This window comes from Chryseobacterium urinae, from assembly GCF_030518295.1.
Taxonomy (GTDB): domain Bacteria; phylum Bacteroidota; class Bacteroidia; order Flavobacteriales; family Weeksellaceae; genus Chryseobacterium; species Chryseobacterium mucoviscidosis.
In genome coordinates this window covers 1-57,671 of the sequence record NZ_JAULSJ010000005.1, presented here as the reverse complement: position 1 = coordinate 57,671, position 57,671 = coordinate 1, and the positions used below count along the sequence as shown (strand labels likewise).

The window sequence follows — 57,671 nt, the reverse complement described above, 5'->3', positions numbered from 1 at the left end:
GCCAATATTGATGATACTGTCAATATCGTGAACCTCTAAATATTTTCCTTTGCTTAACGTAGCTATTTTAGGATAGAAACCATACTTTCTAAAAGGGTTAGCCAGTTCAATATTTTTTCTTCTTCTTTCGGCTTCCTGTGGAGAAAGTGAATCTCTGGACTTCAGAACTTCGCTCATATAAGGGCGTGATCTTTCTTCTCTTGTCAGCTTTACAGGATTAATATAAGGCTTTTCTGGCTTTTGAGTAGTCTTGCTTTTTACCTGAGCATGGGAAAATCCTATCAGCAGGAAAAAGATAAAGTAAAATAATTTTTTCATGATTGTGATTATTTGCTAAAGTTATTTAATAATTTTTTATTCTCATATTTATTTCTCTCTGTTTTTAGAGATACAAGCCATTCCAGATACATTTCTTCAGGCATCTGCCTGTAACCGATATCGTAGATATGACCATATTCCTTTTTCATGAGTTCCATGAGTTCTTTTGCTTTCGGGTCTTTCAGGGCTATTTTAATGTTTTCCGGTACATCTTTGCTCAGGTTCAGTTTAAACATAATACTTTCAAACTGTTTTTTGTGGGTTTCAGCCCTTAAAATAAGAGCCTTTGCAAAATTGGGATAGACTTCTACTGACCTGTTTAAAAGTTTTAAAACAAATTCACCATCGTTCCCGGGATAACTTCTGTTATATGCCTGAGCGAGATCAAAAAGACATAAGGCAAGGCTTTCCTTGTTATTAAGAGCTTTCATAAACACCCCATTTTTAATGGCATCCAAATGAATATACCCAGAGGCCATTAGCCAACCGTCTTCCGGAAAAATACCACTCGTAAGCTCAGTATTAAACCAACCGACAGATTTAATATTATGTTTTATATAGACATGATTAGGAGCTAATGCAAGGTTGGCATCTGCACCTAATTCCTCCGCTAATATTTTGTACAGATAAGGCATAGAATTACAATTGCCTTTTTTGGTGGCCAGTAATTTAGATACAAACAGGTTAGGAAGGTCATTATGCCCAAAAACATCGGTAAAATCATATTCAAAGGGCTTATACTGAATAACAGAATCTTTTACAGCAACTGGAATAGTCCTGCACATGATAGAATAGACCGCAGAATATTTGCTTACCTTTTCCTTATCTGCTTCTTTATATTCCAGATCTCTATCTTTTAAAATACTCTGTGCAAAGTTCTTTAAAAATCTGATCTCCTTATTGAGTGCCGTAGTATCGAGTTTACCCTGATAATAGGCTTCTTCCACACTGAAAACAGCATCTTTAAAGCTGTATTTTTGCCTGCTTTCGAGCATATTGTCAATGGTCTGGTAGGCATCATTATAAAACTGGTTGTTTTGAGCTTTGGCTGTTCCGGAACAGAGCAACCAAATAAATATTGTGAATGGTAATAAATTTTTCATAGATATTAATTCATTATGTTTTAAGATAAAATAGTCTTCGTCTTTCTTCCTCTTCTTTCTTTTTCTTCTCTTCAATCCGTCTTTTTTCTTCCTGTGCTTTTTTCAGTTCCTCTTGTTTTTTTCTCTGCTTTTCAGCATTCATCTGCTTTATTCTTTCCGCAATTTCCTCGCTCTGTTGCCTATTGGCTTCCCTACCCATATTGCCGAGCCATTCCGAATAGGCAGAGCTTGACATGAATTTGAATCCTAAATTATCAATCCTGTCAAACTGTGCTTTAGTTTCCTGAAGTAATTCAACTGCTTTAGGAAAATAGCGGATGTTTTGCAGTTCTTCCGGATTTTCTGCGTTTTTAATTCCTAAATTATCGGTAACGTGCTTAAATCTTGCCTGTTGGTACATAGATTTGAGCAAATTGGCGTACATATTATTTGGGGAGTATTCCAAAGATTTATCCAATGTTTTACCTACAAATTCATCCATTCCATATTTATGAATGTAGCCGTTCGCCAGATCAGCATAAAATTGTGACATGAGTTCTTTTTTACTCAGACTGTTCATGTATAAGTTATTCTGCAAGGCTTCCGAGCCGATATATCCGGACTCCAAAATCATGGAATTAGTTGTGAAAATTCCGTTCGTCAGCTCGATGTTCTGCCACTGATCCTCACTATCTAAAAATTTAATATAGGTGTGGTTCGGAGCAGTAGCGAGAGAAGCCTGTGCGCCCATTTGCTCAGCGATCATCAGATACAACAAGGGCATTGAATGACATTGCCCCTTTCCTGTTTTCATGAGCTTTGTAGTAAACATTTTAGTCCAGTCTTTCGCCCCGAAATAATCGTCAAAATCATATTTGTAATTTTTTGAAAAGTGCTTAAACAGGGCAATGTTTTTCATGGTGTTGTCTTCAGTATCGAGCTTGTCAGTTCTCATTTTCTGAAGTACCTGTTTTGCTGTTTGTTGTATTCCGGCTTTAAACTGCTTAAAATTTTGTTTACCACCATAAAAAGCATTCTCTACGATAAAATTAGCTTCAGTTGTTGAATAGTTTTCAGAATCAAGAGCTGAAAGTTTATCAAAGGCATCATAATAGGCATTTGTTCCTGCCTTTCCTGAAAGGGAAGGCAGATTATATCCGGAATCTTCCAACGCCTTTACCCTGCTGTAAAATACAGCTCTTTCGGCTTCTGCCTGTTCCTGTTCAAACCGCCTGATATCTTCCTGCGCCCTTTTTACATCCTGTTGATATGCTTGGGGAGTTCTTATATTATTATTGTAGTTCTGGGGAACTACGGGAGTTGTACTGTTCCTTTTGGGATTTATAAAGCTCTGGTCAGAATAATTCTGAAATGTAGAGGGATTGGGATTTTCCATAGTTGGTAACTTAGGAATCTGAGCGAATCCTAAGGAGCTTAAACAGAGGAAAAAGGATTTTAAATAAAAATTTTTCATTGTATATTGTGATAACTGCAAAAATAAGTCTTTTTAAAATCACCCAATAGTGATCACTCAATATTCTACTTTACAAAACTAAATCAGATTAACGTCAAAACTTGACGTAAAATCTTTTATTTTCATTATTTGTAATTCTAAGAAAATTAGAAGAAATACATATAGGTATTTACACTCTTTTTCTTCCCGTATTTTTACGGATATTTTTCTTAACAATAAAAAGAGCGTGAATTGACATCACCCTCCGTTCAGGCTACTGGAATAGCCTACTAAAGAAATGAGCAAAACACGCCCCGAGAGGGCGCATCTTACAGTCATAATTCTTTAGTGATAATATTTCCAGTATTTGAACGAAGAAAATGAACTGCTTAACGCAATATTTTTATATGTATTTTCAGGCTACTCTTATAATTTTCTAATTTTAGATTTAAAACAAATATATTAAGAAAAGGTGGATCAAAAAAAATAAATGTAATTTCTAATAATATCTCTTTAAAATTGTTTAACTTAGAAGATGTGTAATAACATAGAAAAAATAGTATTTGATGCACTGTTTTAAGTAGACTTTATATATAAATGAATCGGAACTAATTCCAAAGAGACATTTAACAATTCTCATTGGGAAAACTAGGCAAACCACAGATAACAATAAAACCCTTTTGTAATTTTCGATTTTTTCACGATACTTACCATATTAGTGCTTGAAGATATTTCAAATCTTCCATAAAACTTTAATATATATGCATTAAAATACGAATGAAGTTACTATCTTTGATTTGTAAAATGAATCAAAAACCTACATTTTCAAAGTGAGTAATTCGGTGAGTAGCCTGAGACTCAGCTTTAAAAGATGTTGATAAATAAAGAGGTTTAAAGAGACGGTTCGAATCCCTCCAACTCCACAAAAGAGATTGTTTTCAACAGTCTCTTTTTTCTTTTCAAATATTAAAGAGCTTTACTTTTATTGTCCGCGTTTTTCTTCCTCCTGCTCTTTCGGTATTCCCAAGGTGAAACTGCATTTTTGTCCGTCCACAAACCAAGCTTTTTTGCTTTGGCACTGTCCTGTAATTTCTGCAGATCAAGATTCTTCGATGCTTTAAAATACCACCATCCGAAACCAGCCTTTATGATTTCTTCGGAAAGATATTTATTATGATCGTAAAAAATTTTGGCAACGGTTCTTTTGTACCTGTCTTTTCCCGTCCTGTAGAATGTCACCGTTTTCCCAAATACAGCTTCACTGGTAAATTGCTTGGCATTTTTTCCAAACGCCTGACCTTTTTCGGGACAATCTACTTCCGCAAGCCTTAAAGTTTCCTGTGTGCTGTCGGATAACAGCACAACCACTGTATCACCATCTCTCACTTTAATTACCTTTCCTGCCGTTTGTGAAGAAATAAGAACTGAAAACAATACAAAAAGAATGAGCAGATTTTTTTTCATCAATAACAAATAATATTTCGAATTTTAAAACAGGCTGCAAAAGTAGTAATTATAAAGCTCTGAGGTAAAAAATAACTTTTAAAAAGCTCAATCAGACAGATTCTATATTGAGTCCAAAAAATTATGAATGATAAACTTAAATAAGACAATGAAACGTTAAAATATAAACCCCTGAAAACTAAAAGACTAAACTCACAAATTACAAAATACTCTTATGTAAACCACAAAAAAGACTAAAAAAATGTTTTATCGTAAAGAATTTTATATATTTGCACCATCTAACAATTAAAAAAAAATTTACTATGTCAGACATTGCATCAAGAGTAAAAGCTATCATCGCTGATAAGCTTGACGTTGAAGAAACAGAAGTAACTCCAGAAGCTAGCTTCACAAACGATCTAGGAGCTGATTCATTGGATACAGTTGAACTTATCATGGAATTTGAAAAAGAATTCAATATTCAAATCCCTGATGATCAAGCAGAAAAAATTACTACTGTAGGACACGCTATCGCTTATATCGAAGAAGTAGTAAATAAATAATATTCTTCAACAAAAAAGAAATTAAACAAAGTTTATGGAATTAAAAAGAGTAGTTGTAACCGGTTTTGGAGCAATAACACCAATTGGAAATAATGCAAAAGAATACTGGGAAAATCTTGTAAAAGGTGAGAGCGGTGCTGCTCCTATTACTCTTTTTGATGCCACAAACTTTAAAACTAAGTTCGCTTGCGAAGTTAAAAATTTCAATCCTTTAGACCATTTCGATAAGAAAGAGGCTAAAAAAATGGATAGGAATACACAGCTTGGGCTTGTTGCTGCAAGAGAAGCAGTAACGCACTCAAGAATTATTGAAGACAATGTAGACAAAAACAGAGTCGGCGTAATCTGGGGTTCAGGAATCGGAGGTTTAGAGACTTTTGAAACTGAAGTTTTAGGATGGGCAAACACGGAAATCCCGAGATTCAACCCGTTCTTTATTCCTAAAATGATTGCGGATATTACACCGGGGCATATTTCTATTGAATATGGTTTCCATGGTCCGAATTATACTACTGTTTCTGCATGCGCATCTTCTGCAAACGCTTTAATTGATTCCAAAATGCTGATCCAGCTTGGAAAAGCAGATGTTATTGTATGTGGAGGCTCAGAAGCAGCCGTTACAGCAAGTGGTGTCGGTGGATTCAATGCAATGATGGCACTTTCTACAAGAAATGATGATCCTAAAACGGCTTCAAGACCTTTCGACAAAGACAGAGATGGATTTGTTCTTGGTGAAGGAGCAGGATGTATCATTCTTGAAGAATATGAGCACGCAGTAAAACGTGGGGCTACAATTTACGCAGAATTAAAAGGCGGTGGTCTGAGTGCAGATGCACATCACATGACGGCACCGCATCCTGAAGGTTTAGGAGCTTATCTCGTAATGAAGAACTGTCTGGAAGATGCAGGATTAACTGCTGATGAAGTAGATCACATCAATATGCATGGTACATCTACTCCATTAGGAGATATTGCAGAATCCAATGCCATTTCAAAATTATTGGGAGAACACGCTTTCGACATTCAGATTAATTCTACAAAATCAATGACCGGTCACCTTTTGGGTGCTGCAGGAGTTATTGAGGCTATTGCTGCGTTGGGAACTATTATTCATGGTATTGTTCCTCCTACCATCAACCATTTTACTGATGATGAAAATATCGATAGCAGACTGAATTTCACATTCAACGAAGCTGCTAAGAAAGATGTAAAAGTAGCCATGAGTAATACTTTTGGGTTTGGTGGGCACAATGCCTGCGTTCTATTTAAGAAAATCTAAATCTACTGAATGGAGTTACAGAAATACTTTTCTAAATTCCTTCTCAAAAAAAGAAAAAGACAACTAACGGAGAGAGATTATTTTCTCATTACTGAACTCAGCAAAATGCTTGGAACTGAGGTACAAAATGTTGCCCTCTACCGCGAAGCTTTTTCTTTAAAAAATTCTTCTAAAAATAAAGACAGCAATTACGAAAGGCTGGAATTTTTAGGAGATTCTGTTTTGGGTACAATTATTTCTTGTCATTTGTTTCATACCTATCCTCAAGCCAATGAAGGATATCTGACGCAGATGAAATCTAAGATTGTTAATAGGAAGAATCTTAATAAATTAGGAGAAGATTTAAAACTTACCAGTCTTCTGCAGAAACAAAACTCTGTGGTAGCTTTAGGTGAAAACATCTCCGGAAATTTATTTGAAGCTTTAATTGGTGCTGTTTATCTCGACTTCCAGTATGAAACCTGTAAAAAGATCATTCTGGAAAGATTACTGACGCCAACGGAAATTAACAAGCTGGAAAATAAAATTGTAAGCTACAAAGGTCTTCTGCTCGAATGGAGCCAAAAGAAGAAACTGAATATAAAGTACGAAACCTGCGAAGAAATTCAGGTCAATAAATCGATTGTTTTCCGCTGTCATGTATGGCTGGGAGAAGAAAAAATCGCGAATGCCACAGAAACTTCTAAGAAAAAAGCCGAAGAAAAGGCAGCACAAAGAGCATTTTATATTTTAAACAAAAAAGAAAATATACTTGGAAATCCAAAAACTTTATGACATTGATGATATAGAATTTGAAGATATTACCATCGGATTGGTAAGATTAGCAAAAAATATACCCGATCATGAGTTTTTCTATAAAGTAAATCAAAACAACGATCTTACATTCAAAAGGATTGAAGATGTTATTCTTCACGGGTCGTATTATGATTATTTTTTTTCAAGGTTTGAGGCTTACCACAAATTTACAAAGACTTGTTTTACCTTCATTTCGAACAGATCTTCGGAAAGTAAACAAAAAAAATTACAGACAGAGCTCTTCTCGGAAGAAGAAAACATTAAATTTTTATTAAATAATCAGGTAGAAGTGCAATATATTTTGCACAGTTCGGAACAGTTTCCTGATTTTTCCGTAATTTTGCTCCCTGAAAATCTTGTGTTTCCAATTCAAGATTATACACTAGGTTCTGAAGAAGAACTTTATCAAATTATCCAGTATTATGAATAAGTATTTAAAGAAAACAAAAATTATTGCAACGCTTGGTCCGGCTTCATCGTCAAAGGAAGTAATGTTAGGGTTAATGAAAGCAGGTGTTGATATTTTCAGAATCAATTTTTCACACGCTGATTACGACTTAGTTCGTTCAAATATCGAAATCATCAGAGAACTCAATAAAGAATACGGTTTCTCGGTTGGTATTTTAGGAGATTTACAGGGTCCTAAACTAAGAGTAGGAGTTGTAAAAGAAGGTTCCTACCTTAATCCGGGAGATATCCTTACTTTCACTAATGAAAAAATTGAGGGAGATTCTACAAAAGTGTACATGACGTACCAACAGTTTCCACAGGATGTAAAGGTTGGAGAAAGAATCCTTATTGATGATGGTAAACTCGTTTTGGAAGTTACTGAAACCAATGAATTAGACACTGTGAAAGCGAAAACCATTCAAGGGGGACCATTGAGTTCTAAAAAAGGGGTAAACCTTCCGAATACGAATGTTTCTCTTCCTGCATTAACAGAAAAAGATATTCAGGATGCCAATTTCATGCTGGATCAGGAAGTAGACTGGATCGCGCTTTCATTCGTTCGTCATGCACAGGATATTATCGATCTTAAAGAATTAATTTCAAAACATCCGAACGGAAAATTCAAAACGCCGATCATCGCAAAAATTGAAAAACCGGAAGGGGTAAAAAATATCGACGAAATCTTATTGGAATGCGACGGTTTGATGGTTGCGCGTGGAGATTTGGGAGTTGAAGTTCCGATGGAAGAAGTTCCTGCTATCCAGAAAACGCTGGTAGAAAAAGCAAGATTCTATTCTAAGCCGGTAATTATCGCTACGCAAATGATGGAAACAATGATCAACAGTTTAACGCCAACAAGAGCGGAAGTAAATGACGTTGCAAACTCTGTATTGGACGGAGCAGATGCCGTAATGCTTTCAGGAGAAACTTCTGTAGGAAGGTATCCGGTTCAGGTAGTGGAAAATATGGCTAAAATTGTAAAGAACATTGAAACTACGCATTTTTACCAGCACAAAAATGAGCCTATCGAAAAAGATTTCAACTGTATTGATGATCGATTTATTACCAACAGAGTTTGTCTTGCAGCCGTAAGAATTGCGAAAACCACTAACGTTTCTGCGATTGTTACTTTAACGAGTTCAGGATATACAGCATTCCAGCTTTCTGCACACAGACCCAATTCTCATATTATTGTTTACAGTGGAAACAAGAGAGTAATTACCATGCTGAATCTTCTTTGGGGAGTTCACGCCTATTATTATGATATGAAGAAATCTACTGATGAAACGATTATCCAGGTAAATATGCTGACACATAACTACGGTTATATCGAGGCTGGAGACTTTGTAATTAACATCAATGCAACTCCATCTTATGAAGGCGGAAAAACAAATACATTAAGATTAACGACAGTTTAATTTAAACTAAGTCATTATAAACAAAAAACTCACGAAAGATCTTCGTGAGTTTTTATTTTTATGAGCCAAAAGCGGAAAGAATAAATATTGAAAGCGCATTAAGCAGCACTTCCATCTCCCCTCTTCCAACTTCCTTCTTTACTCATAATTTCCTACCACAGTTCTTGCCGTTACAAATTCACGTAAAGCCAATAAAGACAGCTCTGTCCCATATCCTGAAGCTTTTGATCCACCGAATGGAAAACGCGGATCAGAACTTGTCATTCTGTTGATATTAACGGTTCCCGATTCAAGATTTTCTATGAAGAATAGTTGTCGTGACTGATCTTTTGTCCAGACAGAATTTGAAAGCCCGAAAGGAATATCATTCGCCATTTTTAAAGCTTCTTCGTCATTTTTAGCAATCATCACCATTCCCAAAGGTCCGAAAAGCTCTTCCTGTAGAATAGGATTTCCTTCCTGCACACGAATTAAACCCGGTATGAATTCATTTTCAGAAATTCTTTCCAGAGGAAGAATGATTTCAGCACCATGTTCCAGCGCTTTCTGAAACTGTTTTTCCAGTTCATCTGCCAGATCCGGTCTTGCCATTCCGGCAATTTTGGTTTCTTTATCCATCGGATCTCCAACCTCATATTTTTTATATTCTTCAATAAATATAGGAAGAAAAGCATCTTCAATTTTTTCATCAATGATGAATCTTTTCGCCGCGGTACAGGTTTGTCCGCAATTCTGAAGTCTTGATTTTACCCCTGCTTTTGCCGCTTCATCCAGATCTCCGTCGTCCAGTACAATAAAAGCATCACTTCCACCAAGTTCAAGCAAAGATTTTTTTATATTTAATCCTGCAATAGAAGCTACTTCTCCACCCGCTTTTCCGCTTCCTGTAAGACTGACTCCTTTTATAGCATCATGTTCGAGAATTCCTTTTACTTCTTTATGGCTTACCTCAAGATTCTGGAAAATTCCTTCCGAAAATCCGGCTTCCAAAAGTACTTTTTCGATAGCATTTCCGCTTCCGAAACAAATTGAAGCATGTTTTAGCACAACGGTATTTCCGGCTAAAATGGCAGGAACGGCAAATCTCAAGACCTGCCAGAAAGGGAAATTCCATGGCATTACTCCTAAAATTACCCCTTTTGGAACATAATGAACTTCAGAATAAGAAAATTCGGACTCGATTTTCTCTGGTTTTAAAATATTTTCAGCATCTGCATAATAATTCATCATTAAAGCACACTTTTCCACCTCAGCAATAGACTCTGAAATAGGTTTGTTCATTTCCTGAGTAATGATCGTTCCAAATTTTTCAGAATTGTTTTTTAAGATTACCGCTGCTGTAGCAATGAGTTTCTGTCTGTCTTCGAATGGTACTTTTCTCCATTCTGAAAATGCCTTATCTGCTTTGATAAGTTTATTTTCAATTAATTGTTCCATACTATAATTTCTGTTTTTAAATTCAGTCTGTGCCGAATTTAATTAATGCTTTTCTTCAAGCATCTTGGAAGCAACAAATCCTGTTCCTTCGGGTTATATAAAATAATGATTTTTTCTATCGGAATATTGTTAATTTTTATGTTAAATCATAAACCACTCATTCATAAGTGTTGCGGCTAATCTTGCAGTTCTGTCCTGTATGTCAAACTGAGGATTTACCTCTGCCACATCAAGTGCCAAAAGTTTTTCACTTTTCAGAATATGTCTGTAAAAATGCATAAATGTGGCATCAGCAAAAATTCCGTTATAAGCGGAAGCGGAAACTCCGGGAGCAATGGAAGCATTGAAAACATCCATACAAATCGTAAGATAAAGATAATCTACACTGTCGAGCAGATCATTAATTCTTTGGTAAACAGAAGGTAAATTTTCAAAGAAAAGTTCATCGGCAAGAATATATTTCATTCCGTACTGATGAGCGGTATCAAATAATTTCAAAGTATTTGAATTTCTCTGAATCCCGATATGCAGCGAATGAATTTCGCCTTCCTGAGCAATTTGCCAGAATCCGGTTCCGGAACTCATTCCTACTCCATTTTCAGGCTGTCTGTTATCAAAATGAGCATCGATGTTAATGATTCCTATTTTCTGTTCGGGAAAAGCTGTTTTTAAGCCTAAATAATGTGCATACGTGACTTCATGACCTCCGCCTAAAACTACAGATCTCCCTCCTTTCAACAACACTTTGGAAACATTTTTAGCAAGATTGTTTTGCGTATTTTCTAAATTCCCGTCATCACAGGTAATATTTCCAAAATCCAGCAAAGAAAAATCAGGACGGATTACAGGAAAATTCGACATATTTTTACGGATAATATCCGGAGCATCTTTTGCGCCCTGTCTTCCCTTATTCCGTCTAACGCCTTCATCTACAGCAAATCCATGTAAAACGAAATCTTTAGGTGAAACAAGATCGTAGTTATTTTCTTCTTTTACCCTCTGAAATATTCTGTGGAAAAGAAGCTCTTCTCCGTCTAATCTTCCCTGCCAAATATTATTCATACTAATTTATGTTTTGTGATTTTGTTATTCTTTATACCTATAAATACTTATGAGGAATTTAATGATAAAATATATTATTAAAATAAATACGATTAACCAAATTATTAAAATCGCTGCATTTAAAATATTATTGGGATTACTTTCTATTTTCTCTGTAAAAATTGCAAAGACACCAACAAAAGACAGAAAAATAAATAACATTATTGATACTAAAATCAATAGGAAATTAATGATTATCTTTTTCATCTAACCTTAATTTTTAGCTTTATAATTTAATTATTTAATCCTGCAAACTAAATTTATGAATACACTTTTTAATATTTGGAAAATACTAAACACACATCTTGTTAAGAAATAAAAAGATATCAATATTAATAAAAGAAAACTTATAAAAACAAAACCTGAATATATAAGATTCAAAAACTGTCCTCCGGTTTTTATATTTCCAATATTAACCCAAAGAGATTGCAAGATAGAAAGTACATTTAATGATATTATAAGAAGTACGAAATAAATTACAAGATTTTTAATTCCCTTCAGCATGGCAAAGTTTTTATAATAATTTACCATCAATATAGACATTCTCCGTTTCTAAGCTCCCTTGATTATAAAGAACATTCTGGAAATTATTGGTTTTAAAAGTCACAAAATCTGCTTTTTGTTCTTCGGATAATCTTCCTCTGTCTTCCAGACCAAGCGCAAAAGCTGATCTGAAAGTCATTCCTGCTAAAACTTCTGCTGTCGTCAACTTTTCAAATGTTGCCAGAATGGAGGCCTGTGTAATCAAATTTCCCATAGGCGCAGAACCGGGATTCCAGTCACTTGCGATCGCTACAATCGCTCCTGCGTCCAATAATTTTCTCGCCGGCGTAAATTTTTCTCCCAATCCTAAACTTGCCCCGGGTAAAGCCGTGGCTACCGTATCAGATTTTGCCAAAAACTCAATATCGTCATCAATGGTGGCTTCCAGATGATCGGCAGATTTAGCGCCTACTTCAACTGCTATTCTTGAACTTCCCGGAGTAAACTGATCGGCATGAACAATAATTTCAAAACCCAATTCTTTAGCTTTTAGCAAAAATTTTTTGCTTTCTTCGGGCTGAAATGCAGATTTTTCAATGAAAATATCAACCCGCTTTGCCAAATCCTCTTCTTTTACTTTCGGTAAAATTTCCGTTACAATATAGTGCAAGTACTCTTCATTGCTTCCTTCAAAATCTCTTGGCTTCAGATGTGCGGAAAGACAGGTCGGAACCAGAGTTGCTTTCGTCTGTTCCTGCGCTTTTTTAATGATGCGAAGCATTTTCAGTTCGTTTTCAGCGTCTAAACCATAACCGCTTTTTACTTCAATGGTTGTAATTCCAAGAGAAATTAAAAAATCAATTCTTTCCAGCAAAGTTTTTAACAATTCTTCCTCCGATGCATTTCTTGTATGCTGCACCGAGCGCCAGATTCCTCCCCCGCTTTCGGCAATTTCGAGGTACGTTTTTCCTGCGTTACGCATGGCAAAATCATTCGCCCGGTTTCCGCCAAAGCAAATATGCGTGTGGGAATCTACGAAAGCAGGAAGAACAATCTGCTCTCCTTCTACCGTTTCAATTTCTATATTGTGGTTTTCGGATTTTAGAATCTCAAAGTTTCCGACTTTCTCAATTTTATCATTATTGATTAAAATTCCTCCATCGGGAATAATTTCAAGCTGTTCGTCTGAAAGTTTTCCTCTTAAAGGAAGGTTTGCAAGTGTTACAACCTGCGTGAAAGGACCAATTAGTTTCATTTATTTAGTTTAAAGCTAAAGTTTAGATCAATAGTTTGATTATTTTACATAGACACTTTCAGCATGACAAAAAATCTGCATAAAGTTTGTCACTCCGTAGGAATCTCAGTTTAGAATGGTTGAAAAAAATTTTAACTTGTTTTTTCTCTCTCAAAAATACTTAAAATATCTGTTGTTCTCAAATCTTAATTTTTCATGAAATCAACCTTACTCTTAATCTCAATTTTCCTATCTTTACGGTAAATGAAATTGAATTAATGCCCGATTTTTTACATCCAGATAAAGACAATTATTCCCGCGAAGAACTTGCGCAGGAAGAACAGATTCGTCCCCAGAGTTTTAAAGATTTTGCCGGACAGAGAAAAACATTGGAAAATCTCGAAGTTTTCGTGACGGCTGCCAAAAGACGTGGCGGAGCTCTGGATCATGTTCTTTTGCATGGTCCTCCCGGTTTGGGAAAAACCACTTTGGCTAATATTATCGCAAATGAACTTGGCGTAAACTGCAAAATAACTTCGGGACCTGTTTTGGATAAACCCGGAAGTTTAGCCGGCTTATTAACGAATCTGGAAGAAAATGACGTGCTTTTCATTGATGAAATCCACCGTCTTTCTCCTGTTGTGGAAGAATATCTGTATTCTGCGATGGAAGATTATAAAATCGATATCATGCTCGAAACCGGTCCGAATGCGAGAAGCGTACAGATCGGCTTGAATCCTTTTACTTTAGTGGGAGCAACAACACGAAGCGGAATGCTTACAAAACCGATGTTGGCAAGATTCGGGATCCAAAGCAGGCTGGAATATTATACCATTGAACTTTTGTCGATGATTATTATCCGAAGCGCAAGAGTTCTGGGCGTAAAAATTTATGAAGATGCCGCCATAGAAATTGCGAGAAGAAGCCGTGGAACGCCAAGAATTGCCAATGCACTGTTAAGAAGAGTCCGCGATTTTGCAGAAATAAAAGGAAATGGAGAAATAGAAATCAACATTACAAAATATGCTTTGGATTCATTAAACGTTGACGAATTTGGTCTGGATGAGATGGATAACAAAATTATGCGCGTAATGATCGAAAATTTTAAAGGAAAACCTGTCGGAATTTCGGCTTTGGCAACATCTATTGCAGAAAATCCGGAAACTCTGGAAGAAGTTTATGAACCTTTTTTAATTCAGGAAGGATTTATCATCAGAACACCGAGAGGCCGTGAAGTGACGGAAAAAGCTTATAAACATTTAAACATTCCAATCCCAAGAAATCCGGGAGAACTTTTCTGATTTTTGATTTAAACAAATAAAAAATAAACAACATTATAAAAAACTCAATATTATATGAAGCTATATCCAATACAATGCGGAAAATTTAAGCTCGACGGCGGAGCGATGTTTGGAGTCGTCCCAAAGAGTTTGTGGGAAAAAACCAATCCTGCAGACGAAAGAAATCTGATTGAACTGGGAACCCGTTCTCTTCTTGTGGAAGACGGAAAAAAATTAATCTTAATTGACTGTGGTCTTGGAAATAAGCAGGACGACAAATTTTTCGGTCATTATTCGCTTTGGGGAGACGATAATTTAGACAAAAACTTAAAGAAATATGGTTTTGTAAGAGAGGACATCACGGATGTTTTCCTTACTCACCTTCACTTTGATCACTGCGGTGGCGCGATTGAATGGAATGATGATAAAACAGGTTACAGACCTGCTTTCAAAAATGCACAGTTCTGGACGAATGAAAATCACTGGAAATGGGCAACGGAACCTAATGCAAGAGAAAAAGCGAGTTTTCTAAAGGAGAATATTCTCCCAATTCAGGAAAGCGGACAACTGAACTTTTTACCTCTTCCTGCAACGGGAAATTACGGTTTTGCACCTGACTTGAAAATGGATGTCATTTTTGTGGATGGTCATACGGAAAAGCAAATGCTTCCTGTTATTCAGTATCAGGAAAAAACGATTGTTTTTGCAGCAGATTTAATTCCGACCGCGGGACACATTCCTCAGGTTTATGTGATGGGTTACGATACGCGTCCTCTTTTAACTTTAGAAGAAAAGGGTAAATTTCTTAAGCAGTGTGTGGATAATGAATATCTGTTGTTCTTTGAGCATGACGCACACAACGAACTGGCAAGTCTGAAGATGACTGAGAAAGGGATAAGATTAGATGAGACGTTTAGTTTTAATGATGTTTTTGGATATTAATTTTTGATTATGGAAGAATTACATTCGGAAGCTCAGAAAGCAGAACCTGATCCCTTATCTGCACCCAAAATTATTGGTTTAACAGGCGGAATCGGTTCGGGAAAAACTACGGTTGCCAAATTCATTGAAGAGTTCGGATTTCCGGTTTATTATTCGGATGACAGGGCGAAAGATATCATAAACGATAACGATGATTTAAGACTGAAAATCAAGGAACTTTTAGGAGATGAGGCCTATGACGAAAACGGATTTTATAATCGGAAATTTGTTGCTGAAAAGGTTTTTAATGATAAAGATCTTCTTCAGAGCTTAAATGAAATTATTCATCCTGCTGTAAGAACAGATTTTGAAGAGTGGGTGAAAAAACAAACAAAGTATCTGGTTTTTAAAGAAACAGCTTTATTGTTTGAATTAAAATTAAACCAGCAATGTTATAAGTCTTTACTTGTTACCGCTGAAGATAATATCAGAATAAAAAGAGTAATGGACCGAGACGGCAAAACCTACCGCGAAGTTCAGGCAGTGATGGAAAAACAGATGCCGGAAAAAGACAAAATAAAACTTGCAGACTGCATTATTTATAACAATACAAATCTTGAAGATCTCAAGGAACAAACCGAAAAGATCGTCTTCGATATCGAATAAAATTAAGCTCGTTGGATTATTTCTAACGAGTTTTTTCATGCTTCTGTTCTTCAGGTAAAAAAAACAGGCTCTCAGATATGAGAGCCTGCTTAAGTTGATTAATGATTAAATGTATTATTCTTTAATAAATTTCTTCTGAACAGAAATGGTGTCTCCATCCAAAATGTCTATTACATAAAGTCCATTTATCAGGTTATGAACGTCAATCTTGTTGTTTAAGATAATACCGCTTGACAATAATTGTCCTGCTGAATTATAGATCTTATAATTCGCTTTTTTGCTGATATTTTTCACATACAATACTGAGCTCACCGGATTCGGATAAATCATAACATCTGTCTGATTGATCGAATTAGCAACCGGAAGTTTAGAAATTCTTACCGTGTAATCTTCTACTTCACCATCTGGGAAGCTGTTGCAATTTACCGGAATGATATCTTTGCCCATTGCCACTCTCATTACTACATATTTATAGTCTACCAGACTGATAAATGCATCTGCAGGTACCGTAAATGTTGTACTTGCCGTAGGATTGCTGTTTGGTCCGTCAGCAAGGATTCTTTCGTTGATATCGAAGTATCCGTTTCTGTTGAAATCGATCCAGACTGCAACTCCTGCTTTATTGTTTCCTGCTAATTTTTTATCGATCACGATCTTGTTGTTCGTAGATCCTTGGATCAGTTCGATAAATTTAGCCGGAACTCCTGTATAATCTGAATAATTAGATCCTACAGAAATATTCGTCATCTGAGGTTTACCGTTTGGCGTTACTGTAACTTTAGAAATATATTCTGAAGTTATAGCTCCCGTAGATGCCATCTGACAGTACACAATAGTTGGTGTAGTGAAGTAATAAGGCAGTGTATACGTTCCCGGAGTTCCGCTGCAAACGTTTGCTACCTGCATTTCATACTGTGTCAATTCAGATAAACCTGTAAGGGTAATCGTATTGGTATTAGACGGCACCATTGTCCAGCTCGGAATTCCTACTTTTCTGTATCTCAAGATATAAGTAGCACCCGGGAAAGGATCCCATGTTACCTGAGCTGTTGTCGGTGTAATCGCTGTAATAGTAAGTCCCGGCGGAGGCAACTGACAAGTTCTTTCCGTAGTAAATACCTTAGGATTAGACCAAGGATTAACAGTTGTTTCTCCGTTACAGATATTTGCCACCTGTACTTCATAGGTTGTATAAGGGCTTAAACCTGTAAGAGTGTAAGTATTCAACGGTGCTGCAGTAACGTTTATTGTAGCCCATGTTGCTGTACCTACAATTCTATATCTGATTACATAAGTAGCACTTGGTACAACCGGAGCCCATGTTACTACGGCTGAGTTAGTAGTTACAGTTCCGATTGTTACATTCGGAGGGGTTGGATCACATCTTGTTGTGAATGTCTGAGTAGGTGTAAATGTTCCAGGAGTTGTTCCACAGCTTCCAGCGATCTGTACTTCATACGTTGTAGCCGGCGTTAAACCTGTTAAAGCCAATGGAGGGTTTCCTGTAAGTGTTGATACAACCACCTGAGTCCATGTAGCAGTTCCCGCTACTCTGTATCTTACGATAAATGTAAGACCACCTGTAGGTACCGTCCATGTAACATTCGCAGAAGTATGCGTAATAGTATTGAAGGCTAAGTTAGTTGGCGTTGTAGTAGAACAAGGTCTTAATTTCACCGCATAATCTTCTACTTCTCCATTCACTGCATTCTGGCACATAACAGGAGCACTTGTACGTTTAAGAACGACTCTCATTGTCGTTGTTAATGGTCCGTTATATGCTGTTGCAGGAACGTTAAACAATGCTGTAACAGGAGTTGTTGTACTTGCTGCAGAAGCCATTATTTGTTCTGAAGTTTCAAATACACCATTTCTGTTAAAGTCTATCCAAGCCGAAACTGCATCATTTTGTGCTCCGCCTTTAGCTACTGAAATCTGGTTTCCTGTAGAACCTATTTCTAAGTTCACCAATGTTGCCGGAGTGGTATAGCTGATATAATTTGTCTGTACGGAAGTATTACTCATTGGAGGAATACCCGGATTCACAGAAGTTATTGTAACGTTTGAAATAAAGTCAGTCGTTCCAGTACCCGTCATATTACAATAAGTAATTGGCGTAGTCGTAAACAGCACAGACGTTGACCAAGGTCCCTGAACTCCACCGCAAATTGTTGCTACCTGAACTTCATAAGCAGTCTGCTCAGTAAGTCCGGTAATGTTATACGTATTTCCTGTAATTACAGCAGATGTATTCCAAGTTCCAACTGGGTTAGTAGTTCTCCATCTTACCAAATAAGTTGCCCCGGTAGAAGAGATCCAGGATACTGTAGCTGTAGTTGCTGCAATATTGGACATTGTAATACCAGTAGGAGCAGCCGTGGTACATGGCTGAATGTCTACAAATTTAACCTGATAGTCTTCAACTTCACCGTTGCTTGTAAGTGGTGAACAAGCATCTGTAGGTGTTAAGAAATATACAATAACACGCATTTTCACTTTATTCGTACCAGAGTAAGCTCCGGCAGGAACAGGGAAAGTAGCAGTAACCGGAGTTGTGGAAGAATATCCTAAGTTCATTATTCTTTCTCCACCGGCAACTGTTGTTGGGTTGTTATTAAAAATTCCATCACCGTTAAAATCTATCCAGGCATAAGTAGAATATGTACTTGATAAGATTGTTCTTCCTACAGAAAGTACGTTACCTGTAGAATTACGAGCTAATGTAATAATCTTTGTTGCATCATTAGAATAATCTGTATAGGTACTAGGTCCGGAGTTGTTAGACATCATCGGTGTATTCGTACCTGTAACCGTAATATTATTGATGTATCCGTCAGTTACAGTTGCAGTACCTGAATTACAATATGAAATTGCAGGCGTTGTAAAGTTAGTTGAAGCAGACCAAGCTCCTGTAACACCACCACAAATAGTTGCAACCTGTACTTCATAAGTAGTAGCTGCATTTAAGTTTATAATAGTGTAAGGATTAGTTGCCGGAGCAATTACAGTCCATGCTCCTGTACCTGTTCTGTATCTTAGTGTATAAGTTGCACCTGTTGCATTGATCCAAGAAACCAAAGCTGTAGAAGCTGTAACGTTTGAAACAACAACAGGAGTTGGAGGAGCTGTAGTACAAGCAGCAAGATCTATAATCTTAACCGCATAATCTTCAATTTCTCCGTTTGCAACTGTTGCACAAGGATCTGTAATTGTAGAAGTAGAGAAAATAACTCTCATTCTAAGTGTTAACGGACCATTATAAGCAGTTGCAGGAACTGTAAATGTAGCAGTAATTGGAGTTGTTGTACTTGCTGTAGTACTAATTACTCTTTCTCCTGTTTCAAAAATACCGTTTCTGTTAAAGTCAATCCACGCACCAACAGCTAAAGAAGATGTAGTAGTTGTTAACCAAGATTTAGAAACAGAGATTGTGTTGTTCGTAGAGTTACGAACTAATGTTACCAATTTCGTAGGATCCGCAGAATAATTGGTGTATGAATTCGCACCTGAGTTATTACTCATCACGTAAGAGTTCGTTGGAGCAACTGTCACGTTAGAAATATAACCGTTCGTATTATTTGTAGAAGTAATATTACAATAGGTGACCGCCGGCGTTGTAAACTGATAAGGAGCAGTAAACGTACCTGTAGTTCCTGAACAAACATACGCCACCTGAACTTCATATTGAGTTTGCTCCAGAAGGTTGTTTATAGTATAAGCATTCGTTGTTAAAGGAACTGTAATCCAGGTTGGAGAACCTACCTGTCTGTATTGTAATATGTATGTTGCTCCTATTGCAGGATCCCACATTACATAAGCTGAAGTTGCTGTGATATTTGTAACAGAAAGATTTAATGGAGCATTACTTGTACAAGGAATAGGCTGAATTAATTTAACTGCGTAGTCCTCAACTTCTCCATCACCAAAACTTTGACACATTACAGGAGATGTGATATATCTCATAGCTACTCTCATCCTTGTCGTTGCTGGTCCATTGTAAGCTGTTGCAGGAACGTTGAAAGTTGCTGAAACTGGAGTTGTAGTGCTTGAAGGTGAATTCATTACCTGCTCAGTCGCTTCAAAAACTCCATTTCTGTTAAAGTCTATCCATACACCTACTGCTTCGCTCCATACTGTACCTGGGAAGAATTTTGTAACAGAAACAGTATTTCCTGTAGAACCGATTACTAAGTTTACCAAAGCACTTGGAGTAGCAGAATAATCAGTATAAGTAGATCCCGCAGAGTTATTACTCATTACAGCAGCACCTACAGGTGTTACCGTTACATTAGAGATATACTCTGAAGCAAAGTTACTGGATGTCATTGTACAGTAAGTAAGACCTAAAGTCGTAAAGTTTGTAGAAGCAGAGAATGGTCCCTGTACTCCATTACAAACTGTAGAAACCTGAACTTCATATTGAATGCCATCAGTAAGACCTGTAAGGTTTATTGAGTTTGTTGCTGCATTCACTGTTATCCAAGTTGTGCTTCCTACCGGACGGTAGCGAACTACATACGTGGAGTTCGTAGTAGCTGCCCAGGTAACTGTAGCTGTAGTCTGCGTAATCGCAGAAACAACAATACCTGTAGGAGCTGCTCCTGTACAAGTAAGTAAAGAAGTTACTGTTGCACTTCCGATGGCATAGAATACATTTCCTATTGAACTAACTCTGATCTTAACTGTTCCTCCCACAGTAAGTCCCGTTAAGTTAAGAGATTCACTACCATCGTTTGGCGTTGAAGCTACCGCTACTGTCCATGTTACTCCGTTATCTGTGGTGTAATCAATTTTTACATTCGCGACATTGTATTGAGCGGCGGTAGTATTAACTACGTCCCAAGTTACGTTTGTCGCACCATTATTATAAGCATTGGTTGTCGTTACTTTAAACGGACCGTCATTTCCAACAATAATCTGCTGATTGGCAAACTCGGTTTGCTGTTGAGTAGGAACCGGATTATTATCTCTTACCGTTACTCTGAAATTCGTTGTTCTTGCAATAGTGGAAACAGATTCCCATCCATTGTTAGAGTTGTTTAAAACTCCAGCCAATACAGAAGATAATTTAGGGAAATATCTTGTTGGACTTGTCGTTGGATTAAATGATCTGAACGTAGCACCACTTGCAGTAGTTCCTAAGTTATTCTTATTAATTGTTACACTGGCGTTATCTACTTGTTCCCAACAATATGTCATCGGATCATTTTCAGCATCTGTAGCAGAAGCTGTTAAAACAAACGCCGTTCCTTTAGGAATATTATAAGTAGGCAGTGGTGCAATTACAGGAGGGTTGTTTGTAATTGGAGTTTCAACATCACACGTTCTGCTGATTAATCTGTTCTGTACCTGAGTAATGCTTACTGCATGGAAGTAAGGATCTGAGTGAGCCTGAACATCAGTATTTGCTCCTGTGATTCCTGCATATCCCATAATTGTTGAACCGGATCCCGGCTCAACGTTTACTCCGGCTGTTTCCAAACCATGAGAGAATGTATGATTTGCGCCCAATTGATGACCTATCTCATGGGCTACATAATCTATATCAAAATTATCTCCCTGAGGAATGCCATCCGCAGGAGAAGTATATCCTGATCCTTTCTGCTGAGAAGTGGGACCTGTAGGATCTACACAAATACATCCTATACATCCTGCATTACCTCCACCACCGGAAGCACCAAATAGGTGACCGATATCGTAGTTGGCATTCCCAACGTTAGCAGTAAGTGTTTGCTGAAGTTCCAAATTCCAGTTATTCATCTGGGCTGCAGGCGAATAAGGATCTGTTGCAGCATTGGTATAAATTACGTTTGGAAAATTCTGTAAATTAAGGTGTAATGCAAAATCTTTTTCAAACACCCCATTTACTCTGGTTAGTGTTGCATTGATTGCTGTTAAAGCATTAGCAACGGTACCGCCGAAGTACTGCGTATATTCACCGGTTACAGACATTGCCAGTCTCATCGTTCTGTACTTTTTGTCGGATGACTTAGCAAAGTTTGTTGTCTGATTGGCAAATGATTTTCCCTCTGCATAAAGATTGGCTATCTCTTGTTTGGATAGTCTGTCTTCGTTCATAGAGCAAAGAAAACCTTCATTGCTTTTATCAGTTTTTGGATGCACACCATAAACTGTTTTGTTTTTATCAGCAGGTTCTATAAATTCATATTTACCATCCTTAATGATCATCGACTGAAAATCATCGGGTGCTAAACTGAATCTCAGATATTTGCCGGGATCATCTACCCCAACTCCTACATAAGATCCTAACTGATACTGATCTGCCAGTTCTTTTACGACCACAGGGAAGCTGTAAACGGCAAATTTTTCAATTTTCCCATCTAAAGTTGGCAAAGAAATCGTGACGGGTTTTGCATTTTTTCCCGTTTCCTGAGCTTTCGCCAATTGAGACTTTAGCAGAGAAATGTCCAAAGAGTAATAGTTCTTAATATCAGAACTAGCTCTGGCTTTTTCCCCTCGAAATGTCGTGGGACTCCATTGTGCACTGGTAATCGCAAACAAAAAGAGGAAAAAGAAAGAAGTAAAATTTTTCTTCATAACTTTCTCAATATATTAATTATACAAATCTAAACAAATTTAATTATTAAATTAAAAATATTTCTATTTTTTTTATACAGACTTTTCAACAATTCAATTCAAAGCATTGGGAATAAGTAAACAAATAAATAATATATGAGAAATTAAAAAACTTCAGTTATTATAACTGCTGTAATAAATGTTTACAAATATAACCCCTGCAAAATATATATTTAAGTAAAAAAAGCAAAAAATCCTCAGGTAAAAAACCTGAGGATTTCTATCATTGAAATTTAATTAAATTACTTTTTAATGAATTTAGAATTGAAAGATTCTTTTCCTTTTTCTTCAACAGTAATTACATAACCTCCTTTAATTAATTCAGAAACATTAATTTGTCCGTTATTGATATTTCCTTGTTTTACTAATTGTCCAGTTGCTCCATAAATTTTATAAGTCGCTTTATCTGAAACCTTTGTAATATTTAAAATATCTGATGCAGGATTTGGATAAATCTGAATATTATTTTTAGGATTATTCACATCATTTGTTGCCAAAGGTGTTGCTGTTACAACAACATTATAGTCTTCAACTTCTCCATCGTTAAAATTATTTCCACACGCCCATGTAGCCGGTGCACTTAATCCTGCATTAGTAGATCCTGCAAAACCAAGTATAACTCTCATTCTTAGAGTCTGCCCTTCAACAACGCCAGTTGTAGGAACGGTAAATGTACCTGAGAACGAAGACACAGAAGCTACAGGGAAGTTTAATACTCTCTCTGTTGATTCAAATGTTCCATTTCTATTATAATCAATAAATACCATTGCAAAGTCATATGCTGCAATATTACTATTAATTGTCATTGGATAAGCAGTTCCTTTTACAAGATTAACCTGAAGAGCAGGATTTGTTGTAAAGTTTGAATAAGTTGCTCCAGCAGAAGTATTATTGATATTAGCCACCTGTACTTTAGAAATATAAAGATTAGCAGCTGTAGTAGAAGCAGCAGTACAATATGGAATTCCTGTTGTTGAGAAAGTAGTGATAGCCGAATAAGCTCCCGGAGTTCCTGAACAAACAGCTGCTACCTGAACTTCATAATTAGTAACATCGTTTAATCCAGACAATGTTATTGTAGGATTTGTAGAAGTTGTCTGTTGCCAAGCTGTTGCTCCTACCACTCTATAACGAATAATATAAGTAGCATTAAGAACCGGATTCCAGCTTAAAGTTGCACTGTTGGCTGTAATATTACTTGTAGTAACACCTGTAACAGCTGATCCGTCACAAGCTGCAAAAGCAGTAACGTTAATTTTTCCTATCGCATAGAATACATTTCCAATAGAAGAAATTCTTAGCTTAATAGTCTGTCCATTCAATGTTGAAGGAAATGTAAAGTTTTCTGCCCCATCATTTGGAGTTAAAGCAGATAATACAGTCCAAGTTATCCCGTTATCTGTTGTATAATCAATTTTTACATTAGCAACATTATAAGGAGCAGATGCAGTATTTACAACATCCCAATTAATTGCTGTAGGAGCACTTACATTCGCATATTGTGTAGTAACTTTAAAAGGTCCGTCATTTCCAACAACAATCTGCTGAACATTGTAATCAGCTTGCTGTTGTGTAGGATTCTGATTGTTATCTCTTACAGTTACAGCAAAGTTTGTAGTTCTTGCAACTTGAGATACAGACTCCCAAGTATTGTTGCTATTATCTAAATATCCGTTTAGTACAGATTCTAATTTAGGAAAATAACGTACAGGACTTGTAGTTGGGTTAAATGATCTAAAGGAAGCTCCTGTGGTAGTTGTTCCAATATTGGTTTTATTAATAACAACGCTCGCATTATCCACTTCTTCCCAACAATAGGTTAAAGGATCATTTTCAGCATCTGTTGCACTAGCTGTTAAAACAAATGCTGTTCCTTTTGGTATATTATAGGTAGGCATATCCGCAATAACCGGAGGGTTATTAGCAATTGATGTTTCTACATCACAAGTTTTAGAAATCAAATTATCATTTACCTGATCAAGACTTACTACATGAAAGTAAGGATCAGAATGAGGCTGCACATCAGTAGTTGCACCAGTGATACCTGCATATCCCATGATTGTAGAACCAGAACCTGGCTCCATATTTGTTCCTGAACTTTCTAAAGAATGAGCAAATGTATGATTAGCTCCTAATTGGTGGCCCATTTCGTGAGCAACATAATCAATATCGAAATTATCTCCTGAAGGTGGGTTTGCAGCAGAAGGGTTTACACTTCCGGTAGCAGGAGATGTAATCCCAGAGCCCTTACCATATCCTGCTACAGGATCATAAGTTGTACCAACAGGATCTAAACAAACACATCCGATACATCCGGCATTACCTCCTCCTCCGGAAGCACCAAATAAATGTCCGATATCATAATTAGCCTGACCTACATTGGCAGCTAATACATCTCTAAGAGAAGTATTCCAAGATGATGGAGGTGAAGAAGCACTCGTCACCGTTGCATAAGGATCTGTTGCAGTATTGGTATAAATTAATGAAGGATAGCTCAATACATTTAAATGCAATGCAAAGTCTTTCTCAAAAACTCCGTTTACTCTTGTCATCGTTGCATTAATTTGAGTTAATGCTCCTGCAACTCCGCCGAAAAAGTTAGTATACTCCGCCGTTGTTGACATTGCCAACCTCATTGTTCTGTACTTTTTATCGTAGCTTTTGTTAAAAGTTGTGGTTTGATTGGAAAAAGACGCCCCTTTTTTCAGTAGCGCATCAATTTGTTTTACCGCAGCCGGATCTTCACCTGTAGAACATAAGAATCCATTTTCGTTCTTTTGAGATTTTGGATGTACTCCATATACTGTTTTATCAGCATTAGCAGGTTCAATAAATTCATATTCTCCTGCTTTGATTATCATTGATTGAAAATCATTAGGAGCAACAGAAAATCTTAAAAATTTCGAAGGATCATTGATTCCTACCCCTACATAAGATCCCAATTGATATTGATCTGCAAGATCTTTTGCCATTACAGGGAAGCTGTATACAGCAAATTTTTCAACTTTACCATCTAATGTTGGCAGAGAGATTTCAACAGCTTTCGCACCTTTTCCCATTTCTTGAGCATTCGCCAACTGGGATCTTAATGCTGAAATATCTAATGAATAGAAGGCTCTAATATTAGCCTCTTTTCTAACTTTCTCTCCTTTGTATATTGTCGGCGACCATTGTGCACTCACTGTCCCCAATACAAAAAGAGAAAAGAAAGAAGTAAAAAGTTTCTTCATAGCTTTTCAAATTAAATTTACCTGCCAAATATAACTATTTTATGTCACAAATATTATATTAACACATTTTTTAATCTAAAAAATATTTTTTGGCATCGTAATTTGATAAAAAATAAATAATCTCCAGAAATATCTGGAGATTATTTTATCATTAATAATTAGGTTAATTTTTTATTATTTTTTAATAAATTTAGCCGTAAATAATTCTTTACCTCTTTCTTCAACGGAAATTACATATCCGCCTTTAATCAATTCAGAAATAACAACTTGACCATTTTTAACATCTCCTTGTTTTATTAATTGTCCGGTAGCTCCATAAATTTTGTAATTAGCTTTATCTGAAACTTTAGTTATGTTTAAAACATCTGAAGCTGGATTTGGATATATCTGAATATTACTTTCCGGATTACTAATATCGCTTGTTGATAAAATAGTTGATGTAATGAATACGTTATAGTCTTCAACTTCCCCATAAGTATAAGATGTACATGCTTCTGGTGATGTACTATAACGTAATGCAACTCTCATTTTAAGCATCTTATTTTGAACTGCTGTAGATGGTACTGTAAACGTAGCACTTACTGTTGGAGTTGAATTTGCTGCTGCATTCATTACCATTTCACTTGTATCAAATGTTCCATCTCTATTGAAATCAATCCATACTCTTACTGCCTCAGAATATATATCAATAGGCCAAGTCTTGGTTACGGAAACTGTATTATTATTAGATCCGCTTATCAGATTAATAGTTTTTGTAGGGTCAGTTCCGTAATCTGTATAGGTACTTGCTCCTGAAGTGTTATTAAGATTTGCCAATGTAACATTAGAAATGTATTCTTCTGATGGATCAGCTGATGATAATGCACAATATGAAACTGATGATTGAGTAACGAATTGATTATTCGCAGAGAATGTACCTAAAGTTCCTGAGCAAACTGCTGCAACTTGTACATCATATTTAACTCCTTCTTCCAGACTATTTAAAGTAACAGTATTGGTAGAAGAAGTTGTTTGTTGCCATGCTGTTTCAGTAACTTTTTTATATCTTATCTGGTAAGTAGCATTTAAAATTGAGTTCCAACTTATCACAGCAGAAGAAGTTGTAACATTAGAAATTGCAATACCAGTAGGAGCACTTCCATTACAAGTTGCAGCACTTGTTACCAACATTTGCTTAACTGCATAGAAAACATTTCCTATTGATGAAATTCTTAATTTAATATTCTGTCCATTTAATGCAGCCGGAAAAGTATAAGTTTCTGATCCATCGTTAGGCGTAGAAGCAGAAAGAACAGTCCAAGTTGTTCCGTTATTTGTTGTATAATCAATTTTTACGTTTGCAGAATTATACGGAGCAGCAGCAGTATTTGCTACATCCCATGATACAATTGATGGAGCATTGTGATAAACCTGAGTAGTGTTGATTTTAAATGGTCCGTCATTACTTACCGTAACCGTTAAAATATCACTTTGTGTTTGCTGAGATGTTGTGGTTGGGTTATTATCTCTTACTGTTAATACAAAATTGGTAGGTCTTGCAACATTCGAAACAGTTTCCCAGTCTGCAGGAACTGTAAGGTTTCCGGCTAATACTGAAGATAATTTTGGAAAATATCTTGTATTTCCTGTAGCTGTTGGAGACAAAGATCTAAACAATGCTCCTGTTGTGTTATTTCCTGTTACACTTGTTACCGGAATATCTGTATCATCAAATTGTTCCCAAGTATAAGTCATTGGATCATTTTCAGGATCTGTAGCTGTTCCCGTAAGAACAAATGCAGTTCCTTTCGGAATTGTATAATCTGAAAGGGCTCCTATTACCGGAGGATTATTTGTAACAGAAGTTTCAATATCACAGGTTGTGGTAGTAAGATTATCTTCAACCTGCAAAATACTTGCAACATGGAAGTAAGGATCTGAGTGCGCCTGTACATCTGTAGCCCCAGTAATACCAGCGTATCCCATAATAGTAGAACCTGATCCTGGTTCCATATTAACACCTGTTCCTTCTACATCCATAGAAAATGTGTGGTTAGCTCCTAATTGATGCCCCATCTCGTGAGCTACGTAATCTATATCAAAATTGTCTCCCTGAGGAATTCCATCTGCAGGAGAGGTGAATCCGGATCCTTTACCTTCTGGTTCAGCAGTAGTAGGATCTGTACATACACAACCAATACATCCTGCATTTCCCCCACCTCCGGAAGCACCGAATAAATGACCAATGTCATAGTTCGCATTTCCTACATTTGCTGTTAAGGTATTTTGTAATTCAAGATTCCAAGCACCTCCTGCACCGGCAGACGCAGAAGAATATGGATCTGTGGCAGCATTAGTGTAAATAACTCCCGGGAAATTCTGTAGAATTAAGTGCAATGCAAAATCTTTTTCAAAAACACCATTTACCCTAGTCATTGTGGCATTAATCGCAGTAAGAGCTCCAGCTACCGTTCCACCAAAAAACTGCGTATACTCACCTGTTACAGACATTGCTAATCTCATGGTTCTGTATTTCTGATCAGAAGATTTAGCAAAGTTAGTAGGGTTTTTATCAAATGTTTTTCCTCTTGAATATAAAGCGTCTATTTGTTTTTTCGATAATACACTTTCATTCATACTACAAACAAAACCTCCTTGAGCCTTATTAGTTTTAGGATGTACTCCGTAAATTGTTTTATCAGCATTTTGAGGTTCAATAAATTCGTAAACTCCATCTTTAATAACCATTGACTGGAAATCATTTGGAGCGACGGAAAATCTCAAATATTTAGAAGGATCATCAATTCCTACACCAACATATGATCCCAATTGATACTGATCTGCTAATTCTTTTACTACGACCGGAAAGCTATACACTGAAAATCTTTCGATCTTACCATCCATCGTTGGCAATGAAATTTCTACGGGTTTAGCATTTTTTCCTGATTCTTGTGCATCTTTAAGTTGACTTCTTATTTTTACAAGATCTAACTTATAGTAACTTCTAACATTAGAAGATTTTTCCGATCTACCTGCTAATGTAGTTGGAGTCCATTGCGCAATAGCTGTACCTCCAATTAAACTACATAAAAAAGTAGTAATGAGTTTTTTCATATTAAGAATATTTTTAATATTTCAAAAATACTCATAGATTACTTAAAAATCAAATAAAAAATATCAAAAAAAACAACTTTAATTAAAAAAACAACATAAAAATCATATTTATATATTAATTTTAACAATTAACATGTAATAGATTAAAAATTTTATTTAAAATATAACCCTTTAAAAATTCAAAAGGATTACTTTGCTTAATGTGCTGATTTAAAATTTATACGCCAGGTTCCACGCGAAGCCCATTCCGAATTTAGAAGAGCTTCTTCCGAATCCCGGAACGATCATGGGCTGGATTTCGTCCTGTTTTGTGGTATACACCAGATATCGCGGCTGAAGATTGACATCAATGTAGAAATTGGATTCAAAAAGCTGTACTCTTCCTCCCAATGTTCCTTCCAGCCAATAGGATGACTGTGCAGAAGAAGGAAATGAAATTGTGGAGCTGCTTCCACCGTAGCCACGAACGGGAACCGCCATATATTCCTGTTTATAAAAGGAACCGGCTACTTTTCCACCCGCATAGAAACCATTGAATTCATTTTCAAGGTCTTTTGCCAGCATATAAAAGGCTCCGATCTTCACGAAAGGACCGTTTGCTTTTCCGTCATAACCGTTTTTCTGGTAAATATTAGATTCAAAACCGGCTTCTGCTATGGCATGAAGATTATCTTTCAGCTTTGAAGATACAAAACCCTGATACAGATTTCTGTCTGAAAAGAAAGAAACTCCCGTATTCAGAACATCAAAACCGATCATGAAATTGGGTTCATATTTCCATTTTTCCTTTGCAGTTTCCTTTTCTTTTTTCTCCTGAGCAAAACCCAGAAGACTGATTATACTAAAAAAGAAGGAAAAGATTAGTCTTGTCTTCATTCTCTATAAAATTTTGTCCGGCCTGGATTTCTTTTACCGGAGTGGTTGTCGTTGGATCTAATACTGAATTTAAATTTTCGTAGGTAAGCTTTATTCCGCAACCCGGAGAAACATATGCAGATTTCGTGGTATAATTTATCCTTACTTTAGATTCAGAACCTTTGTTGGTAATTCTGAAATAAACATCCGTATAAGTTGAATTGTCTACTCTTAAAGGAATAACTCTTGATGTAATTTCAGCCTGTCCTCCCAACTGTACTTTTCCGGAGCCATAATCTACTGCTACATACAGAGAATCCAGTGTTTTTTCCTTATCGGTTGCCTGTGTTTTGAAAGAAACTTTCATTCGTGGAGTTCCTTCCCCACTTTCACAGATATCATTATCGCCGCCACATGAAAAAAGCAGACTGATAAAAGAAATGGTGATTAAAAATTTAAAATATTTCATCTGAACATTTTGTTTTACTTTACCGGACAAATCCGGCATTTCATCTTAAGATTTGATTCCTTCAAAAGTAATTAAATTATTTCTTAATCAGCAAAGCAATATTTTCTACGTGATGTGTCTGCGGGAACATATCCACCGGTAAAATCTTTACCACATCATACTGTTCTTTCATTAAGGCTAAATCTCTTGCCTGTGTAGCAGAATTACAGCTTACATAAACTACTTTTTCCGGTGAAAGTTTTAAAATCTGCTCAACCACTTTCTGGTGCATTCCGTCTCTTGGAGGATCCGTGATGAGAACATCTGCTTTCGGATGATTCGCCAGAAAGTCATCATTGAAAATGTCTTTCATATCTCCGCAATAGAACGTTGTATTCGTAAGACCATTCAGTTCTGCGTGTTCAATCGCTGCATCTATGGCTTCCTGTACAGATTCTATCCCTATTACCTGCTTTGCTTTTCTTGCGACATACTGAGCGATTGTTCCTGTACCTGTATAAAGATCATACACTACTTCATCTCCTTTTAAATCTGCAAATTCAAGCGTTTTTCTGTATAATTCCAGCGCCTGTTTATAATTGGTCTGAAAGAATGATTTTGGACCGATTTTAAACTTCAGACCATCCATTTCTTCCATTAAATACCCTTCCCCGAAATACACATTGATATCCAGATCGTAAATAGAATCGTTGGCTTTCGGATTAATCGCGTAGACCAAAGTCTTGATCTGCGGGAATTTTTCAAGCAAAAAGCTGAAAAGTTTTTCTCTGTTTTCTTTTTCTTCCCTGAAAAGCTGGAAAAGAACCATCCATTCGCCTTTTGAGTTCTGTCTCATCATTAAAGTTCTTAAAAAACCTTCGTGATTGCGGACATCAAAGAAGTCTAAACCTTCATTTACAGCATACTGTTTCACTGCCAATCGGATCGCATTCGAAGGATCTTCCTGAAGGAAACATTCTTTAAGATCAAGAATTTTGCTCCACATCCCCGGAATATGAAACCCTAAAGCATCTCTGCTGCCGAAATTTTCTTCGGAACTGATCTCATATTGGGTAAGCCAACGGGAATTGGAGAAAGAAAACTCCATTTTATTTCGGTAAAAATATTGTTCTTCCGAACCTAAAATTGGAACGGTCTCAAAGTTTTCAATCCCTCCGATTCGTTTAATATTATTGTACACTTCTTCCTGTTTGAAAGCAAGTTGCTTTTCATAGCTCATATTCTGCCATTTACAGCCTCCGCAAACTCCGAAGTGAACACATTTCGGCTCTACTCTGTAAGGCGATTTTTCAAGAACTTCCAAAGCTTCACCTTCGTAGTATTTGGACTTTGCTTTTTTCACTCTTACATTTACCACATCTCCCGGAATCGCTCCGGAAACCATTACGGTTTTCCCTTCTTCCGTTCTTCCTATTGCCACTCCTTTAGCTCCTGCATTTAAGAGTTTTATATTTTCAAGAATTAAATTTTTCTTATTCTTTCTGCTCATTGTACGATTTTCTATTTTCCTAATGAAACTTTTACGTTTCAGTCTGCAAAAATACAATAAAAAAAACCTTATCCGAAGATAAGGTTTATATCTGTACTCAATTTAAATTATTTTGTCTGAGCCGGCTGAGGATTTGCCTGTTGCTGAGGAGCCTGTTGTGCTGCTTGCTGCTGCTGAGCCGCAACTACTGCAGGATCCATCCCTAATCCCGGTTGTAACTGAACGTTAGGATTTACCTTTGGAGCAGAAAGACCTGTTTGCTTGTCTAAAACCGTTACCAATTCCGGATCTCCTAAGTTGAAGAACGGCTTGCTTGCAATTTTACCGTCTTTATCTACCACGATAAAGCAAGGCAACTTAAATCCGTAAACTCCGTATTTTTTAGCAATATCAGAATTTAATCCGTTTTCACCGTAAACATTAGTTCCGGTAATTCCTTTTAGTAAAGAGCTGCTTGTTTTCACAAACTGGTCTTTTGTATCGTCTACGTTTACAAAAACAAAATTCATTTTAGATTTGTAAAAATTTACTACTTCTTTCAATACAGGAATGGTAGCCTCTCCGATATAAGGATTCCAAGAAGCATAAAAAGATAACAAATATGGTTTTCCTTTATTTTCAGAAAGATTGTACGATTTTCCGTCTGCTTTCACCAAAGAAGCTTCAGGAGCCTGTTCTCCAATTTTGAATCCGTTGATAGCAAACTGAATTTTCTTTAGATCTTCTTTAATCGTAGCATCTTTAATATCTTCGTTGATAATTTTTTTGATCTTCTCAACCGTTTTTTCAGGTGAACCAGGATGAATATCCGACTGCGCCATTACGAATGCCAATAAATAGTCTTTAGCCGTCTGTGAAAGATCTTTTTGATTTTTCTTTAAATATTCTGTAAATAATTCTGAAGTAGTAACATCCGTTTTCCCTGCAGTTTTTGCCTGAGCATATTTCTGAAAATCAGGGCTCATTTTGGTTAAAAGATATTCTCTGTATAAAGGATGTTCTTTTACCAGTACTTCTTTATTTTCTTCCAGTTTATTGGTAAAATCTGTAAAAGCTTTCGTTACTTTAAATGAAGGATTGCCCATTTGCTTGTGCCCCATTTCGTACTGGTTCAGGATGGTAAGCAAAGTTGTTGAAAGATCATTTTTCTTCCACGTAACCACTTCATTATCCGGACTAAACTTCTTAACATTTTCATCGATGTTTTTATTAACATCTGCCTGAACTTTTTCCATTCCCTTAAGGAAGGTTTTTTCATCTTTCGTCATCAGCTCATTCATGTTAACTGTCTGAGCATACGTTGCGAGATATTTCTGGGTAGCCATGAAGAAATCGTTGTTATTCTTCGCATCTCCCGTGATCACATATTCAGTCGGGAAAGTCATTGCATTACCTGAAATTTCAAGTTTCTGACCTCCTTTAAGATAGATTAAATTTCTTTTCCCCCCGTAAGAAAGAAGATACATTCCGCTTTTCGGAGCATCGAAATTTCCTGTGAAATTTCCGTCTTTATTTACCCCGATGTTCATTAATGGTAAAGTTGCTACTCCCGAAGCTTCTATTAATTCGATTCTCTCCAATGGAGAACCTCCCGTGATTTTTCCTTTTACTTCTACTTTTTTAGAGCAAGACATCGCAAAAACCGCGATGATAAACAATAAAAGATATTTTTTCATTTTGAATTTTATAATTACGCAAAAATAGTTTTTTCATTAAACTAAAAGCAATTAAATATTACTTTTATGAAAGATTTAACTAAAAAAAATCGCCATCCGGTGAGGAGACGATTTTTTATGTTATCTCGATAGATTTTATCCTCTGTCAGCAAAAGCTGTGATAAATTCTCTGTTCATTCGGGCAATGTTTTCAAGAGAAATTCCTTTCGGACATTCTACTTCACAAGCTCCTGTGTTTGAACAGTTTCCGAATCCTTCTTCGTCCATGGCTTTTACCATGTTCAGCACTCGTCTCTTCGCTTCTACTCTACCCTGCGGTAAAAGTGCGTACTGAGAAACTTTAGCCCCTACGAAAAGCATTGCAGATCCGTTTTTACAGGTAGCCACACAAGCTCCGCATCCGATACAGGCAGCAGCGTCCATTGCTTTGTCAGCATCTTCTTTAGGAACCGGAATTGCATTGGCGTCCAAAGTATTACCTGAAGTATTCACCGAAATGAAACCACCTGCAGCCATTACTCTGTCGAATGCGCTTCTGTCTACCATTAAGTCTTTAATAACCGGGAAAGCCGCACTTCTCCAAGGTTCGATAACGATGGTTTCACCATCTTTAAACATTCTCATGTGAAGCTGACAGGTTGTAATTCCTGTATCCGGACCGTGTGCTCTACCGTTGATGTAAAGGGAACACATTCCGCAGATTCCTTCACGACAGTCGTGATCGAAAGCTACCGGCTCTTTTCCTTCGTTAATTAAACTCTCGTTAAGGATGTCCAACATCTCCAGAAATGAAGAATCTGTAGAAACATCCGATATTTTATAAGTCTCAAACTGACCTTTAGATTTATTATTTTTTTGTCTCCAAATTTTCAGCGTAAGATGTAAGCCTTTTTTTGCACTCATAATTGTATATTTAAAAGATTGGAGATTATTTGTAACTTCTTGTTTTAACTTCGATGTTGTCGTAGATCAGTTCTTCTTTATGCAACACTTCCGCGTTGATATCGCTTCCCTGATATTCCCAAGCTCCTACATATTTGTAATTTTCGTCATCTCTTTCAGCCTCTCCGTCCGGAGTTGAGTGGTCTTCACGGAAATGTCCTCCACAAGATTCGTTTCTATGCAATGCATCGATAGCCATTAACTGTCCAAGCTCTAAGAAATCGGCAACTCTGAACGCTTTTTCAAGTTCTGTATTCATTCCGTCATTATCTCCCGGAACTTTTACGTCTTTCCAGAAATTGTTTCTTACTTCTTCAATTTCTCTGATGGCTTCTCTTAAACCTTCAGGCGTTCTTCCCATTCCTACCTTATTCCACATAATGTTTCCTAACTGCTTGTGGAAATAATCTACCGAATGGGTTCCATTATTATTTAAGAAGAAATCAATTTTTTCTTTAATTCCTTTTTCAGCTTCGTCAAATGCGGAAGAAGCTGTAGGAATAGCTCCTGTTCTGATATCTGCTGAAAGATAATCTGCAATGGTGTAAGGAAGTACGAAGTATCCGTCTGCAAGTCCCTGCATCAAAGCAGAAGCTCCCAATCTGTTGGCTCCGTGATCTGAGAAGTTTGCTTCCCCGATAACGAAACATCCCGGAATAGTAGACTGTAAGTTGTAATCTACCCAAACCCCACCCATGGTATAGTGAACCGCAGGATAAATCTTCATCGGAGTTTTGTAAGGATCGTCTGCTGTAATTTTTTCGTACATTACGAAAAGGTTACCATATTTCTCCTCAACCCACTTTTTACCCAAATCATAAATCTGCTGATCCGTAGGATTGCTGATGTGTTTCTCAATAGCAGCTTCTCTCCCTTTTTTCATGATCTCTGTAGAGAAATCAAGGTAAACACCTTCCTGAGTATCGTTATTTTCGATTCCGTATCCGGCATCACATCTTTCTTTAGCCGCTCTTGAAGCAACGTCTCTAGGAACCAGGTTACCGAATGCAGGATATCTTCTTTCCAGATAATAATCTCTGTCTTCTTCTTTGATGTTTTCAGGTCTTAATTTTCCTGCTCTGATCGCTTGTGCATCTTCAATCTTTTTAGGAACCCAGATTCTTCCGGAGTTTCTTAAAGATTCAGACATCAAAGTAAGCTTAGACTGCTGTGTTCCGTGAACCGGAATACACGTCGGGTGAATCTGTACATAACAAGGATTTGCGAAATACGCTCCTTTTTTGTGAATCTTCCATGCTGCAGAAACGTTGGAACCCATTGCGTTTGTAGAAAGGAAATATACGTTTCCGTATCCTCCCGAAGCAATAACCACTGCGTGTGCAGAATGTCTTTCGATTTCCCCTGTTACAAGATTTCTTGCGATGATTCCTCTTGCTTTTCCGTCTACGATCACAAGATCCATCATTTCATGACGGTTGTACATTTTAATTCTGCCTTTACCGATCTGACGGCTCATTGCAGAATAAGCACCTAATAATAACTGCTGACCTGTCTGTCCTTTTGCGTAGAATGTTCTTTTTACCTGAACCCCACCAAATGAACGGTTATCTAACTGACCTCCGTACTCACGCCCGAAAGGAACTCCCTGAGCAACGCACTGGTCGATAATATTTGCAGAAACTTCAGCCAATCTGTAAACGTTTGCCTCTCTTGCTCTGTAGTCTCCCCCTTTAATGGTATCATAGAACAATCTGTACGTAGAGTCACCGTCTCCCTGATAATTTTTAGCTGCGTTGATACCTCCCTGAGCAGCGATAGAGTGCGCTCTTCTCGGAGAATCCTGATAACAGAATGCTTTTACGTTATATCCTTGCTCAGCCAGAGTAGCTGCCGCAGAACCACCTGCCAAACCTGTACCTACAACAATAATATCAATCTTGTCTCTGTTGTTTGGTGCAACAAGGTTCATATGGTCTTTATGATTTTTCCATTTATCCTTAAGAGGACCCGCTGGAATTTTTGAATCTAATTTACTCATATTAGTATATTGATATTATTGAGTTACAAAGTGATAAATTGCGATAATGATAAAACCTGCAGGAATAAGGATAGAATACCATTTTCCGAAAGCCTTAATTACCGGCGTATATTTTGGATGTCTTGCCCCGATTGACTGGAATGAAGACTGAAATCCGTGAGCCAAGTGCAACCCTAACAAAACGAAAGAAATTACATACAAAGCCACTCTCCAGATATCTGCGAACTTCTCGTGAAGTTCCGGCCAGAAACGTTCAGAATCCGGAGTAATTTGCTCAACATACTTGTAGTTGATCTCATGCCACCAGAAATCATAAAAGTGAAGCGCCAGAAAAGCCAACACTACAGATCCGGAAATAATCATATTTCTGGACATCCATGAAGAATTTGCAGAAGCATTGTTTGCTGCATACTTCACAGGACGTGCTTTGTTATTCTTAATTTCAAGAACAAATCCCATGATGAAATGGAAAAAGACTGCAAAACCAAGAATAGGCTGCATTAAGAACTGCACAAAAGGATTATAGCCCATGAAATCTGATGCGGTATTGAATGCATCACGGTTTAGGACTGATAACAAATTGGTCGTCAAATGCAGTATAAGAAAAATCAGCAAAAACAGAGCTGATAATGCCATAGCATATTTTCTACCTATCGTAGAACTCGTTAAACCTGCCATATAAGTTTAAATTTGATTTTCCACAAAATTAAGAAATGTTAACAATATCAAAAAGTGAGAAATCTCACAAAAACCCAGTTTGTAATCTTTCTAAATAAGACTTAAAATATTATAAATAAAGGAAAAACACAAAATGTAATGATTAATTAAAACTATAAATTTTGCCATTATAAACTACTCTTGTTACATCTTTCGGGAAGGTTTTGATCTGATAATTACTTATCCTTCTTGAAGAACAATATGGATTAATTATAAACTGAATCATTTTTCTATGATCTGAATTTTCCTCAATCCAGAAACAGGCATTGTTTCCTTTTTTTACAGACAAAACTTGGGTTTTAGAAAAATCATGAAACAGAATTTCGTCACGCTGATTTTCATAGAAATTACAACCTGTTCTTAAAGCGTAAAAAATAAAAACTGTCATCATTACTATTGTAACATTTTTCAATTTCGGTTTCAGAATAAAAAATCTCAGAAAATAAATGATCAGAAATAATGCAAAAACCTCGATTAGATTCATGGGAATATTTTCGATGAATAAATGACTGAAATCTGCAAACCAATGAATGATTGTAAGTAAAATCTTAATAACAAAATCATAGGCGACATTCATCAAATTGAAATCAAGATCAAAAGCAATTAAAGTGGTCATTAAAAATGAAAAAACAATGATTGCTTCAGAAAAAGGAACAATGAAAAAGTTGGCAATAATTGAAATAAATGAAAACTGATGAAAATAGTACAGAACCAGAGGAAGCGTTGCTAACTGAGCAGAAACAGAAATAGAAATTGTATTAAAGATCAGTTTTTTAAACCGGTTATCCTGTTTCGGGAAATAATTCAAAATCGGTTGATTCAGCCAGTAAATCCCCAAAACCGCACAAAAACTCAACTGAAAACCGACATCAAAAAGCTGTTGAGTATCAAATATTAAAATGATAAAAGCAGACAGGGAAAGTGAATGCAGCAGATCGGGTTTCCTTTGAAGCAAAACGTAAACAAAATAAATACTCAGCATTAAGCCTGAGCGCAAGACAGAACTTCCGAATCCGATAAAAACAATAAATAACCATATAAAAATTAAACTGGAAATTATTGCGTATTTTCTGAATTTTAATGGTAAAATTTTAATTAGTAAAAGATAACACAATCCGAAAATGACGACAATATGTGTTCCCGAAATCGCAAGAAAATGCACCAATCCGGAACGGTTAAAATCCTGAACCGTCTGCGCATCCATTTCCGTTCGGTCGGCAAGAATAATTCCTTTTAAAAATTCTTTCGACTTTGAAGACATTCCGGTTTCATCTATTCTTTGCAAAACTTCCAGTCTTTTCTGGGAAAACTTCTCTGTGAAGCTTAGATCTTTCCTTTCTGCTTCCTTAATTTCATTATTGATATAACACTGGTATTCAATATTTTTCCTTAAAAGATATTTTGAATAATTGAACTGAAAATCATATTGTGGCAGCTTCGGCTTCGAAATGTAAGCCTGAGCTTGATAATAATGTTTAAAATCAAGTTCCTTTTCGCTTTTCGGAATATAAATAACAGCATTGAAAGTTTGGTTTCCGGCTTGTATCACACCTTCATACTTCCGATTTTTAGCACTGGAATTCAGTTTTTTAGCTATTTTAAAAACAATGGTTTCATTTTTAGAAACCGAAATATTTCCGGAGGCAAAAGCATTGAAAAAATGCAGAATAATTCCGACCCCGAAAAACATAAAGCCGAGTAAATAAGGTTTCGCTTTATGGAGGTAGTAATTTTTAAGAAAAGTAATGGCTAAAGTGAAAGCACAAAAGATGATAATGAAGTAAACAAAATTTTCATCCAGAGAAAAAAAATCCTGAACAAAAATCCCCAAAATAAATGAGATGGCAAGAATTAAAATCGGCTGTTTATTCAATTTCAAAATTTGTGCATCTCAAAAATATTTAATTGAATAACAATCGGCAAATCAAAATTTTAAAATCTTAAATTTTGACTTAAATTCATGATATAAAAGAAAAATCGCAGAAAAATTTTCTACGATTTTTTATAGTTTATTTGATTTTTTAAACCTTTAAAATAACGTCAGCCGCATTTTCACTGGCTCCTTTTCCGCCTAGTTTTTCTCTCAACAATTCGTAATCTCTTAAAAGCTGAGATCTTTTTTCGCCTTCAAGAACTTTCTTTAATTCTTCAACAAGATTTTTGGTATTAAGATCATTCTGAATCAGTTCTTTAACGACTTCACGATCCATAATTAAATTCACCAGAGAAATATATCTGATGTTTTTAACGAGTCTTTTCGCAATCGCATAAGAAATTTTGCTTCCCCGGTAGCAAACTACTTGCGGAACATTCAGTAAAGCAGTTTCTAACGTGGCAGTTCCCGATGTTACCAAAGCTGCTTTCGAACACCTCAACAAATCATACGTTTTATTGGAAACAAAATGTACATTTTCGTCTACATAATTCTGATAAAATTCTTTCGGCAAACTCGGCGCTCCTGCGATAACAAACTGATATTCTTTAAAGTAAGGTCTTACGGAAAGCATCATTTCCAGCATTTTTTCCACTTCCTGTTTTCTGGAACCCGGCAAAAGCGCAATAATTTCTTTTTCGTTTAAGTCATTTTCCTTTTTAAATTCTTCAACATCAATATTTTGCAGCGTTGAAATCGCATCAAGCAACGGATGACCTACAAAATGCGAATGTACCCCATGTTTTTTGTAGAAATCTTCCTCAAACGGAAGAATCACCATCATTTCATCCACATATTTTTTGATGATCTCTACCCTCCCCTCTTTCCATGCCCAAAGCTGCGGAGAAATATAGTAAACGACTTTAATGCCTAATTCTTTGGCAAATTTTGCAATCCTTAAATTGAATCCGGGATAATCTACCAAAATTAAAACATCCGGTCTGTTGTTTTTAATATCTTCTTTGCAGAATTTAATATTATTCAGAATGGTTCGCAGATTCATGGCTACTTCCAGAAATCCCATGAAAGCCAGATCGCGGTAATGTTTCACCAAAGTTCCGCCCTGTTGCGCCATTAAATCGCCACCCCAAAATCTGAATTCGGCAGTGGAATCTTTCTGCTTCAAAGCTTTCATTAAATTGCTTCCGTGCAAATCTCCGGAAGCCTCTCCTGCGATGATGTAATATTTCATTTCTATAATCAGAATAGAGAACAAATAAGACGTTGTACGATCTTAATTTGTAAATTTGTTCAAAGATAATGATAAAAAATGTCAGAAGAATTTGAAATACGGAATAAAGTTGCGGAAAGCGGTTTAATCAATTTTGATCTTACGGATCTTGTTCCGAAGGGAGCCAGAAAGGGAATTGATCTTAAAAATTTTCTTTTCATGGAAATGGTCTTAAAGGAAAAAGATTTTCGCGAAAAAGTGGCAGCCATTGATGTTGAAGAGTATCGTGATGCTTATGTGTACGTCTACAATTCTGCGGATGCGATCGTTCCGCTTTGGGCATATTTCCTGATTACGGCAAGACTTACCGAAGTAACCAAAAAAATAGTTTTCGGAAACCGTGAGGATCTGGAAGTTATTTTAATGCACAACGCCATTCAAAGCCATGATTTTGATGAAATGCGCGGAAAAAGAGTGTTGGTAAAAGGCTGCTCAGACAAAGAGATTCCTGAAAACGCGTACATCGAACTGGTTGAACAGCTTCAGCCGATCGTGAAATCGCTGATGTTTGGTGAAGCATGTTCCAATGTTCCGATCTTAAAAAATTAATTATTGATAATCAATAACTTATAGGTAATTTCAAAAATAAATCTCAATTTTTGATTAAAAAAAATCTTTAGGGAATATTTTTTGATAACTTTGGTTGACTTAACAATAAAATAAACACAAACTATGAGTTTAATCGACCTACTTACAGGGAACACCGGCAACCAGGTTGCTGAACAGGCTGAAAACAAATTCGGGATCAGCAAAACGCAGGTAATTGCTTTACTGGCAGTTGCGGCACCGCTTATCATTTCTTACCTTAGAAACAAATCTCAGGACGCGAATGAAGCTGAAGCTTTAAATAACGCTTTGGATAAAGATCACGACGGAAGTATTCTGGACGACGTTTCTCAGGCAGATGCGAGACAGGCTGAAGGAGGTTCTATATTAAGCCATATTTTTGGTGGAGATAAATCGAATGTAGAAAATCAGCTTTCACAAAATACAGGAATTTCCATTGATAAAGTGGGACCTATTTTAGCGATGCTGGCTCCGGTAATTATGGGCTACATCGGAAAAGAAAAACAACAGAACAATGTAGGAGCAGGAGGTTTAGGCGATCTTTTGGGAGGAATTCTTGGGAATGCTTCCAATCAGGCTCAGCAACAGCAGTCTAATCCGTTGAATGATATTTTAGGAAGCGTTTTGGGCGGTGGAAATTCTCAGTCCGGAAATCCTTTGAATGACATTCTGGGGAGCGTTCTTGGAGGAGGCAATCAGCAGAAGCAGCAAGGCGGAGGCGGATTGGGAGATATCCTTGGCGGATTTTTTGGAAAATAATTTAATTTTGTTACATAAAAAAGACCGGAGAAAAAATAATCTCCGGTCTTTTTATTTTAATTTTTAGCTTTTTCTTCTGAAGCGGCAACTATTTTAGAAGCTTTTCTCGGTCTTCTTTTTCCATAGCTTCCATTGTTGATCTTACCTCTTCTAGATTTTTTGTCTCCTTTTCCCATAGAAATAAATTTTAGTTGATTCATTACGAAATTAAAAAATACCCTGTAAAAATCAAAGATTGAAGCTGTTAAAATTTTTATAATTCTGTAGCCGGAGTTGGAAGACAGAGGCTGGAAGTTTATTACTGAAGCGTAAATCGACCTTTGTTAAAAAAAACTAGCATCCATACTTTTACACCTTTACCGTTTTCCATTTTCCTTTTTTAAACAGTATAAAAGCAACGATGGTGATTAAAGTTTCGGTTACGGGAATCGATATAAAGACACCTTTCGGTCCCATTCCGAAATATTTTGAAAGAAAATACGCTAAAGGAATCTGGAACAGCCAGAATCCGCACAAATTAACCCAAGTCGGAGTCCAGGTATCTCCTGCTCCGTTAAAAGCATTAATCATCACCATTCCTATTCCGTAGAAAATAAATCCTACCGCCATAATATGCAAAGCATTGGTAGCAATAGTTTTAATTTCAGGTTCGTTGGTGAAAAATCCGACTAAAAAATCTCCCATAAAAAAGAAAATAATACTTACGGTTACCATAAAGATCACATTATACTTTACAGTTTTCATAACGGACTGTTCTGCTCTCAACATTTCGTTGGCTCCCATATTTTGTCCGACTAACGTTGATGCGGCGTTGCTTAATCCCCAAGCCGGAAGCAAAAAGAACATCATTAAACGCAGAGCCGTCTGATATCCTGCAGAAGCATTTTCACCGCCGGTTGTTGCGACCAGTTGAGCCAGAAAAATCCAACTGCAGGAAGCAATTACAAACTGAAAAATTCCGGGAGTTGCAATTTTGATAACCGATTTAATGATTTCAAAGTCGGGTTTAAAATATTTTGACTGAATTCTGATCTGCGTATCTGCAATCAGAAGATGATACAACTGATAGATCACTCCAATACTTCTTCCGATGGTGGTTGCCAAAGCCGCTCCCGTTAATCCCATAGCGGGAACCGGACCGAAACCTTTGATTAAAACCGGACATAAAATTATATTGGCAATATTGGCGATCCAGAGAGATTTCATTGCAATCGCGGCATTTCCTGCGCCGCGAAAAATTCCGTTGATTAAGAATAAAAGCATGATGATGACACTGCTTCCCATCATAATTCTTGTGAATTCTTTTCCGTACGCTGCTGCTTCGGGCTTTGAACCCATTAGAATTAAAATTTCCTCAGCGTAGATCACTCCAAGCAGACTCAATAGAAAAGTAATGGCAAAAGAGACCAGCAAAACCTGCGCTGCACTTCTGGAAGCCTGTTCGGGATTTTTCTCCCCCACTCTTCTTGCTACCACTGCTGTTGCCGCCATACTCATCCCGATTGCGATGGAATACATTACGGAAAGTACAGATTCTGTTAATCCCACTGTCTGTATTGCAAATCCGCTTTCTTTAAGATGTCCTACGAAATAGAGATCCACCAATGCAAATACAGATTCCATTGCCATTTCCAGCATCATAGGAATGGCGAGAAGAAGAACCGCACTTCTTATCGTTGCTTTGGTGTAGTCGACTTCTTCACCGCTTAGCGCTTTTTTAAGAAAATTGAAGTATTTTGACATTGTTGATTCGGTTTTATATTCCGCAAAAATATAGATTCAAAAATGATTATAACTTGGCTTATGAAAAGTTTTCTGAAAAAGATTCTGAACAGATCAGTCAAAGCGCATTTATCAACTCAGAAAAATAAAAAGTTCAATAATTTTTTATCGTAAAACAATAAATAATTATATATTTGCAATAAAAAATACTATGAAAAATTATTCATCTACAATTTTGAGCATTCTTACTACTTTTTTATGGCTTTATTTAATCATCTCCTATATAACCATATTTCTTCTTGCTATTTTACTGATTGCAAAAATAGCTGGAATTGATGTTGGTGTTTTAAGCAAAATAAAAATAGATAGTAAAAAATTACACGTGCAGGATATTCAGTCATTAAAAAAAGAAGTTTCAATAGTGATTCTTTTTATGACAATTATATTAGGAATATTACAAACTATACTTTTTTCAAATGTTTTAAAACTGGCGAATAAAATTCAGATGAAGAGTCCATTTTCATTAGAAATTTACAAGATAATTTCAAAAATTGCTAATTACACTTTAGCTTTAGGATGTTTTTCTATTATAAGTGATACAATTGCAGAAGCTTTACTAAATAAAGTTACTTTTAATTTTAGCATTGACAATCAAAATTTTCAGCTATTTTTGGTATCTGCAATTATATATATTGTTTCTCAGGTTTATAAACAAGCTGTTGATCTTAAAACTGAAAATGATTTAACAATTTAATTTATGCCAATAATCATCAACGTAGACGTCATGTTGGCGAAAAGGAAAATGCAGTCTCAGGAACTTGCCGAAAAAATTGGCATTACTCAGGCTAATCTTTCCATTCTTAAAACCGGTAAAGCCAAAGCCGTAAAGCTTTCAACACTGGAAGCCATATGCAAAGCACTGGATTGTCAACCCGGTGACATCCTTGAATATGTAAAAAATTAATATTCTTTAAGATTTTAAAACTAAAAAATTCGTTAAAAATATTCCCAAACCTCACAAACTTCCTTAAAACCATTATTCACAAACAATAATATCAGATCTTACTTTTTAGATTTGACAAAAAAATTTAATCACTATGAAAAAATATTTCATCGTCCCATTTCTTCTATGGGGAATGACTTCTTTTGCCCAGCAAAAAATTGAAAATCTCGATTTTGAAACCACAGAAAACAATTCTCCTGCCTTATGGAAATTAATGGGAAACAATTCTGCAAAAGTATTTTCCGATTTTAATGAAAAACAGCAGGGAAAGGCATCTGCCGTGATAGAATCTGAAGGTACAGAAGGCTTCAGAGCAATCATGTACGCACTTCCCAACAATTATGCAGGAAGAAAAATTACGCTTTCCGGATATCTCAAAACAGAAAATGTAACGGATGGATTTGCAGGATTATGGATGAGAATTGATCCTGAAGTTGCTTTTAACAATATGCAAAACGTTGGTCTGAAAGGCACAAACGACTGGAAAAAATATGAGGTTACCCTCAATATGTCTCCGGAAAACACACAACAGATCGTTATCGGAGCATTGCTTTCAGGAAAAGGAAAAATCTGGGTAGACGACTTAAAAGTTTCCATTGACGGAAAGGACATTGAAAATGCTAAAATTTTCGAGAAAAAATTAACTAAGGTTGAGCTTGATAAAGAATTTGATAAAGGTTCTACAATTTCCAATATCAACCTCGGTCAGAATAATATTGAAAACCTTAAAAAACTGGGATTAATCTGGGGGTATCTGAAATATTATCATCCAAATGTTGCCGAAGGAAACTACAACTGGGATTACGAACTTTTCAGAATTTATAAAAAAACTGAAAATGCTTCTGCTGAACAGAGAGATCAGATTTTAACAGACTGGATCAAAGGTTTAGGGAAATTTCAGACAGCAAAAAATTCTGAGCCTAAAAATGTGAAGATCAAGCCGGATCTCGACTGGATCACCAATTCCGGCTTCTCGAAAGAACTTACAGAGCTGCTTTTACAACTGAAAGATGCTAAAAGACCAAAAGTCAATTATTACGTCGATTTCTTTCCGAATGTAGACAATCCTGATTTCAGGCATGAAAATCCTTACAGAGAGATGAAGTATCCCGATGAAGGTTTCAGGCTGCTTTCTCTTTACAGATACTGGAACATGATTCAGTATTATTTTCCTTACAAAAACCTCATCGAAGAAGACTGGAAAGGCGTGCTCAAAGAATTTATCCCAAAATTCATCAACGCAAAAGACGAAACGGAATACAATCTCGCTTCTCTGGAACTGATCGGAAGAATTCACGACACTCATGCCAACATTTGGGGAAACAGTAAATCGCTTGAAAAATATTTTGGCGAAAGGTATTCTCCGGTAAAATTAACTTTTGCAGAAAATAAACCTGTGGTTGAAGGCTTTTATGACGAAAATTTAGGAACACAGACCGGATTGAAAATAGGAGATGTCATCACGGAAATTAATGGTGAAAATATGGACAACATCATTAAAAATATGCTGAAATATCTTCCTGCTTCCAATTATCCTACTCAACTTCGGGACATTTCGAGAAAATTGTTGCGAAGCAATGCAGAAACCATCAATCTTACCATTTTAAGAGACGGAAAAACGGAAGAAAAAACTATAAAAACCTATGCCTATTCAGATATTAAAATAAAAAAAGAGCCAAAAGAGTTTTTTAAAATGCTCGATGGCAACATTGCTTATGTTTACATGGGAAGTGTAAATGCCGATCTTCTTCCTGAAGTTTTTGAAAAAATTAAAAACACGAAAGGTTTGGTTATCGATTTCAGAAGCTATCCTTCAGATTTTGTAGTTTTTAAAATGGGAAAACTGTTAAAACCGGAATCCTCGGATTTCGTAAAATTCACGAATACAAGCAACAGTCAGCCGGGACTTTTCACTTTTACACCAAGTTTAAAAACACAGGGAACCGGAAAAAAATATTATCAGGGTAAAATTGCCATATTAATTAATGAAACCACGCAAAGCAGTGCGGAATATCACACCATGGCTTTCAGAACCGCACCGAATGCAAAAGTTTTCGGTTCTACAACGGCAGGAGCCGATGGAAATGTTTCTGATATAAAACTCCCGGGAAATATTTCGACCATGATCAGCGGAATCGGCATCTATTATCCCGACGGAAAAGAAACCCAGAGAATAGGAATTGTTCCCGATGTTGAAGTAAAACCTACAATAGACGGAATAAAAAACAATAAGGACGAAGTTTTGGAAAAAGCAACGAAATGGATTAATAATTAGCAACATTGATCGAAAAATTTTATTTAGCTTTGTATATTCTTTAGATAAATCAAGTTTTATGAAAAAAATAATTACAGCAACTTTACTATTCGGACTTTCTGTTTTTGCCAACGGATTATTTGCACAGGAATTATCAGCAGACCAGTTGAAAACCTTCCGCACCGATAATCTGGAAAGTTTCCAGAAAGCTTTCAGTCAGGAAGATTTTTCAAAATGCTATACCGTAAATGGGACAAAGACCGATCTGCTTTCTCTGAGCGTAAAAGAAAACAAAAAAAATGTCTTCAATTATCTGGTGAGTAAAACTGATGTTAATAAGTCTTGCAGCGATGTTACTCCTTTGATGAACGCAGCAGCTTCCGGAAATATGGATGCCGCAAAAATGCTGATGAAATTCGGGGCTAAAAAAGAGGCAAAAGACAGCAAAGGCAAAACGGCAAAAGACTACGCTGTTAAAAATAAACAGTCTGCAATGGCAATGGTTCTTTAATTTTTTACAGATAAATAATTTAATACTTCCTTCGGGAAGTTTTTTTGTTTTTAAAACCTGCAAAAATCTTATCTTTGCCAACGGAAAATTCAAGGTTCGGATCTGAGCCTTAAACATTGAACTTTAAACAAATAATTATGTTTCGATCGCACACAAACGGAGAATTATCTCTTAAAAATCTTAATGAAGAAGTTACACTTTCAGGATGGGTACAGACTATCCGTGATAAAGGATTTATGATTTGGATAGATCTTCGGGATCGTTACGGAATTACGCAGCTTGTTTTCGATCAGGATCGTTCTACGGCAGAACTGATGGAAAATGCAAAAAAACTGGGACGTGAATTTGTGATTCAGGTTACCGGAAAAGTTATCGAAAGAGTAAGCAAAAACCCCAATATTCCGACAGGAGAAATTGAGATTTTAGTGGAGAATTTAACAGTTCTTAATGAATCTCAGCTTCCGCCTTTCACCATTGAGGACGAAACGGACGGTGGTGAAGAATTGAGAATGAAATACCGTTATCTGGATATCAGAAGAAATCCTGTAAAAGATAAATTGATTTTCCGTCATAAAATGGCGCAGAAAGTAAGAAACTATCTTTCAGAAAACGGATTTATCGAAGTTGAAACTCCGGTTTTAATTAAATCCACTCCGGAAGGAGCAAGAGATTTCGTGGTTCCGAGCAGAATGAATCCGGGACAGTTTTATGCTTTGCCACAGTCTCCGCAGACTTTCAAACAGTTATTGATGGTTGGTGGAATGGATAAATATTTCCAGATCGTAAAATGTTTCCGTGACGAGGATTTAAGAGCCGACAGACAGCCGGAATTTACACAAATCGACTGCGAAATGGCTTTTGTAGAGCAGGAAGATGTGATGAATGTTTTTGAAGGAATGACGAAAACTTTATTGAAAGATATCACTGGTCAGGAATTCGGAGATTTCCCAAGAATGACTTTTGCTGATGCGATGCAGAAATACGGAAACGACAAACCGGACATCCGTTTCGGAATGGAATTCGTGGAACTGAATGATTTAGTAAAAGGAAAAGATTTCAAAATATTTGATGAAGCAGAATTGGTCGTAGGAATCAATGTTGAAGGATGTGCAGACTATACAAGAAAACAGATCGACGAACTTGTGGATTGGGTAAAGAGACCACAGATCGGAGCTTCGGGAATGGTTTGGATTAAATTCCAGAATGACGGCGTAAAAACGTCTTCGGTAAATAAATTCTACAGCGAGGAAGATTTGACAAAAATCATTGAAAAATTCGGAGCTAAAGAAGGAGACTTGATGTTGATTCTTTCCGGAAACGAAAATAAGGTAAGAACGCAGCTTTCAGCTTTAAGAATGGAGCTTGGAAACCGTTTAGGATTAAGAAAAGGAAACGAATTCGCGCCACTTTGGGTAGTTGATTTCCCATTATTGGAATTTGATGAAGAAAGCGGACGTTATCACGCGATGCACCACCCTTTCACGTCTCCAAAACCGGAAGATATTTATTTGCTGGAAACAGATCCGGGAAAAGCCAGAGCAAACGCTTATGATATGGTGTTGAACGGAAACGAAATCGGCGGAGGTTCCATCAGAATTTTCGATAAAGATCTTCAGTCTAAAATGTTTGATCTTTTAGGATTCTCCAAAGAAGAAGCAGAAGCACAGTTTGGTTTCTTAATGAATGCCTTCAAATACGGAGCGCCGCCTCACGGTGGATTAGCTTTCGGGTTTGACCGTTTGGTAGCAATTCTGGACGGAAATGAAGTAATCAGAGATTATATCGCTTTCCCTAAAAATAACTCAGGTCGTGATGTGATGATCGATGCGCCTTCTTCGATTGCTGATGAACAGCTAGACGAACTGGAACTTAAATTGAATTTAAAATCATAAATTAGAAGCGGGGAATTTTTCTCCGCTTTTTTTATGAAAACACTAATTTCTCTCATAGCCACTTTAGGATATATTTCTGCAATAGCCTGTGCAGTTTATTTCATAATCATATTTATAAAGAAAATACTTTATTACCCTCCGAACGTAAAAGAAAAAGTTTATGAAGAAATAATGAAGCTCTCTTACATTTCAGGATTATTGCTTGTATTTAGCTCAACCTGCTTCTATGTAGCTAAAGAAATTGTAGAATATGATTTTAAAAGTACGTTGAGAAAACACACTATTGTTTCAGCAGAAATTGAAAACATATTTTTCAGTCAGGAGGATATGAGAGGTATTTTTGATCATTTCGAAAATGATGAAGGACGTTACAGGTGCGAAAGCTTTAGCGGAATTATTAATCTGGATAACAACGAATCGATTTCTGTTGAAATTATAAAGCATTGCTATGAAAAGAACAGATATATTATTGTTTCTAAACAATACAGCGTAGAATCTACCATTGGAGACATCAACACAGACAAGTTTGATTATCTAAAAAGCGACAGCATAAATACTGAATAATTCATAAAAATCTATATTCACAGAAAAAATAAAAACCATTATCAGAAACATGAACGAAGAAATTTTCACTTACAACACACCTTCCTCCGAAAAAATTTTAAGACAGATTAATGAATATGAATTTAATAGACAATGGAAAAATAATCTTAAAAAAAATAATAAAAATCTTTTTTGGGGAATATTATTTACCATACTCGGAGTTATTACCATAATTTTCGAAAACTACACTTTTGCAGGATTCTTTTTAGGCTTTTCAGTCGCTGTAATTTCAACATATTTCAATTATATGACCCAATATAAAAAGTATAAAAAGGCTTTTTATCAAAAATTAGATCGTGAAATCTCAAATCTTGAAGGAAACTCCAAAGATATCTTCTTGGAATTTAGCCCATATCACTTTAGTTTTAAAAATTATAAATCTGAATATAAATTTATCTGGAGTGAGATTACCTATTGTATTTTAGACGATCGATATCTTTACATTACAGCTAACTCGTTTATGAATTTTATTTTGGATAAAGCCAATGTTGATAAAGAAAATCTTGATAAAACACTATTATATCTCGAGATGAAAGCAAAGTTTAAAAAAATTTAAATCAAATACCAAACCTCCCGTAAATTCATCATACAACACAACCCTTATACAATTTACCTACAAAAAAGCAATATAAAACGGAATAACTGTAGATCCTTCAACATTATTGCTGATCTGTAAAAAATAAAAAGGTCTGAATTTCTTCTGACCTCTATTTGTTTTTCCTCAGTTCATTTATGAGGATGATTATTATGTTGATGTAATAGGTGTAATTTTATCAGCGATAAGAAAGCTTTTGCAAAAACTGAAAATCTTTTTATAGAGAATAAAAAGATTTTTCAGTCTTTGTGAAGAAATGAATTTTTAATTGATAAAAGAAAATTTATTTACAAACATATTACCGATAAGCGGTAATGGCGTTTCTTTTTCATTTGCGGCATTTATTATTCCCAAAATCATTAAAATAAAGAATAAATAGCCAATGTAACCTAAAAAGTGCAATGACGGAACAATAGCAGCAACGATCGTCAGCGCAATATTAAATAACGTGGAAACAATTGCCAATCCCAAACTCTGGCCGAGATGAAAATTAACCAACCTGTCTTTTTGCGATTTGTCTCTTAAAAAAAATGCGATAAGCCATCCGACAAGGGTGATATACGAAATAATTGCTAAAACTTTGTTGTTCATGTTTTGAGTTTTTAAATTTCTGAATAAAATTATTTTCAACCCGGCAAAGATATTATCGGCAAATCAGCAACAGCAATTTTGAGTGTCTATAAAGTGTCTATGAGGAAATTAAAAACGTCTACAAAGCGTCTACAATAAATTTAACACGCTTATTTTAAACCAATTACAACTAAGAAAGATGCTGTATAAACTGATCCAGATCTTCGTCTTTCCCCAGATTAAGCTTTTGCTTTATTCTGTAACGCGCCATTCTTATACTTTTGGGCTCAACATTCATCTGGGATGCAATTTCTTTGGTCGAAAGCTTCATCAAAATAAAACCACAATATTTTAAATCCAGTTGAGTAAGATTCTGGTTGGCTTTATCCAATAATTTATTGAAAAATTCAGGATAAATGGTATTGAAATTAGATCTGAACTTTTCAAAATCATCATCTACCAGAATCCCCTCCTCTATCGCTTTAAAAATCTGATGATCTATGACAGAAGGCGCGGCAGATTTTTTTTCCATCAGTTTTTCTTTAAGATTATTCAAAATTTCATTTTTCTTTTCAAGATGAAGCACACTGCCGATCAATTCTTTACGAACCTGATTTCTCTCAATCTCTAATTGCTTATTTTTCTCCGAAATAAGATGCATTTTCAGCTTATTATTCTTCTGATACTGAAACCAGATGATCAGCATTAATATAATCACAACAATCATGATCAGGATGTAGATTCTCTGGTTGAAATTTTTAGAAGTCAGAGTTTCTATTTTTTCTTCCTTCTCTTTCATTTCATATTTTATAATGCTGTTTTGTATCGCTTTGTTTATATTTTCATCGTTTGCTTTCTTACTTGCAGCCTGAAAAAGCTGGTCGATCCTGTAGAATTCTTCCCAATCTTTTTGCGTCGCTGCGATTTTCTTCAGATCATCATAAAATAAAAGCTCAGTAACAGCATCCGGATAAGGCATTTCCTGTGCTTCCTTCAATCCTCTATAAAAAAAAGCTTTAGCCTCATCTATTCTATTCTCTTCCAGAAGAATATCTCCTTTTGCACCATAATAATTCCTGTATATGGACAGATAGTTATACTTTTTAGCAAGCTTTAATGCTTTATTGAGATAAACTTCGCCTTCCGGATTTTTATTATAAAAAAGCAAATTATATCCGTAATTAAAATATAATGATGCTAAAGCAAATTTCTGGGTGGTTTCATTTTCATTCTGTATCAGATCGGCCGTTTCCTTTAGATATTTTAAAAGCTGATCCGAATTGTATTTTGAAGCCCGGTTAGTATTAAAATCATTCTTCATATAATTGGCAAATCCGCATCTGGCATTAATAATTGCTCCCACATCTTTGCTTCGATCCGCCAGTTCAAGAGATTCATTCAAAATTTTCACATCCTTATAACTGGAAATATAGAAAACGGAGACTCCTGCATCACTTGCCATTGCAAAATTTTCATTCAGCTTAAAAAGTCTGAAACTCTTTAAAAAATAATTAATTGACTTGTCATTAATCTCAAGGATCATGTACAGCTTACCAGTCGCAAAATTGTAATAGGCTTCTCCTGAAGAACTCCCATTTGTATTAGAAAATTTTTCAGCTTCGGTAATATACTTTTTCGCAGATTCGTAATCTTTTTTGGTAATGTAGGTTAATGCCAGTAAAGAATTCAGAAGCAGTTGGCTTTCATTAGCTTTCGCAGATTTATTTAATACAGATAAATCTTTTACTGCTTGGTTTAAATCTTCGTTTCTGTTATTAAAAATATCAATAGCTTTTTCGTTCTGTGCTAAAAGCAACGTCTTAAATAAGAATAAAAAAAATACTGTGATTAGTTTAAATTTCATGGAATTTTACTGATATATCTTGCTGTGATTAACTAAATGTTACAGTAAAGGTAATATTATACTTCCGGATTCTAACGGAGTATTTCTTACATAACCTGCTCCTAAAAAAACATAAATAACTCAATTGTAATTATTTAAAATATCAAACGACAGTTACACGGCACAATCATTGTACGTTTTACTGAAAATAAAGTACAATGAAAGCAATCTGGAACGGCGCCATTGGCTTTGGACTAGTCAATATTCCTGTCAAAATATATTCTGCTACCGAAACCACCAAACTGGATTTGGATATGCTTGATAAGTCTGATTTTTCGAATATCAGATTTAAAAGAGTGAACGAAAATACAGGTAAGGAAGTGAAATGGGAAAATATTGTAAAAGGATATCTCATGGACGACAAATACATTATTCTGGATGAAGAAGATTATGAAGCCGCAAGTCCTGAAAAATCCAAAATCCTTTCTATCGATCAGTTTGTAAAAGAAAGTGAAGTAGATTCTGTTTATTTTGAAAATCCGTACTATCTCGAACCTCAGAAAAATGGTGAAAATGCTTATCGCCTTTTGCTGAAAGCTCTGGCAAAAACAGAAATGGTTGGAGTAGGAACTTTTGTTCTGCGCGAAAGTGAAGCCATCGGAATGATCCGCCCTTATAACAATGAAGTGTTGGTTTTAAACCGATTGAGATTCGCACAGGAAATCAGAGATTACGGAGATCTTAAAATTCCGGCGGCGAAAGCTCCGAAACCTGCTGAATTAAAAATGGCGGTGAACCTCATCGAACAGCTTTCACAGGAATTTGATCCTGAAATGTACAAAGACACGTATTCTGAAGCTTTAATGAAGATCATTAAACAGAAAGCGAAAGGTAAAAACATTAAAACGAAAAAAGCGGAACCTGCAAAAGAAGGAAAAGTAATTGATCTGATGGCGCAGCTAAAAGCCAGTTTACAGAATACCAAATCCAAAAACGCATCATAATGGCTCTAAAAGATTACAGCCAAAAGCGGAAATTCGACGAAACCAGCGAACCGAAAGGAAAAACAAAAAAGAGCAAAGATCAGCTTATTTTTGTGATTCAGCGACACGCTGCATCACGACTGCATTATGATTTCCGTCTGGAAATGGATGGCGTTCTGAAAAGCTGGGCAGTTCCGAAAGGTCCGTCATTAGATCCTAAAGACAAACGTCTTGCCATGATGGTGGAAGATCATCCCTACGATTACAAAGACTTTGAAGGAAATATTCCGGAAGGAAATTACGGAGCCGGACAGGTGGAAATCTGGGACAGCGGAACCTATGAACCTCTTGACAACAATTCCAAACTTTCTGACGAAAAAGAGCTGCTAAAAGAGCTTCACGCCGGATCTTTGAAATTTATCCTTCACGGAAAAAAGCTGAAAGGCGAATTTGCTTTGGTAAAAATGAAAAATACGGAAGAAAATTCATGGCTTCTCATCAAACATAAAGACGATTTTGCGGAAAGTGATTATGATGCAGAGGAAAACACCGCAAAAAATTCTCAGGTCACAAAATTTTTAGAGGAAAAAAAAAGCCTCAAAAGCAGCAAAAAAAAGTCATAACCTCAGAAATAAAGCCCAAATTCAAACGGTACAATTCTTTAGTTGACGAAAAAAAGCTTGAAAACTTCATCAAACCCATGTTGGCAAAACCGCATGAAGAGGCTTTTGATGATGAAGATTGGCTATTTGAAATCAAATGGGACGGTTATCGTGCCGTTGCCGATTTAAGCACCGATCAACCTCTCTTCTACTCCCGAAACGGAATTTCTTTCCTTTCAAAATTTGAAAAAATATCGCGGGATTTTGAAAATCAGATTCATCATATGATTCTTGACGGTGAAATTGTTGCCTACGATGAAAACGGAAAACCTAATTTCCAATGGCTTCAGCAGATTGAAGACAATCCGGATCTGGCTCTCACCTATCAGGTTTTTGATATTTTGTGGCTGAATGGTCATTCCACGGAAGAACTTCCTTTGATTCAGCGGAAAGAACTTTTAAAAGAAGCTTTAGTGGAAACCGATGTCATCAGATATTGTGATCACGTTCCGGAAAAAGGGACTGCATTTTTCAGTCAGATGAAAAAAATGAAGCTTGAAGGGATGATTGCTAAAAAAGCCAACAGCATTTATGTAAAAAATCACCGAAGTTCCGACTGGCTGAAAATAAAATTCACCAATACTGAAGAAGCCATTATTTGTGGATTTACAGAACCTCGTGGTTCCAGAGAAGGTTTCGGAGCATTGATTTTAGGAAAATATATTGATGGAAAACTTACCTACAGCGGACATACAGGAACAGGATTTAACCGTGAACTGATTCAGGAAATTCTTCGGAAATTAGAAAAAATTACGGTCTCAAAATCACCTTTCGAGATCAAACCCAAAACCAATATGCCGGTAACATGGACAAAACCTGAACTGGTGTGCGAAATAAAATATTCCGAAATTACGAAAGACGGAATTTTTCGTCACCCTGTTTTTGTGACATTGAGAGAAGATAAAGAACCTGAAGACGTTAAAAATACTTCCGAAGAAACAGAAACTATTTCCCAACCCAAAATGACTAAAATGACAATTCTAAAAAAGATAAAATCTTCTGAAAACGAACAAGAAATTACCCTGAACCGACACAAAGTAAAACTAACCAATCAGGACAAAATTTATTTTCCGAAGGATGAAATTACAAAAAGCGATGTCATCGAATATTACCAGTCGGTTGCAGACTATATTTTACCCCATCTTAAAAACCGTCCGCTTTCGCTAAACCGCTTTCCGAACGGGATAGAAGAGCAGAATTTTTATCAGAAAGATGCAGGTGACAACATTCCGGACTGGATAAAAACAACACAGGTTTATTCGGAATCGAATGATAAAGACATTGATTATATTTACTGCAACGACAAAGCTACTTTGGCTTATTTAAACAATTTAGGCTGTATCGATATGAATCCGTGGAATTCTTCACTTCCCGATCTTGATCATCCTGACTTTCTGGTTTTAGACCTCGATCCTTCGAAAAAGAATACGTTTGATGAGGTTATTGAAACCGCTTTGCAGGTAAATGACGTTTTAGAAACTGTAAAAATCGACGGATACTGCAAAACTTCCGGAAGTACGGGAATTCACATTTATATTCCGATGGGCGGAAAATACCAATTTGATCAGGTGAAAGATTTTGCGCACCTTTTAATGAAACAAGTCAATGAAAAATTGCCGAAACTAACGACACTGGAAAGAAGCTTACAAAAGCGTGACAACAAGAAAATCTACCTCGATTATCTTCAAAACAGAACCGGACAAACTTTAGCAAGTGCTTACAGTTTGCGTCCAAAAGAAGGAGCTGCCGTTTCGATGCCTCTGGAATGGGAAGAACTGAAAAAAGGTTTACAACCAACAGATTTAAACATTCACAATGCTTTAGACAGAATTAGAGAAAAAGGAGATTTGTTTAAACCTGTTCTGGGAAAAGGAATTGATATGATGAAGGCGTTGGAATTGTTGGGAGATGCTGAATGAAATTAATGCTTTAAATTTTCAATCATTTTTAAGCAAAAATCGATGCTGTTTTCATCTCTTAAATGATTAATGAGTAAGTATAAATTGTTAACAATATCATCAACAGATAAAATTAAATCATCGTTAAAAAATTTTCTCCGCATTAAGTACATTTCCAAATTAATATAAATATATCTCAGATATTCAACATTATTAATTTTTGAAAAACACTCGCAGAAAACGTAGGATGAATCATATTTTCCTTTTAATATAAATTGTGTAAAATCTAAAAAATCTGCAACAAAATATAATTGATGATCTTCCCATGTAAAAACTTCTTCTATAAAATCATCATGCTGTTTTGCTGTAAAATGATCTAAAATATTTTTAAGGTACGGAAAATGATCATATTCAAAATTTTCCGAACTGTCATAAGAGCTTATATTGTCAATATAAGTTTTAATTTCTAAAAACTGATCATTCATAGTATGAGTTAAGGAAGTTTTGCCAAAAGACTTTCAGGCAGCATTTTCAAAATCAGATAAATAATTTTCCATTTAAAATTCGGAACAATAGTGAAAGAATTTCCTGCGTTTACGATATGTTTTGCTACATAATCAGGTTCCATCATTAAAGATTCATTCAACTGTAAGCCTTCATTGATTTTTGTGCGAATATAGCCAATCACCAAAGCATTGACTTTTATATTTCTTGAAGCCAATTCCTGCCTTAAACCAGCCAAATACGTGGTAAAAGCAGCTTTTGTACTGCCATAAACAAAATTGCTTTTTCTCCCGCGAACTCCCGAAAGCGAAGACAATCCGATAATCCTTTCGAGATTTTTATTGTTTTTATCCGTCGCAATAATATTCAGAATAGAAACGGCTCCCATATAATTGACCAGCATCATTTGCTGAGCTTCTTTAAAATCGGTTAAAGCGGTTTCATTATCCACTAAAAAACCTGCTGCATAGACCACAATATGAGGTTTTACAGGAAGCTCATCATAAAATTTCTGATGAGAATCAAAATCAACAGCATCAAAAGATAAAACCTTCACTTTGGAATTCAGATTATGTTCTGAAACAAATTGTTCTAAAGAGTTTGTATTTCGGGAAGCGGCAATAACGGAAAATCCTTTTTCGACGTATTGTTTCGCAGCCTGTTTCGCAACATCGGAATTCGCGCCTAAAATGAGAACGGTTTTGTTTGTGTTTTGATTCATGGGGCAAAGATAACTTAAACCACAAATAACACAAAGATTTTCACTAATAGCACAAAGATTTACCGCCATTTTTGTCATTTTGACGGAGGAGAAATCTATTTTTTTAACCGTTAAGATTTTAGTTGAGGAGTTAAGATTATTAAGGTAGAAGCTTTGCTTTTGATTTCCCGGAGTTTTTTTAAACACGAATTGCACAAATGGTTTTTCACGAATACCGACAAATATGTTTAACGTATCTTGTCATTTCGAAGAAGGAGAAATCTATTTTTAAACCGTTAAGATTTAGTTGAGAAGTTAAGATTATTAAGGTGGATTCTTCTCTCCGCTTCGCTGCGGTCAGAATGACAATCCTACGTTAAAAATAATTGCAGCTTAGATTCCTACGAATGATAACCTTTCCGGATATTAAAATTGAAAATATTCATATAAA

45 protein-coding genes (1 of these 45 running past the window's edge) are annotated in these 57,671 nt (G+C 36.0%); 20 read left to right on the top strand and 25 right to left on the bottom strand.

Features of this window, described 5'->3' with window-relative positions:
- The 4 genes from QWT87_RS04430 to QWT87_RS04415 form a co-directional block, all read right to left on the bottom strand.
- On the bottom strand, nucleotides 1-318 hold the beginning of the coding sequence (locus QWT87_RS04430) for a hypothetical protein (protein ID WP_098972275.1). 915 nt of this gene lie to the left of the window's left edge; only the first 318 of its 1,233 coding nucleotides appear in the window; it begins with the start codon at nucleotides 316-318; its stop codon lies beyond the left edge, outside the window.
- An 8-nt stretch (nucleotides 319-326) separates the two neighbouring features.
- On the bottom strand, nucleotides 327-1,421 hold the full coding sequence (locus tag QWT87_RS04425; RefSeq protein WP_098972277.1) for a hypothetical protein: 1,095 nt from the start codon (nucleotides 1,419-1,421) through the stop codon (nucleotides 327-329).
- A 13-nt stretch (nucleotides 1,422-1,434) separates the two neighbouring features.
- Nucleotides 1,435-2,796, bottom strand: coding sequence for a hypothetical protein (locus tag QWT87_RS04420; protein WP_138143213.1), 1,362 nt, complete (start codon nucleotides 2,794-2,796; stop codon nucleotides 1,435-1,437).
- Nucleotides 2,797-3,819: 1,023 nt separating this feature from the next.
- Entirely contained in the window at nucleotides 3,820-4,317 is a 498-nt protein-coding gene (locus QWT87_RS04415; RefSeq protein WP_302714171.1) for a thermonuclease family protein, read from the bottom strand.
- A 302-nt stretch (nucleotides 4,318-4,619) separates the two neighbouring features.
- Here QWT87_RS04415 and QWT87_RS04410 point away from each other — a divergent pair, with 302 nt between their 5' ends.
- Genes QWT87_RS04410 through pyk form a run of 5 tightly spaced genes read left to right on the top strand, consistent with a single transcriptional unit; the run spans nucleotide 4,620 to nucleotide 8,801 of the window.
- Nucleotides 4,620-4,859 (top strand): acyl carrier protein, encoded by a 240-nt coding sequence (locus QWT87_RS04410; protein WP_002976354.1) that lies wholly within the window; start codon nucleotides 4,620-4,622, stop codon nucleotides 4,857-4,859.
- 34 nt (nucleotides 4,860-4,893) lie between these two features.
- The gene (gene fabF, locus QWT87_RS04405; RefSeq protein ID WP_076390692.1) at nucleotides 4,894-6,138 is read left to right on the top strand and encodes a beta-ketoacyl-ACP synthase II; all 1,245 of its coding nucleotides are present in this window, start codon (nucleotides 4,894-4,896) and stop codon (nucleotides 6,136-6,138) included.
- Between the two features lie 9 nt (nucleotides 6,139-6,147).
- Nucleotides 6,148-6,912 (top strand): ribonuclease III, encoded by a 765-nt coding sequence (rnc, locus tag QWT87_RS04400; protein WP_087709639.1) that lies wholly within the window; start codon nucleotides 6,148-6,150, stop codon nucleotides 6,910-6,912.
- Nucleotides 6,890-7,363: an IPExxxVDY family protein gene (locus QWT87_RS04395; RefSeq protein ID WP_302713974.1), complete on the top strand. Its 474-nt coding sequence runs from the start codon at nucleotides 6,890-6,892 to the stop codon at nucleotides 7,361-7,363. The genes rnc and QWT87_RS04395 overlap by 23 nt, the downstream gene beginning before the upstream one ends.
- Nucleotides 7,356-8,801 (top strand): pyruvate kinase, encoded by a 1,446-nt coding sequence (gene pyk, locus QWT87_RS04390; RefSeq protein WP_076390689.1) that lies wholly within the window; start codon nucleotides 7,356-7,358, stop codon nucleotides 8,799-8,801. The genes QWT87_RS04395 and pyk overlap by 8 nt, the downstream gene beginning before the upstream one ends.
- A 138-nt stretch (nucleotides 8,802-8,939) precedes the next feature.
- Here the strand turns inward: pyk and QWT87_RS04385 are convergent, their stop codons facing one another.
- The 3 genes from QWT87_RS04385 to hutI all read right to left on the bottom strand — a co-directional run bounded on the left by QWT87_RS04385 (nucleotide 8,940) and on the right by hutI (nucleotide 13,077).
- Nucleotides 8,940-10,238, bottom strand: a complete 1,299-nt coding sequence (locus QWT87_RS04385; RefSeq protein ID WP_302713971.1) for an aldehyde dehydrogenase family protein — start codon at nucleotides 10,236-10,238, stop codon at nucleotides 8,940-8,942.
- A 141-nt stretch (nucleotides 10,239-10,379) separates the two neighbouring features.
- Nucleotides 10,380-11,300, bottom strand: coding sequence for a formimidoylglutamase (gene hutG / locus QWT87_RS04380; protein WP_302713969.1), 921 nt, complete (start codon nucleotides 11,298-11,300; stop codon nucleotides 10,380-10,382).
- 553 nt (nucleotides 11,301-11,853) lie between these two features.
- Complete coding sequence (gene hutI / locus QWT87_RS04375) at nucleotides 11,854-13,077, bottom strand: imidazolonepropionase (protein WP_302713967.1); 1,224 nt, start codon at nucleotides 13,075-13,077, stop codon at nucleotides 11,854-11,856.
- A gap of 257 nt (nucleotides 13,078-13,334) precedes the next feature.
- On the opposite strand from hutI, the gene ruvB reads away from it, so the two are divergent.
- From ruvB to coaE, 3 genes are read left to right on the top strand one after another with little or no spacing between them, the layout of a single operon-like run.
- Nucleotides 13,335-14,357, top strand: coding sequence for a Holliday junction branch migration DNA helicase RuvB (gene ruvB, locus QWT87_RS04370; RefSeq protein ID WP_302713965.1), 1,023 nt, complete (start codon nucleotides 13,335-13,337; stop codon nucleotides 14,355-14,357).
- A gap of 54 nt (nucleotides 14,358-14,411) precedes the next feature.
- A complete protein-coding gene (locus QWT87_RS04365) occupies nucleotides 14,412-15,278 on the top strand; it encodes an MBL fold metallo-hydrolase (RefSeq protein ID WP_302713963.1) in 867 nt (288 codons plus the stop codon).
- A 9-nt stretch (nucleotides 15,279-15,287) separates the two neighbouring features.
- Nucleotides 15,288-15,923, top strand: coding sequence for a dephospho-CoA kinase (gene coaE / locus QWT87_RS04360; protein ID WP_302713961.1), 636 nt, complete (start codon nucleotides 15,288-15,290; stop codon nucleotides 15,921-15,923).
- Between the two features lie 114 nt (nucleotides 15,924-16,037).
- Here coaE and QWT87_RS04355 read toward each other — a convergent pair whose 3' ends face one another.
- The 12 genes from QWT87_RS04355 to lpxB form a co-directional block, all read right to left on the bottom strand.
- On the bottom strand, nucleotides 16,038-22,481 hold the full coding sequence (locus QWT87_RS04355; RefSeq protein WP_302713959.1) for a GEVED domain-containing protein: 6,444 nt from the start codon (nucleotides 22,479-22,481) through the stop codon (nucleotides 16,038-16,040).
- Nucleotides 22,482-22,762: 281 nt separating this feature from the next.
- The gene (locus QWT87_RS04350; RefSeq protein WP_302713957.1) at nucleotides 22,763-25,750 is read right to left on the bottom strand and encodes a reprolysin-like metallopeptidase; all 2,988 of its coding nucleotides are present in this window, start codon (nucleotides 25,748-25,750) and stop codon (nucleotides 22,763-22,765) included.
- Between the two features lie 174 nt (nucleotides 25,751-25,924).
- Nucleotides 25,925-28,633 carry a reprolysin-like metallopeptidase gene (locus tag QWT87_RS04345; protein ID WP_302713955.1) on the bottom strand — a complete coding sequence of 903 codons (2,709 nt, stop codon included), beginning with the start codon at nucleotides 28,631-28,633 and terminating at the stop codon, nucleotides 25,925-25,927.
- Nucleotides 28,634-29,053: 420 nt separating this feature from the next.
- Nucleotides 29,054-29,719, bottom strand: coding sequence for a DUF6048 family protein (locus QWT87_RS04340; RefSeq protein WP_302713953.1), 666 nt, complete (start codon nucleotides 29,717-29,719; stop codon nucleotides 29,054-29,056).
- The gene (locus tag QWT87_RS04335; protein WP_302713952.1) at nucleotides 29,685-30,167 is read right to left on the bottom strand and encodes a DUF6452 family protein; all 483 of its coding nucleotides are present in this window, start codon (nucleotides 30,165-30,167) and stop codon (nucleotides 29,685-29,687) included. The genes QWT87_RS04340 and QWT87_RS04335 overlap by 35 nt, the downstream gene beginning before the upstream one ends.
- A gap of 76 nt (nucleotides 30,168-30,243) precedes the next feature.
- Nucleotides 30,244-31,656, bottom strand: a complete 1,413-nt coding sequence (rlmD, locus tag QWT87_RS04330) for a 23S rRNA (uracil(1939)-C(5))-methyltransferase RlmD (RefSeq protein WP_302713950.1) — start codon at nucleotides 31,654-31,656, stop codon at nucleotides 30,244-30,246.
- A 107-nt stretch (nucleotides 31,657-31,763) separates the two neighbouring features.
- Nucleotides 31,764-33,332 (bottom strand): TlpA family protein disulfide reductase, encoded by a 1,569-nt coding sequence (locus QWT87_RS04325; protein ID WP_302713948.1) that lies wholly within the window; start codon nucleotides 33,330-33,332, stop codon nucleotides 31,764-31,766.
- A gap of 135 nt (nucleotides 33,333-33,467) precedes the next feature.
- Nucleotides 33,468-34,235: a succinate dehydrogenase/fumarate reductase iron-sulfur subunit gene (locus QWT87_RS04320; RefSeq protein ID WP_076390676.1), complete on the bottom strand. Its 768-nt coding sequence runs from the start codon at nucleotides 34,233-34,235 to the stop codon at nucleotides 33,468-33,470.
- A gap of 25 nt (nucleotides 34,236-34,260) precedes the next feature.
- Nucleotides 34,261-36,273: a fumarate reductase/succinate dehydrogenase flavoprotein subunit gene (locus QWT87_RS04315; RefSeq protein WP_076390674.1), complete on the bottom strand. Its 2,013-nt coding sequence runs from the start codon at nucleotides 36,271-36,273 to the stop codon at nucleotides 34,261-34,263.
- Nucleotides 36,274-36,288: 15 nt separating this feature from the next.
- Nucleotides 36,289-36,951 (bottom strand): succinate dehydrogenase cytochrome b subunit, encoded by a 663-nt coding sequence (locus QWT87_RS04310; protein ID WP_116097734.1) that lies wholly within the window; start codon nucleotides 36,949-36,951, stop codon nucleotides 36,289-36,291.
- A gap of 142 nt (nucleotides 36,952-37,093) precedes the next feature.
- Entirely contained in the window at nucleotides 37,094-38,869 is a 1,776-nt protein-coding gene (locus QWT87_RS04305) for a ComEC/Rec2 family competence protein (protein ID WP_302713944.1), read from the bottom strand.
- Nucleotides 38,870-39,011: 142 nt separating this feature from the next.
- Entirely contained in the window at nucleotides 39,012-40,115 is a 1,104-nt protein-coding gene (lpxB, locus tag QWT87_RS04300; protein ID WP_302713942.1) for a lipid-A-disaccharide synthase, read from the bottom strand.
- Nucleotides 40,116-40,193: 78 nt separating this feature from the next.
- Here lpxB and QWT87_RS04295 point away from each other — a divergent pair, with 78 nt between their 5' ends.
- Both QWT87_RS04295 and QWT87_RS04290 read left to right on the top strand, forming a co-directional pair.
- Complete coding sequence (locus tag QWT87_RS04295; protein WP_302713940.1) at nucleotides 40,194-40,703, top strand: DUF2480 family protein; 510 nt, start codon at nucleotides 40,194-40,196, stop codon at nucleotides 40,701-40,703.
- Nucleotides 40,704-40,826: 123 nt separating this feature from the next.
- Entirely contained in the window at nucleotides 40,827-41,480 is a 654-nt protein-coding gene (locus QWT87_RS04290) for a DUF937 domain-containing protein (protein ID WP_076390670.1), read from the top strand.
- 56 nt (nucleotides 41,481-41,536) lie between these two features.
- On the opposite strand, the gene QWT87_RS04285 is transcribed toward QWT87_RS04290, so the two are convergent.
- Both QWT87_RS04285 and QWT87_RS04280 read right to left on the bottom strand, forming a co-directional pair.
- Nucleotides 41,537-41,656, bottom strand: a complete 120-nt coding sequence (locus QWT87_RS04285) for a 30S ribosomal protein THX (protein ID WP_302714293.1) — start codon at nucleotides 41,654-41,656, stop codon at nucleotides 41,537-41,539.
- Between the two features lie 172 nt (nucleotides 41,657-41,828).
- Entirely contained in the window at nucleotides 41,829-43,223 is a 1,395-nt protein-coding gene (locus QWT87_RS04280; protein ID WP_302713936.1) for an MATE family efflux transporter, read from the bottom strand.
- 190 nt (nucleotides 43,224-43,413) lie between these two features.
- Here QWT87_RS04280 and QWT87_RS04275 point away from each other — a divergent pair, with 190 nt between their 5' ends.
- The 7 genes from QWT87_RS04275 (at nucleotide 43,414) to QWT87_RS04245 (ending at nucleotide 50,021) form a co-directional block, all read left to right on the top strand.
- The gene (locus QWT87_RS04275; RefSeq protein WP_302713934.1) at nucleotides 43,414-43,956 is read left to right on the top strand and encodes a DUF2975 domain-containing protein; all 543 of its coding nucleotides are present in this window, start codon (nucleotides 43,414-43,416) and stop codon (nucleotides 43,954-43,956) included.
- A gap of 3 nt (nucleotides 43,957-43,959) precedes the next feature.
- The gene (locus QWT87_RS04270; protein ID WP_029295495.1) at nucleotides 43,960-44,166 is read left to right on the top strand and encodes a helix-turn-helix domain-containing protein; all 207 of its coding nucleotides are present in this window, start codon (nucleotides 43,960-43,962) and stop codon (nucleotides 44,164-44,166) included.
- Between the two features lie 133 nt (nucleotides 44,167-44,299).
- Nucleotides 44,300-46,480, top strand: coding sequence for a S41 family peptidase (locus QWT87_RS04265; RefSeq protein ID WP_302713930.1), 2,181 nt, complete (start codon nucleotides 44,300-44,302; stop codon nucleotides 46,478-46,480).
- 58 nt (nucleotides 46,481-46,538) lie between these two features.
- The gene (locus QWT87_RS04260) at nucleotides 46,539-46,970 is read left to right on the top strand and encodes an ankyrin repeat domain-containing protein (RefSeq protein ID WP_235131803.1); all 432 of its coding nucleotides are present in this window, start codon (nucleotides 46,539-46,541) and stop codon (nucleotides 46,968-46,970) included.
- Between the two features lie 137 nt (nucleotides 46,971-47,107).
- A complete protein-coding gene (aspS, locus tag QWT87_RS04255) occupies nucleotides 47,108-48,862 on the top strand; it encodes an aspartate--tRNA ligase (protein WP_302713927.1) in 1,755 nt (584 codons plus the stop codon).
- Nucleotides 48,863-48,895: 33 nt separating this feature from the next.
- Nucleotides 48,896-49,426: a hypothetical protein gene (locus tag QWT87_RS04250; protein ID WP_302713925.1), complete on the top strand. Its 531-nt coding sequence runs from the start codon at nucleotides 48,896-48,898 to the stop codon at nucleotides 49,424-49,426.
- A 49-nt stretch (nucleotides 49,427-49,475) separates the two neighbouring features.
- Entirely contained in the window at nucleotides 49,476-50,021 is a 546-nt protein-coding gene (locus QWT87_RS04245) for a hypothetical protein (RefSeq protein ID WP_302713923.1), read from the top strand.
- 303 nt (nucleotides 50,022-50,324) lie between these two features.
- Here QWT87_RS04245 and QWT87_RS04240 read toward each other — a convergent pair whose 3' ends face one another.
- Nucleotides 50,325-50,651 (bottom strand): DUF4870 domain-containing protein, encoded by a 327-nt coding sequence (locus QWT87_RS04240; RefSeq protein ID WP_302713921.1) that lies wholly within the window; start codon nucleotides 50,649-50,651, stop codon nucleotides 50,325-50,327.
- A 169-nt stretch (nucleotides 50,652-50,820) separates the two neighbouring features.
- Nucleotides 50,821-52,494, bottom strand: coding sequence for a helix-turn-helix transcriptional regulator (locus QWT87_RS04235; protein WP_302713919.1), 1,674 nt, complete (start codon nucleotides 52,492-52,494; stop codon nucleotides 50,821-50,823).
- Nucleotides 52,495-52,691: 197 nt separating this feature from the next.
- Here QWT87_RS04235 and ku point away from each other — a divergent pair, with 197 nt between their 5' ends.
- From ku to ligD, 3 genes are all read left to right on the top strand, one after another.
- A complete protein-coding gene (gene ku, locus QWT87_RS04230; RefSeq protein ID WP_185208849.1) occupies nucleotides 52,692-53,477 on the top strand; it encodes a non-homologous end joining protein Ku in 786 nt (261 codons plus the stop codon).
- Nucleotides 53,477-54,079 carry a DNA polymerase ligase N-terminal domain-containing protein gene (locus QWT87_RS04225; protein WP_302713916.1) on the top strand — a complete coding sequence of 201 codons (603 nt, stop codon included), beginning with the start codon at nucleotides 53,477-53,479 and terminating at the stop codon, nucleotides 54,077-54,079. The genes ku and QWT87_RS04225 overlap by 1 nt, the downstream gene beginning before the upstream one ends.
- A 77-nt stretch (nucleotides 54,080-54,156) precedes the next feature.
- Entirely contained in the window at nucleotides 54,157-56,037 is a 1,881-nt protein-coding gene (ligD, locus tag QWT87_RS04220; protein WP_302713914.1) for a DNA ligase D, read from the top strand.
- Nucleotides 56,038-56,039: 2 nt separating this feature from the next.
- Here ligD and QWT87_RS04215 read toward each other — a convergent pair whose 3' ends face one another.
- Nucleotides 56,040-56,501 (bottom strand): hypothetical protein, encoded by a 462-nt coding sequence (locus QWT87_RS04215; RefSeq protein WP_302713912.1) that lies wholly within the window; start codon nucleotides 56,499-56,501, stop codon nucleotides 56,040-56,042.
- An 8-nt stretch (nucleotides 56,502-56,509) separates the two neighbouring features.
- Nucleotides 56,510-57,241, bottom strand: coding sequence for an SDR family NAD(P)-dependent oxidoreductase (locus tag QWT87_RS04210; RefSeq protein WP_302713910.1), 732 nt, complete (start codon nucleotides 57,239-57,241; stop codon nucleotides 56,510-56,512).
- Nucleotides 57,242-57,671: the final 430 nt, after the last annotated feature.

Coding starts and splice junctions, on each gene's coding strand:
- QWT87_RS04425 (WP_098972277.1), bottom strand. CDS start 1,421: ATGAAAAATTTATTACCATTCACAATATTTATTTGGTTGCTCTGTTCC.
- QWT87_RS04420 (WP_138143213.1), bottom strand. CDS start 2,796: ATGGAAAATCCCAATCCCTCTACATTTCAGAATTATTCTGACCAGAGC.
- QWT87_RS04415 (WP_302714171.1), bottom strand. CDS start 4,317: ATGAAAAAAAATCTGCTCATTCTTTTTGTATTGTTTTCAGTTCTTATT.
- QWT87_RS04410 (WP_002976354.1), top strand. CDS start 4,620: ATGTCAGACATTGCATCAAGAGTAAAAGCTATCATCGCTGATAAGCTT.
- fabF (WP_076390692.1), top strand. CDS start 4,894: ATGGAATTAAAAAGAGTAGTTGTAACCGGTTTTGGAGCAATAACACCA.
- rnc (WP_087709639.1), top strand. CDS start 6,148: ATGGAGTTACAGAAATACTTTTCTAAATTCCTTCTCAAAAAAAGAAAA.
- pyk (WP_076390689.1), top strand. CDS start 7,356: ATGAATAAGTATTTAAAGAAAACAAAAATTATTGCAACGCTTGGTCCG.
- QWT87_RS04385 (WP_302713971.1), bottom strand. CDS start 10,238: ATGGAACAATTAATTGAAAATAAACTTATCAAAGCAGATAAGGCATTT.
- hutG (WP_302713969.1), bottom strand. CDS start 11,300: ATGAATAATATTTGGCAGGGAAGATTAGACGGAGAAGAGCTTCTTTTC.
- hutI (WP_302713967.1), bottom strand. CDS start 13,077: ATGAAACTAATTGGTCCTTTCACGCAGGTTGTAACACTTGCAAACCTT.
- ruvB (WP_302713965.1), top strand. CDS start 13,335: ATGCCCGATTTTTTACATCCAGATAAAGACAATTATTCCCGCGAAGAA.
- QWT87_RS04365 (WP_302713963.1), top strand. CDS start 14,412: ATGAAGCTATATCCAATACAATGCGGAAAATTTAAGCTCGACGGCGGA.
- coaE (WP_302713961.1), top strand. CDS start 15,288: ATGGAAGAATTACATTCGGAAGCTCAGAAAGCAGAACCTGATCCCTTA.
- QWT87_RS04355 (WP_302713959.1), bottom strand. CDS start 22,481: ATGAAGAAAAATTTTACTTCTTTCTTTTTCCTCTTTTTGTTTGCGATT.
- QWT87_RS04350 (WP_302713957.1), bottom strand. CDS start 25,750: ATGAAGAAACTTTTTACTTCTTTCTTTTCTCTTTTTGTATTGGGGACA.
- QWT87_RS04345 (WP_302713955.1), bottom strand. CDS start 28,633: ATGGATGGTAAGATCGAAAGATTTTCAGTGTATAGCTTTCCGGTCGTA.
- QWT87_RS04340 (WP_302713953.1), bottom strand. CDS start 29,719: ATGAAGACAAGACTAATCTTTTCCTTCTTTTTTAGTATAATCAGTCTT.
- QWT87_RS04335 (WP_302713952.1), bottom strand. CDS start 30,167: ATGAAATATTTTAAATTTTTAATCACCATTTCTTTTATCAGTCTGCTT.
- rlmD (WP_302713950.1), bottom strand. CDS start 31,656: ATGAGCAGAAAGAATAAGAAAAATTTAATTCTTGAAAATATAAAACTC.
- QWT87_RS04325 (WP_302713948.1), bottom strand. CDS start 33,332: ATGAAAAAATATCTTTTATTGTTTATCATCGCGGTTTTTGCGATGTCT.
- QWT87_RS04320 (WP_076390676.1), bottom strand. CDS start 34,235: ATGAGTGCAAAAAAAGGCTTACATCTTACGCTGAAAATTTGGAGACAA.
- QWT87_RS04315 (WP_076390674.1), bottom strand. CDS start 36,273: ATGAGTAAATTAGATTCAAAAATTCCAGCGGGTCCTCTTAAGGATAAA.
- QWT87_RS04310 (WP_116097734.1), bottom strand. CDS start 36,951: ATGGCAGGTTTAACGAGTTCTACGATAGGTAGAAAATATGCTATGGCA.
- lpxB (WP_302713942.1), bottom strand. CDS start 40,115: ATGAAATATTACATCATCGCAGGAGAGGCTTCCGGAGATTTGCACGGA.
- QWT87_RS04295 (WP_302713940.1), top strand. CDS start 40,194: ATGTCAGAAGAATTTGAAATACGGAATAAAGTTGCGGAAAGCGGTTTA.
- QWT87_RS04290 (WP_076390670.1), top strand. CDS start 40,827: ATGAGTTTAATCGACCTACTTACAGGGAACACCGGCAACCAGGTTGCT.
- QWT87_RS04285 (WP_302714293.1), bottom strand. CDS start 41,656: ATGGGAAAAGGAGACAAAAAATCTAGAAGAGGTAAGATCAACAATGGA.
- QWT87_RS04280 (WP_302713936.1), bottom strand. CDS start 43,223: ATGTCAAAATACTTCAATTTTCTTAAAAAAGCGCTAAGCGGTGAAGAA.
- QWT87_RS04275 (WP_302713934.1), top strand. CDS start 43,414: ATGAAAAATTATTCATCTACAATTTTGAGCATTCTTACTACTTTTTTA.
- QWT87_RS04270 (WP_029295495.1), top strand. CDS start 43,960: ATGCCAATAATCATCAACGTAGACGTCATGTTGGCGAAAAGGAAAATG.
- QWT87_RS04265 (WP_302713930.1), top strand. CDS start 44,300: ATGAAAAAATATTTCATCGTCCCATTTCTTCTATGGGGAATGACTTCT.
- QWT87_RS04260 (WP_235131803.1), top strand. CDS start 46,539: ATGAAAAAAATAATTACAGCAACTTTACTATTCGGACTTTCTGTTTTT.
- aspS (WP_302713927.1), top strand. CDS start 47,108: ATGTTTCGATCGCACACAAACGGAGAATTATCTCTTAAAAATCTTAAT.
- QWT87_RS04250 (WP_302713925.1), top strand. CDS start 48,896: ATGAAAACACTAATTTCTCTCATAGCCACTTTAGGATATATTTCTGCA.
- QWT87_RS04245 (WP_302713923.1), top strand. CDS start 49,476: ATGAACGAAGAAATTTTCACTTACAACACACCTTCCTCCGAAAAAATT.
- QWT87_RS04240 (WP_302713921.1), bottom strand. CDS start 50,651: ATGAACAACAAAGTTTTAGCAATTATTTCGTATATCACCCTTGTCGGA.
- QWT87_RS04235 (WP_302713919.1), bottom strand. CDS start 52,494: ATGAAATTTAAACTAATCACAGTATTTTTTTTATTCTTATTTAAGACG.
- ku (WP_185208849.1), top strand. CDS start 52,692: ATGAAAGCAATCTGGAACGGCGCCATTGGCTTTGGACTAGTCAATATT.
- QWT87_RS04225 (WP_302713916.1), top strand. CDS start 53,477: ATGGCTCTAAAAGATTACAGCCAAAAGCGGAAATTCGACGAAACCAGC.
- ligD (WP_302713914.1), top strand. CDS start 54,157: ATGTTGGCAAAACCGCATGAAGAGGCTTTTGATGATGAAGATTGGCTA.
- QWT87_RS04215 (WP_302713912.1), bottom strand. CDS start 56,501: ATGAATGATCAGTTTTTAGAAATTAAAACTTATATTGACAATATAAGC.
- QWT87_RS04210 (WP_302713910.1), bottom strand. CDS start 57,241: ATGAATCAAAACACAAACAAAACCGTTCTCATTTTAGGCGCGAATTCC.